Origin of the sequence: Providencia burhodogranariea DSM 19968 (assembly GCF_000314855.2) — a bacterium.
GTDB classification, from domain to species: Bacteria; Pseudomonadota; Gammaproteobacteria; order Enterobacterales; family Enterobacteriaceae; genus Providencia; species Providencia burhodogranariea.
This window is the reverse complement of sequence record NZ_KB233222.1, coordinates 1,981,788-2,039,458: the sequence shown is the minus strand read 5'-3', so window position 1 is coordinate 2,039,458 and position 57,671 is coordinate 1,981,788. Positions and strand designations below refer to the sequence as shown.

51 protein-coding genes, 2 tRNA genes and 1 pseudogene (2 of these 54 cut by a window edge) are annotated in these 57,671 nt (G+C 37.2%); 33 read left to right on the top strand and 21 right to left on the bottom strand.

Going from position 1 to position 57,671, the window contains the following annotated elements:
* From OOA_RS08745 to OOA_RS08710, 9 genes are all read left to right on the top strand, one after another.
* Nucleotides 1-808, top strand: the 3' portion of a protein-coding gene (locus OOA_RS08745; RefSeq protein ID WP_008911782.1) for a beta-ketoacyl synthase N-terminal-like domain-containing protein. 407 nt of this gene lie to the left of the window's left edge; only the last 808 of its 1,215 coding nucleotides appear in the window; its start codon lies off the left edge, out of view; it ends in the stop codon at nucleotides 806-808.
* A gap of 11 nt (nucleotides 809-819) precedes the next feature.
* Nucleotides 820-1,866, top strand: a complete 1,047-nt coding sequence (locus OOA_RS08740) for a hypothetical protein (protein WP_008911781.1) — start codon at nucleotides 820-822, stop codon at nucleotides 1,864-1,866.
* A 15-nt stretch (nucleotides 1,867-1,881) separates the two neighbouring features.
* Nucleotides 1,882-2,589: an ATP-binding cassette domain-containing protein gene (locus OOA_RS08735; protein WP_008911780.1), complete on the top strand. Its 708-nt coding sequence runs from the start codon at nucleotides 1,882-1,884 to the stop codon at nucleotides 2,587-2,589.
* Nucleotides 2,582-3,247, top strand: a complete 666-nt coding sequence (locus tag OOA_RS08730) for a hypothetical protein (RefSeq protein WP_008911779.1) — start codon at nucleotides 2,582-2,584, stop codon at nucleotides 3,245-3,247. The genes OOA_RS08735 and OOA_RS08730 overlap by 8 nt, the downstream gene beginning before the upstream one ends.
* Entirely contained in the window at nucleotides 3,247-4,161 is a 915-nt protein-coding gene (locus tag OOA_RS08725; protein WP_008911778.1) for an ABC transporter permease family protein, read from the top strand. The genes OOA_RS08730 and OOA_RS08725 overlap by 1 nt, the downstream gene beginning before the upstream one ends.
* Nucleotides 4,161-4,532, top strand: coding sequence for an FtsX-like permease family protein (locus tag OOA_RS21365; protein ID WP_083880270.1), 372 nt, complete (start codon nucleotides 4,161-4,163; stop codon nucleotides 4,530-4,532). Before OOA_RS08725 ends, OOA_RS21365 begins: the two co-directional genes overlap by 1 nt.
* Before the next feature lie 25 nt (nucleotides 4,533-4,557).
* Nucleotides 4,558-5,493 carry an ACP S-malonyltransferase gene (locus OOA_RS08720; protein ID WP_008911777.1) on the top strand — a complete coding sequence of 312 codons (936 nt, stop codon included), beginning with the start codon at nucleotides 4,558-4,560 and terminating at the stop codon, nucleotides 5,491-5,493.
* Between the two features lie 26 nt (nucleotides 5,494-5,519).
* Complete coding sequence (locus tag OOA_RS08715) at nucleotides 5,520-6,542, top strand: hypothetical protein (RefSeq protein ID WP_008911776.1); 1,023 nt, start codon at nucleotides 5,520-5,522, stop codon at nucleotides 6,540-6,542.
* Nucleotides 6,543-6,637: 95 nt separating this feature from the next.
* Entirely contained in the window at nucleotides 6,638-7,726 is a 1,089-nt protein-coding gene (locus OOA_RS08710; protein WP_008911775.1) for a lipase family protein, read from the top strand.
* 85 nt (nucleotides 7,727-7,811) lie between these two features.
* Here OOA_RS08710 and OOA_RS08705 read toward each other — a convergent pair whose 3' ends face one another.
* Nucleotides 7,812-8,348 carry a hypothetical protein gene (locus OOA_RS08705; protein ID WP_008911774.1) on the bottom strand — a complete coding sequence of 179 codons (537 nt, stop codon included), beginning with the start codon at nucleotides 8,346-8,348 and terminating at the stop codon, nucleotides 7,812-7,814.
* Nucleotides 8,349-8,708: 360 nt separating this feature from the next.
* On the opposite strand from OOA_RS08705, the gene OOA_RS08700 reads away from it, so the two are divergent.
* The 4 genes from OOA_RS08700 to fdnI all read left to right on the top strand — a co-directional run bounded on the left by OOA_RS08700 (nucleotide 8,709) and on the right by fdnI (nucleotide 14,348).
* A complete protein-coding gene (locus tag OOA_RS08700) occupies nucleotides 8,709-8,972 on the top strand; it encodes a DUF2798 domain-containing protein (RefSeq protein ID WP_008911773.1) in 264 nt (87 codons plus the stop codon).
* A gap of 783 nt (nucleotides 8,973-9,755) precedes the next feature.
* The gene (gene fdnG, locus OOA_RS08690; RefSeq protein WP_148284502.1) at nucleotides 9,756-12,803 is read left to right on the top strand and encodes a formate dehydrogenase-N subunit alpha; all 3,048 of its coding nucleotides are present in this window, start codon (nucleotides 9,756-9,758) and stop codon (nucleotides 12,801-12,803) included.
* Nucleotides 12,804-12,814: 11 nt separating this feature from the next.
* Entirely contained in the window at nucleotides 12,815-13,702 is an 888-nt protein-coding gene (gene fdxH / locus OOA_RS08685) for a formate dehydrogenase subunit beta (RefSeq protein ID WP_008911770.1), read from the top strand.
* The gene (gene fdnI, locus OOA_RS08680; protein ID WP_008911769.1) at nucleotides 13,695-14,348 is read left to right on the top strand and encodes a formate dehydrogenase-N subunit gamma; all 654 of its coding nucleotides are present in this window, start codon (nucleotides 13,695-13,697) and stop codon (nucleotides 14,346-14,348) included. The genes fdxH and fdnI overlap by 8 nt, the downstream gene beginning before the upstream one ends.
* 245 nt (nucleotides 14,349-14,593) lie before the next feature.
* Here fdnI and lsrK read toward each other — a convergent pair whose 3' ends face one another.
* On the bottom strand, nucleotides 14,594-16,189 hold the full coding sequence (gene lsrK, locus OOA_RS08675) for an autoinducer-2 kinase (RefSeq protein WP_008911768.1): 1,596 nt from the start codon (nucleotides 16,187-16,189) through the stop codon (nucleotides 14,594-14,596).
* A 114-nt stretch (nucleotides 16,190-16,303) separates the two neighbouring features.
* The gene (lsrR, locus tag OOA_RS08670) at nucleotides 16,304-17,257 is read right to left on the bottom strand and encodes a transcriptional regulator LsrR (protein ID WP_008911767.1); all 954 of its coding nucleotides are present in this window, start codon (nucleotides 17,255-17,257) and stop codon (nucleotides 16,304-16,306) included.
* A 301-nt stretch (nucleotides 17,258-17,558) separates the two neighbouring features.
* Here lsrR and lsrA point away from each other — a divergent pair, with 301 nt between their 5' ends.
* The 8 genes from lsrA (at nucleotide 17,559) to OOA_RS08630 (ending at nucleotide 24,951) form a co-directional block, all read left to right on the top strand.
* A complete protein-coding gene (gene lsrA / locus OOA_RS08665; RefSeq protein ID WP_008911766.1) occupies nucleotides 17,559-19,133 on the top strand; it encodes an autoinducer 2 ABC transporter ATP-binding protein LsrA in 1,575 nt (524 codons plus the stop codon).
* Complete coding sequence (lsrC, locus tag OOA_RS08660; protein ID WP_008911765.1) at nucleotides 19,127-20,143, top strand: autoinducer 2 ABC transporter permease LsrC; 1,017 nt, start codon at nucleotides 19,127-19,129, stop codon at nucleotides 20,141-20,143. The genes lsrA and lsrC overlap by 7 nt, the downstream gene beginning before the upstream one ends.
* Entirely contained in the window at nucleotides 20,130-21,146 is a 1,017-nt protein-coding gene (gene lsrD / locus OOA_RS08655; RefSeq protein ID WP_008911764.1) for an autoinducer 2 ABC transporter permease LsrD, read from the top strand. Before lsrC ends, lsrD begins: the two co-directional genes overlap by 14 nt.
* Before the next feature lie 28 nt (nucleotides 21,147-21,174).
* Nucleotides 21,175-22,194 (top strand): autoinducer 2 ABC transporter substrate-binding protein LsrB, encoded by a 1,020-nt coding sequence (lsrB, locus tag OOA_RS08650; protein ID WP_008911763.1) that lies wholly within the window; start codon nucleotides 21,175-21,177, stop codon nucleotides 22,192-22,194.
* 48 nt (nucleotides 22,195-22,242) lie between these two features.
* Complete coding sequence (lsrF, locus tag OOA_RS08645) at nucleotides 22,243-23,124, top strand: 3-hydroxy-5-phosphonooxypentane-2,4-dione thiolase (protein ID WP_008911762.1); 882 nt, start codon at nucleotides 22,243-22,245, stop codon at nucleotides 23,122-23,124.
* Nucleotides 23,125-23,127: 3 nt separating this feature from the next.
* Nucleotides 23,128-23,424: a (4S)-4-hydroxy-5-phosphonooxypentane-2,3-dione isomerase gene (gene lsrG, locus OOA_RS08640; RefSeq protein ID WP_008911761.1), complete on the top strand. Its 297-nt coding sequence runs from the start codon at nucleotides 23,128-23,130 to the stop codon at nucleotides 23,422-23,424.
* A gap of 161 nt (nucleotides 23,425-23,585) precedes the next feature.
* Nucleotides 23,586-24,266, top strand: a complete 681-nt coding sequence (locus tag OOA_RS08635; RefSeq protein ID WP_008911760.1) for a hypothetical protein — start codon at nucleotides 23,586-23,588, stop codon at nucleotides 24,264-24,266.
* A gap of 226 nt (nucleotides 24,267-24,492) precedes the next feature.
* Nucleotides 24,493-24,951: a YbaK/EbsC family protein gene (locus tag OOA_RS08630; RefSeq protein ID WP_008911759.1), complete on the top strand. Its 459-nt coding sequence runs from the start codon at nucleotides 24,493-24,495 to the stop codon at nucleotides 24,949-24,951.
* A 14-nt stretch (nucleotides 24,952-24,965) separates the two neighbouring features.
* On the opposite strand, the pseudogene OOA_RS20475 reads toward OOA_RS08630, so the two are convergent.
* Nucleotides 24,966-25,505: pseudogene (locus tag OOA_RS20475) on the bottom strand (GNAT family N-acetyltransferase).
* Nucleotides 25,506-25,516: 11 nt separating this feature from the next.
* A complete protein-coding gene (locus OOA_RS08620; protein ID WP_008911756.1) occupies nucleotides 25,517-25,960 on the bottom strand; it encodes a GNAT family N-acetyltransferase in 444 nt (147 codons plus the stop codon).
* 249 nt (nucleotides 25,961-26,209) lie between these two features.
* On the opposite strand from OOA_RS08620, the gene OOA_RS08615 reads away from it, so the two are divergent.
* The 3 genes from OOA_RS08615 to agp all read left to right on the top strand — a co-directional run bounded on the left by OOA_RS08615 (nucleotide 26,210) and on the right by agp (nucleotide 29,913).
* The gene (locus OOA_RS08615) at nucleotides 26,210-27,187 is read left to right on the top strand and encodes a GlxA family transcriptional regulator (protein WP_008911755.1); all 978 of its coding nucleotides are present in this window, start codon (nucleotides 26,210-26,212) and stop codon (nucleotides 27,185-27,187) included.
* A 79-nt stretch (nucleotides 27,188-27,266) separates the two neighbouring features.
* Complete coding sequence (gene gap, locus OOA_RS08610; protein WP_008911754.1) at nucleotides 27,267-28,277, top strand: type I glyceraldehyde-3-phosphate dehydrogenase; 1,011 nt, start codon at nucleotides 27,267-27,269, stop codon at nucleotides 28,275-28,277.
* Nucleotides 28,278-28,659: 382 nt separating this feature from the next.
* Nucleotides 28,660-29,913, top strand: a complete 1,254-nt coding sequence (agp, locus tag OOA_RS08605) for a bifunctional glucose-1-phosphatase/inositol phosphatase (protein WP_008911753.1) — start codon at nucleotides 28,660-28,662, stop codon at nucleotides 29,911-29,913.
* Nucleotides 29,914-30,319: 406 nt separating this feature from the next.
* On the opposite strand, the gene OOA_RS08600 is transcribed toward agp, so the two are convergent.
* The 9 genes from OOA_RS08600 to ttrS form a co-directional block, all read right to left on the bottom strand.
* Nucleotides 30,320-30,757: a universal stress protein gene (locus OOA_RS08600; RefSeq protein ID WP_008911752.1), complete on the bottom strand. Its 438-nt coding sequence runs from the start codon at nucleotides 30,755-30,757 to the stop codon at nucleotides 30,320-30,322.
* A 374-nt stretch (nucleotides 30,758-31,131) separates the two neighbouring features.
* A complete protein-coding gene (locus tag OOA_RS08595; RefSeq protein WP_008911751.1) occupies nucleotides 31,132-31,698 on the bottom strand; it encodes a tetratricopeptide repeat protein in 567 nt (188 codons plus the stop codon).
* Between the two features lie 837 nt (nucleotides 31,699-32,535).
* Entirely contained in the window at nucleotides 32,536-32,940 is a 405-nt protein-coding gene (locus OOA_RS08590) for an acyl-CoA thioesterase (protein ID WP_008911750.1), read from the bottom strand.
* A 208-nt stretch (nucleotides 32,941-33,148) separates the two neighbouring features.
* Nucleotides 33,149-33,943, bottom strand: a complete 795-nt coding sequence (locus tag OOA_RS08585) for a PhzF family phenazine biosynthesis protein (protein WP_008911749.1) — start codon at nucleotides 33,941-33,943, stop codon at nucleotides 33,149-33,151.
* Nucleotides 33,944-34,215: 272 nt separating this feature from the next.
* Nucleotides 34,216-35,748: a peptide MFS transporter gene (locus OOA_RS08580; protein WP_008911748.1), complete on the bottom strand. Its 1,533-nt coding sequence runs from the start codon at nucleotides 35,746-35,748 to the stop codon at nucleotides 34,216-34,218.
* Between the two features lie 493 nt (nucleotides 35,749-36,241).
* Nucleotides 36,242-37,462 (bottom strand): multidrug efflux MFS transporter MdtG, encoded by a 1,221-nt coding sequence (mdtG, locus tag OOA_RS08575; RefSeq protein ID WP_008911747.1) that lies wholly within the window; start codon nucleotides 37,460-37,462, stop codon nucleotides 36,242-36,244.
* 64 nt (nucleotides 37,463-37,526) lie between these two features.
* On the bottom strand, nucleotides 37,527-38,471 hold the full coding sequence (locus tag OOA_RS08570) for a Kdo(2)-lipid IV(A) acyltransferase (protein WP_008911746.1): 945 nt from the start codon (nucleotides 38,469-38,471) through the stop codon (nucleotides 37,527-37,529).
* Nucleotides 38,472-38,738: 267 nt separating this feature from the next.
* The gene (gene ttrR / locus OOA_RS08565) at nucleotides 38,739-39,335 is read right to left on the bottom strand and encodes a tetrathionate respiration response regulator TtrR (protein WP_008911745.1); all 597 of its coding nucleotides are present in this window, start codon (nucleotides 39,333-39,335) and stop codon (nucleotides 38,739-38,741) included.
* Between the two features lie 231 nt (nucleotides 39,336-39,566).
* Nucleotides 39,567-41,303, bottom strand: coding sequence for a tetrathionate respiration histidine kinase TtrS (ttrS, locus tag OOA_RS08560; protein ID WP_008911744.1), 1,737 nt, complete (start codon nucleotides 41,301-41,303; stop codon nucleotides 39,567-39,569).
* A gap of 327 nt (nucleotides 41,304-41,630) precedes the next feature.
* Here ttrS and ttrB point away from each other — a divergent pair, with 327 nt between their 5' ends.
* The 3 genes from ttrB to ttrA are packed head-to-tail and all read left to right on the top strand — an operon-like array spanning nucleotide 41,631 to nucleotide 46,472.
* Nucleotides 41,631-42,368, top strand: a complete 738-nt coding sequence (gene ttrB, locus OOA_RS08555; RefSeq protein WP_008911743.1) for a tetrathionate reductase subunit TtrB — start codon at nucleotides 41,631-41,633, stop codon at nucleotides 42,366-42,368.
* The gene (gene ttrC, locus OOA_RS08550) at nucleotides 42,368-43,396 is read left to right on the top strand and encodes a tetrathionate reductase subunit TtrC (RefSeq protein ID WP_008911742.1); all 1,029 of its coding nucleotides are present in this window, start codon (nucleotides 42,368-42,370) and stop codon (nucleotides 43,394-43,396) included. Before ttrB ends, ttrC begins: the two co-directional genes overlap by 1 nt.
* Complete coding sequence (ttrA, locus tag OOA_RS08545) at nucleotides 43,389-46,472, top strand: tetrathionate reductase subunit TtrA (RefSeq protein ID WP_008911741.1); 3,084 nt, start codon at nucleotides 43,389-43,391, stop codon at nucleotides 46,470-46,472. The genes ttrC and ttrA overlap by 8 nt, the downstream gene beginning before the upstream one ends.
* 285 nt (nucleotides 46,473-46,757) lie before the next feature.
* Here the strand turns inward: ttrA and OOA_RS08540 are convergent, their stop codons facing one another.
* Together OOA_RS08540 and OOA_RS08535 are read right to left on the bottom strand one after the other, a co-directional pair.
* Nucleotides 46,758-47,780 carry a nickel/cobalt transporter gene (locus tag OOA_RS08540; RefSeq protein WP_008911740.1) on the bottom strand — a complete coding sequence of 341 codons (1,023 nt, stop codon included), beginning with the start codon at nucleotides 47,778-47,780 and terminating at the stop codon, nucleotides 46,758-46,760.
* Nucleotides 47,771-48,406, bottom strand: coding sequence for a DUF1007 family protein (locus OOA_RS08535; RefSeq protein WP_008911739.1), 636 nt, complete (start codon nucleotides 48,404-48,406; stop codon nucleotides 47,771-47,773). Before OOA_RS08535 ends, OOA_RS08540 begins: the two co-directional genes overlap by 10 nt.
* A gap of 386 nt (nucleotides 48,407-48,792) precedes the next feature.
* Here OOA_RS08535 and trhO point away from each other — a divergent pair, with 386 nt between their 5' ends.
* The gene (gene trhO, locus OOA_RS08530) at nucleotides 48,793-49,839 is read left to right on the top strand and encodes an oxygen-dependent tRNA uridine(34) hydroxylase TrhO (RefSeq protein WP_008911738.1); all 1,047 of its coding nucleotides are present in this window, start codon (nucleotides 48,793-48,795) and stop codon (nucleotides 49,837-49,839) included.
* A 386-nt stretch (nucleotides 49,840-50,225) separates the two neighbouring features.
* Here the strand turns inward: trhO and OOA_RS08525 are convergent, their stop codons facing one another.
* The 5 genes from OOA_RS08525 to OOA_RS08505 form a co-directional block, all read right to left on the bottom strand.
* A complete protein-coding gene (locus OOA_RS08525) occupies nucleotides 50,226-50,819 on the bottom strand; it encodes a LuxR C-terminal-related transcriptional regulator (protein WP_008911737.1) in 594 nt (197 codons plus the stop codon).
* 247 nt (nucleotides 50,820-51,066) lie between these two features.
* Entirely contained in the window at nucleotides 51,067-51,321 is a 255-nt protein-coding gene (bssS, locus tag OOA_RS08520; protein ID WP_008911736.1) for a biofilm formation regulator BssS, read from the bottom strand.
* Between the two features lie 203 nt (nucleotides 51,322-51,524).
* A complete protein-coding gene (gene pyrC / locus OOA_RS08515) occupies nucleotides 51,525-52,574 on the bottom strand; it encodes a dihydroorotase (protein WP_008911735.1) in 1,050 nt (349 codons plus the stop codon).
* A 186-nt stretch (nucleotides 52,575-52,760) separates the two neighbouring features.
* Nucleotides 52,761-52,836 (bottom strand) — tRNA-Asn (locus tag OOA_RS08510).
* Between the two features lie 228 nt (nucleotides 52,837-53,064).
* Nucleotides 53,065-53,140: transfer RNA gene (locus OOA_RS08505), tRNA-Asn, on the bottom strand.
* Nucleotides 53,141-54,364: 1,224 nt separating this feature from the next.
* Here OOA_RS08505 and OOA_RS19770 point away from each other — a divergent pair.
* The 5 genes from OOA_RS19770 to OOA_RS08480 all read left to right on the top strand — a co-directional run.
* A complete protein-coding gene (locus tag OOA_RS19770; RefSeq protein WP_008911734.1) occupies nucleotides 54,365-54,655 on the top strand; it encodes a helix-turn-helix domain-containing protein in 291 nt (96 codons plus the stop codon).
* A 123-nt stretch (nucleotides 54,656-54,778) separates the two neighbouring features.
* Nucleotides 54,779-55,339, top strand: coding sequence for a type 1 fimbrial major subunit FimA (gene fimA, locus OOA_RS08495; RefSeq protein ID WP_008911733.1), 561 nt, complete (start codon nucleotides 54,779-54,781; stop codon nucleotides 55,337-55,339).
* Nucleotides 55,340-55,425: 86 nt separating this feature from the next.
* A complete protein-coding gene (locus OOA_RS08490) occupies nucleotides 55,426-55,968 on the top strand; it encodes a fimbrial protein (RefSeq protein ID WP_008911732.1) in 543 nt (180 codons plus the stop codon).
* Nucleotides 55,969-56,003: 35 nt separating this feature from the next.
* A complete protein-coding gene (locus OOA_RS08485; RefSeq protein WP_008911731.1) occupies nucleotides 56,004-56,708 on the top strand; it encodes a fimbria/pilus periplasmic chaperone in 705 nt (234 codons plus the stop codon).
* 40 nt (nucleotides 56,709-56,748) lie between these two features.
* Nucleotides 56,749-57,671 carry the 5' end (the start) of a fimbrial biogenesis usher protein gene (locus OOA_RS08480; RefSeq protein ID WP_008911730.1) on the top strand. 1,714 nt of this gene lie beyond the right edge of the window, so only the first 923 of its 2,637 coding nucleotides appear in the window; its start codon is at nucleotides 56,749-56,751; its stop codon lies beyond the right edge, outside the window.

The following is a 57,671-nucleotide window of genomic DNA, read 5'->3' as shown; positions in this document are numbered from 1 at the left end:
ACAAGATTATATCTCAAATAAATTATTTAAGGATTATCAGTTAAATTGGCCACCAATTTCAATCTATTGTGCAAGTAATTCTGCATTGATGGCTACTCATATTGGTTATCAAGAAATTAGTTATGGAGCTGCTGATATAGTTATTATTTTATCTTGGAGTGACATTTTATTACAAGATGTATCATTTATGGATAGCCAAAATATGTTAGCAAAAGAGTATGCACAGCCATTTAGCAAATATAGCGATGGTGTTATGTTATCAGCTGGATACTCTGTTTTGATTTTAGAAAATGCTGAACAAGCAAAAAAAAGAGTTGAACAAACGTCTATTTGTATAAACGAATCTTTATTTATGCAAAATAATGCAAGTAGGAATTCAGGGGGGGCAACATTTAATTTTTATACAATATCAAAGTTAATATTAAAAACTCTTGATATGTCACAGTATAAACCATCTGATATTGGTGCGATATTTATTCATGGTAATGGTTCTATTATTAGCGATAAAGCGGAGGCAATGGCGATTACGAATGTTTTTAAAGACTTTATTGATATCCCAATTTTAAGTTATAAAGGGCAAATAGGATATGTATCAAATTGTTCAGGTATCATTGACTTGATGATTATGGCTGATTGCTTAAATAGAGGAATAATTATTCCCTCTGTTGGCGCTTATCCCATTGATGATGCATTAGATTTGAATTTTCTATCCAACAAATCAATCATGCCATACTGCGGAAAACCAATGCTAAAACTAGGACTAGGAATGGATGGCTCTATTATTGTAATGATATTAACGACTAATTAGAGATTAATTTTATGACGTCAAATTATAATGCACTCTCATCATTTTATACAGTAAATATTGCTGCATTTTCTATCTATGAACCTACGGAACCATTAATCCCATTTATTCCATCTTGGTATAACGTTTGGGAATCACATATGTTCAATAAAGCTAATAAAAAAACGGGGCATGATAGTTGGTGTTTTAAAAGATATGGGATTAATTATGATATTTATCTTCGAGAAGGGTTGAGAAAAACAAGTTATCGACCTTATATCCAAGCTATGGAACAAACAGTTGATGATGCTTTTTCTCAACTAAATCATAAACAACAGAATATATTGAAAAAAGAGCGTAATGGATTAATTTATGTAGACTCTTGGGGAGAATTAACTGTTTTTGAAAAAATTGATAGTTGGCGGGATGCTTATACACTTAATATAATATCTAAAAGTATAATGAAAAAATTTGGAATAAAAGATTTTTCATGTAAGGTTAGAGGTGAGCGTAATGGTTTGATGTCTGCATTATTATTGGCACAAAATCTTCTTAATTCTAATCAATTAGATAATGTTTTTATTTATGGTGGTTTTAGGGCAATACCTATTTTAGTTTTCACGGAAATTGAAAGGCAACCTAAAGTAAGAAAAATTGGGGATCCTGTGATAAATAATTCAATAAGTGTTGAAAGAACATCATGCCTTATTATTAACAAAAAAAATTATTCAAATACATCTATATATGTTAATCGTTATTTTTCACTCTCTGAAAATAAAAGAGAATCAATTAGTATTTTATTGAAGAATTGGAATGATTGTATTGGTGAAAACACACATTCTATCTACAGTGCATTTTTACCTACCTATGAGTATATCGATATTCATGATAAGTCATTTAATAAATTAACCTCTGACGTTGATTATTATACTTTAAATACAATGTATGGTGATAGTGGTTTTTTGACACCGGCTCTTATGTTGAATCATTTAGAGTTTATTAAAAGTCAATCTTCTCATAATATTATGTCAACAATTGATGGTGAGAGAGGCGTTTGGCTTTTGGATTGTTGGAGAAGGTAGTCGCGAGAACATAACATGAATAAATTTAAGAATTCCGAACAAATCCCAATAATTTCCTTATTAAATGTTAATAAAACCTCCTCTAAATTTATAAATAAAAATCAAATACTAAAAAACATAAATTTCAATGCTAAAGTAAATGATTTAATTGTTATAGAATATGAGGATGAGGTTGAGATAAATTCGCTTATCAATATTATTTTAGGTTTAGATAATTTATATAATGGTCATGCCTATTTTTTGGGGAATGAACTTCAATCATTAAATGGTAAACAACGCGCAATGTTGCGGCTTAGAAATCAAAGCATTATAAGTAAGGAGATGAGACTATTTGATAATTTAAATGTATTTGAGAACATTTATTACTCGTTATTAAAGAATAAGGGAGGGAAAGAAATAGAGGAATTTAAATATAAAGTGATTCAATCGCTTAGGTATATGGGGGTAGAGGATTTTATAAATAAAAAGCCTAAACAAATACCATCTGATTATTTAATGAAAATCGCTTATGCAAGAGCTTTAGCGAAGAACCCCAAGTTAATTATTATTGATTATCATATATCTAACTATGATAGTAATGAATTTAATTTATTTTTAGAGATATTATATAGAGTATATTTTGATTTCAAAATTACAACTATTTTAATTACTAATGACAGAAGGTTTTCGAACTCAATCAATAATATCATGTTACTTAAAGATGGAGAGCTTGCTCGTGTTTAAAATAATAAAAATTAAATTTTTAATAGTTATGTTTATTATTTTATTTTATTATTCACTGGAGGGTAAAGCTGAGTCAGATATTATTAACAACCGGATAAATATGTTTTTATCTATAGATGATAAAGCTTCTGCTAACAATTTGATAGAGATTATTAAAGTACTTAATAGTGATATTATAAATAAAGATAGAGTAGTGGATAAAGTGTTCTATGGATACGCAAATGTATTTATGGCCGATATTTATAATAAAAATAAATCTTATTCTAAAGCCGCTGAGACTATAAAGCGTGCTTTTTTTTATATTGATGAGTCTGTAGAAAGTAATAAAAATAAATGGACGTTAATTTATCTTCGTTTACGTATGGATGCATTCGTCCCTTCATATTTAGGGCGATGTAATATTGCCGTAGAAGATAGTGAAAAATTGTTATCCTCTAAAGATATCAATCCAAATTTATTTATTATGATCGAATATATGTATGCTAGAGCACTATATAGTTGCAAAGAGTATAGTAAATCCAAAACTATAATGAATAAAGTAATAAAAGAAGGTGAGATAGGTAAAGAAATTGCAAGCTATGGGTATGATCGAGTCCCTCCGTGGTTAAATGTCGAAAAGATATTAATCATTATGCCATTAATGTTAGAGGGTTATTAATGAACACAATGATTATTTTTATTATTTTTATTATTTTTTTTATAATGATATTATTGCTCTGTATTTCATTATATGGATTTTATATTAAATATATATTGTCACGTTTTTTAATATCTCTACGTAATGGAAAGAATAAGATAATATTTATATCATTACTCTGTGCAATAATGCTTGTTTGCGATGGAGTGTCTAATCATATATTCAATCTTTTACAAGAGCAGGTGGTGAGATCTAATATGGGGCATGTGATGATCTCTAAAAAAGAATCTGTAGATAATGCTATTGATTCTCCACTTTATATTCTAAACAGACATGAAATTATGGCAATAATGAAAAATGATTTATATCTAAAAGATAAGATAGACTTTGTATCTGAGCAATTACTATTTTCTGGCATCATAGTTAATTGTTCTAATCAACGGGCTATAAATTTTTCAGGAATGGGTATTAGCCCTGAATCCTCTATCAGGATAGGCGCTTTTGATCTTACAGTTTCTGGAAGTGAATTATCTAATGTAGATATTAAAGGAATTACTTTAGATAAAAAATTAGCTGATTCAATTAAGGTAGCGTATGGAGATATTGTTAAATTAGTTTTTATCAACGATAAATATGAAAAAATTGAATTTATTACTCATATCCGGGGCGTGTTTATATCTGAAATGAAAGGAAATGAATATGGTACTATTAAAATTCCATTCGAGATGGTAAAAAAATTTTTCGGAGCTAATGTTGTCAGTAAGATAAATATTATACTTAAAGATAGTAAGGATATTAATTCTGTAATATCAAATATAAAAAATAGAGATGAATTTAAGAGTTTCGATTATAAATTGGATAGTTGGATTGAAAGTAATAGCGATATTAAATCAACAATATATTTTCTCTATTATAATTTGTTTTTTTTAAAGTAATACTTGCTACTTTTTCATTTTTTTTAATAAACAAAATTGTTAGTAATAGTGTCAATTCTTCAATTGAGGATATCTCGATATTAAATACCTTAGGGATGTGGATGCCATACTTTTGTCGAATTTTTTTACTAGAAGGTTTATTTATTGGCATTGTAATATCCTGCTCAAGTTTGGTTATAGCAATGTTTTTTTCATTTTTAATTAATATAAGCTTAATTAGCATGCCGTTATCAACCGGAGAAAGTTATCAACTATTTGTTTTATGGTCTTACGAATATAGCTCTATGTATATAGTACTATTATTAATATCTTCTTTTATGGCATCTATTCATCCAGCGATAAAGGCTGTTAAATCACAACATTTTTTATAAATAAATTTTTCAAAATGGGTTCAATATGATCATTACCAATGAAGTTAAAAAAAACGAAGATATTGTTATGTTTTCCCCTGGGCAAGGCCAGCCATATCTAGGTATGGGAAATAATGTTTTTAATACTTCTCTACGGACTAAAGCGGTTTGGGATTGTGCGAGTGAAATATCAGGATTTGATGTTGGAAAATTATGTATGAAAGGACCAATGACTAAGCTTGTTCAAACGCGATACCAACAATTGGCTGTGACTACGATTAATATAGCAACATTGCTATTGTTGCGAGAACGTTTTTTATTTAATGAAATTGGATATTCAGGTCATAGCGCAGGGGAGTATTCTGCTCTATTTGCAGCTAATGTTTTTGATCTAGAAAAATTATTTAAAATAATTAATTATCGTTCATTAATTATGCAGGAATTAGCAAGTAATAAAAAAGGGGTAATGTATATTGTTAAGAATTATCCTTACAATAAAATCCGAACATTGATTCATACTAATGGATTAAAGGGATTAGTAAATATTTGTTGTGATAATAATGAACATCAACAAGTTATAGGTGGTGATATTACGAGTGTACGTATCATAATTAATCAGCTATTTAAGATGAAGATAGAAACGACTAAATTAGCTGTAAATGGTGCTTGGCATACCGATCTTATGTTAGATGCTAAAGAAAGAATGGAATTTTTTTTAGCTAATATTGATTTCTCACCACCATTGCAGCCTATCATAATGAACGTACAACCCAAATTTGTAAGCAATACTAAAACGATAAAAGCGAATTTGGTCAATCAGCTAACTGATACTGTGAGATGGCGAGAAACAATGGCTACATGGAATAAAAAAGGTTATAAAAACTACATTGAAATTAGTGGTAAAAAATCACTTTACTACATAGCAAAAAATTTCTATCCAGAAAATGGTATTACTATATTACATTCTAATGATTATATTTAATAACTTTATTGTACGCTGGAGGGGGAATGCTACCAAACTATCCAAATTATATTAATTTTCATCATAAAATAATTCTTAAACCTATAATTTTAGCTTCAGTTATTCTTAATTTATGTTTTATTAACAATTATCATGATCTCTCATTCAATGAATTTTTTATTGGTATATATGCTATTTTTTTTGTTGTTTTATTGAGTGCGATTAATAATGAGAAAGCGTATTGGGTCTATTGCGTCTTTTCAGAAAAATTTATTTTGGATAAAATAAGTGATGATATGGTTAAGTATAGGAAGTTATATTCTAACAAGTCATTATTAGTTGTTATTTTTTTCGCTACTTTTCTTGTTTCTCTTATTATATTATGTTTTTTTTCTCATCTTACCTTGTATCTTTCTTCTAATAATTTAAATGTGTCAATTGCTTTTGTTGGTGGGGTTATATCACCTTTTTTAATATGGTATTACATGAGGTTTATTATTCATTATTATTTTTATAAAGCTGTTGTGTTTTTAGATGAGTATTCATTTGACAGCACACATTGTACAAATTTCAAATTATCTAATATAGTTATAAAGGAAATAGTTATAAGTCTTATTGTCAATTTCTCTATTGTACTTCCAATAAGTCGAAAACCATCATTCTTATTAGATAACGGCTATATCGATATACAGTTTATGATAGCCTTAATAATACTATTGTACTCGGTTCTAGGTGTAATGCTGTTTTTATCTAGAGGCAGTAAGATAAATTATTTTATGGGTGTGATTCTAAAGCATAAAATAAATAATAATATCGAGAGTTTTAGGCCTAAAAGATTATTCATTAAGGTAGTAATATTAATCATTATAGTTCCTATGTTTTCAATTGTTGTATGTTATACCTTTTGTTTTTTTAATTTTAATGGAGGGTTCTTTTTGATTTATACTGTTAGCTTATTACCGATTTTATTTTTTTATTATTTAGAAAGAATGGGGCGATTATATAAAGATGCTATTTTGGCATTTGATATGGTTTTAAGACTTAATGCACTTAAAACGCTAGAAAAATAGAATTCTTTAATATTTTCCTACTAAGTCATTCATTACTTTTTTAATTTCAATAGAATTAATTAATATCAGTTACTATCTACTGTGGAGAATAAAATATGGATACTGTATATCATGATACAGCAATAAATCTAGCGCTTAGCTATATTGCCAGTGCAGGGCAAGCAGTTAAACAACATAATCCTGAATTAGTGTATAGAAAAATAAAGTTATCACTTGAAGCGAGCAAAGCAACAGCAGATTTATTTGAGATTGTATGGGGGCCTGCTGTCTTACGTTTTCCTCCTCTAGGGTTAAAAACGAATAAATCTATAGACGATAATCTTGATGATCATGTTTTTTTTATTGTTCGAAATAAGAAAAACCTAACAAAATTTCATTTGGTTATTAGAGGTTCAGTTTCTGACATTAATTGGCAGGAAGATCTCGCTGTATTTGAACAAGTTCCTTGGCAAAAATGGGATAAATTGGCTCCTGATGATGCAATGATATCTCAAGGCACAGGTGTTGCACTTGATTTTATTATTAATGCTGTTAGTAATAATAGCCCTGGGCTGGGCACTACATTGTTTGATTTTATCGAAGATCATATTTTGAGTTTCAGGTGGGCAACTTTAAATGTTGTTGGTCATAGTTTAGGGGGGGTATTGGCATCAACATTAGCCCTATACCTTAAGCGTTTGTATGTCCAATATGTGAATAGTCCACTCTCAATAAATTGCTATTCATATGGTGGGCCAACTGCCGGTAATCAGACCTTTGCAAAATACGCAAATGATATCTTTAATGCTAATGGTGATGATCCTTCAATTGACCGTAGTATTTTCCATCAAATTATAAATAAAAATGATATCGTCCCTAAAGCTTGGGATTTTTACACTTTAGAAAGTATTAATGATATTTATCCGGGGGTAAAGCTACCAGATACATTGGATAAGTTACTTAATCATATCGCCATCCCAGAGTTAAAATTGATTGATCGATATGTACATATTAACCCATTGAGTCCTTATGCTTTTCCTAGCCCTCCTGAGTGTGATGATTTTAACGAACTAGTTGCTTATCATCATCTATATGCCTATCCATATATATACAATATGAGCTGGGTGAATGTTGAATATGAGATAAATCTACCTATTGCTGATATTGTTGTAGTGCAGGGGGAATGGGGTAAAAAAATATCATAAAGTAATCTTTAAAATAAAGTTGTATTATATAAATGAAAAACCCCAGTGTTTAAATTGAGGTTTTTCATTGCAGGTTAATCTATGTTTAGTTTTTATTATCTTTATTTCTTTCTGTGAATTCAGATTTTATAAATGGTCTTTCTCTTTTAATTACCTTAAGTTCTGAATATTGATTCTCATCTGGAATGCTAGGTGTTAAACATAAGCTATTGCCGTTATAATCTATTAGCCATGCAGCAACCTGTACATCAATTTTTAAATCAGGGCTATATATATACCAATTGGTTTCTACAGGAATAATCTGCTTAATATTTATTGATGATATATCAATAAATACGTTTTTTGAACCGATTTCGTTTTTTGCGGCTTTGATTTTTTCGGGTATAATATTTAAATCTGGATTAGCATAATCAATTCTGACTGGAAATAAGCTTTTACTTGCCCGTTGATTAGTCAAATTTTCATTTTCTAATTTGTTTGGGGCTAATGCGAGTACTCTATTATCTGTCGTTAGTCCCCAAGAACTCAATGTTGCATAATAACCATGTTTAGGATGTTGTAAATACCATTCACCTAAAGCTGGAAATATTTCTCTTATTACATAATCAGTAGGTTCTATCATTTTAATACCTCTGTATATATATTTTATATTTTTATTACTCTAATATGCAAATCATATGGTTTAAATATCTTCTTTGCGCGTTTTTAATAAGGCAGATTCTATTTAATGTTTAATAATCTATAGGTTCACTTTTAGTATAGAAGAACAATATTATTAACAATTTATCTTATTTATAATAACCTAACAAAATTCAAGGTTAATTATTTGTTAACACTTCTATTGACAAAGTAATAACTATTCATAAAATGTAGGTCGATTTTGGTCTTAAAAGACTCGTAAGCGTTTACGTTAATCAACGCATATCGCTTTGTTTATTAACAGCTATAGGCTGTTGTGAATATTCAACTTGGAGTCTTGATTATGTCGTCTCAAAATAACAACTATATCCTTGGTATTCCTAAACTTCCAGCTAGAGCACTGATGTTTCTGGTTCCTTTCTTCTTATCTTTAGTGATGAGTGGTGTTGTTTCTTTGATCAGTACGGTAAAGGCATTAGGTATTAATACTGAAATGTTGTCGCCATGGTTAAGTTCTTGGATTCTATCTTGGGTCATCGCATTTCCAACGGTGTTATTCGTTTTACCTTTTGCTAGAAGGGTTTCTATGCTTTTTGTCAAAAGCTAAACATTAATTTAGCTTAATCTCTCAGTCATTTTCTATATACCCTCATCTTATTGAGATAAGAGGGTATGTTTATTTTTGATATTTAGTATAAGAATTTTTTTATTAGTATTGCGATTGAATTTAATCCCAATTAAAAATATTAGATAAATAATCTAACCTTTCTAAAATTAAATGGTGCTTGTTTGAATGAAGTTTATTCTTCAGTTAACTGAGTCACTCACTTTACGTTATTTTGTAGGAGTTTAATTTATCGTTATATGATGGCCAAATTTTTGGGTGTATGAAAATTCAAATTACTCATTAAATAATTAATAATAATGTGGGTAACCACAATTGACATAACTAAATTTATTTTATCTTTAGGACTATATGTGATGTTAATGGCGGTTAATTATTTTTTAATAATCAAATAAAATTTAATTATAATAAGGGTGTTTTTTTGCGATCAATAATTGAATTTTTTTGTTTTTTAGTTTTTGATCTGAATCAATATTCATAATGTATACTCAATTAGTAGTACCTTTTTCTGATTGTTAACTACTCAGTTAATATTAATTTACCTTTTATTTTCACATTAATTGATTTCAGGCAATATCTCATCATTTTGTACTGATATTCTCTCATCGATTATACATATCTTACTTCAAGTTAATTATTAGTTAGTATTACTCAGCTACCCGAGTGAATTAGTTATTTTATGCTGTTCAAACTATCTATTTTTGCCAACAACAAGAAACTTGAATTATTTTCGGTATATATACAATAAATATAAAGAGGGAAGCAATGAACGTCAGTCGCAGAAAGTTTTTTAAAATCTGTGCCGGCGGGATGGCAGGTACTACTGTAGCTGCGTTAGGTTTTATGCCAGCAACGGCAATAGCCAATGTACGTGAATATAAATTACTTAGCTCCAAAGAGACTCGTAATACTTGTACTTACTGTTCTGTGGGTTGTGGATTGTTAATATATAGCATGGGCGATGGCGCCATGAATGCTAAATCCGCTATTTTTCATGTTGAAGGTGACTCAGATCACCCAGTCAATCGTGGAGCATTATGTCCGAAAGGGGCTGGATTGCTTGATTACATTCATAGTGAAAATCGTTTACGTTATCCTGAATATCGTGCTCCGGGTTCAAATAAATGGGAACGCATTAGCTGGAATGACGCTTTCACTCGTATCGCTCGATTAATGAAAAATGATCGAGATGCCAATTTCATTGAAAAAAATGAACAAGGCACAACAGTGAATCGCTGGCTATCAACAGGGATGCTCTGCGCATCTGCGGCAAGTAATGAAACTGGTATGCTAACTCAGAAATTTGCTAGATCACTGGGTATGCTGGCAGTTGATAACCAAGCACGTGTCTGACACGGACCAACGGTAGCAAGTCTTGCTCCAACATTTGGTCGCGGTGCGATGACCAACCACTGGGTTGATATTAAAAATGCCAATGTCATTATCGTCATGGGCGGTAATGCTGCAGAAGCTCACCCTGTCGGGTTCCGCTGGGCGATGGAAGCGAAGAACAATAATGATGCGACACTAGTTGTTATCGATCCGCGTTTCACGCGTACCGCATCAGTGGCAGATCATTACATGCCAATTCGTTCTGGTACCGATATTACCTTCTTGTCAGGGGTTATTCTCTATCTCATTGAACAAAATAAAATCAATGCTGAATATGTTCAACATTATACCAATGCAGCACTGTTGGTAAGAGATGATTATAGCTTCGATGATGGCCTATTTAGTGGCTATAACGCGGATAAACGCAGTTATGACAAAACCACTTGGAATTACCAATTTGATGAAAATGGCCATGCTTTACGTGATGATTCTTTACAGCATCCACGTTGCGTATGGAATTTACTCAAACAGCACGTTTCTCGTTATACACCGGATGTAGTAGAACAAATTTGTGGTACACCAAAAGATGATTTCTTGAAAGTGTGCGAAATTTTAGCATCTACAAGTGCAGCGAATAAAACTACGACATTTTTGTATGCATTGGGATGGACTCAGCATACGGTCGGGGCACAAAATATCCGTACCATGGCAATGATCCAACTGTTGTTGGGAAATATGGGGATGGCAGGCGGTGGTGTTAACGCATTGCGTGGTCACTCAAATATCCAAGGTTTAACCGACTTAGGCCTGTTATCAACCAGCTTACCGGGTTATTTAACTTTACCTTCGGAAAAGCAGACGACAATCGACAGCTACTTAGCCGCCAGTACGCCAAAGGCCACGTTACCAAATCAGGTTAACTACTGGAGCAATTACCCGAAATTTTTCGTTAGTTTAATGAAGTCTTTCTATGGTGATGCGGCTCAAAAAGACAACCAATGGGGCTATGATTGGTTGCCAAAATGGGATCAATCTTATGATGTCATGAAGTATTTTGACATGATGAGCAAAGATCAAGTTAATGGCTATATTTGTCAGGGCTTTAACCCAGTTGCGTCATTCCCAGATAAAAACAAAGTTGTCAGCTGTTTAAGCAAATTAAAGTATTTGATTGTTGTTGATCCATTAGTGACCGAAACGGCTAATTTTTGGCAAAACCATGGTGAGATGAATGATGTTGATACGGCATCGATTCAAACTGAGGTATTCCGTTTACCATCAACTTGTTTTGCTGAAGAAGATGGTTCGATTGCTAACTCAGGTCGTTGGCTACAATGGCACTGGAAAGCGGCTGACGCACCGGGTGAAGCGCGTAATGATGGTCAGATTTTAACCGGTATATTGCACGAAATTCGTGAACTTTATGACCAAGAAGGCGGCCAAGGCCAAGATCAGTTGATGCAGATGCGTTGGGATTACAAACGTCAATTCCACCCTGAATCTGAAGAAGTGGCTAAAGAAAATAACGGGATCGCATTGGTCGATTTGTATGATGCGAATGGCAATTTACAGGCTAAAAAAGGTGACCTCCTCAGTACGTTTGCACTATTACGTGATGATGGTTCGACGGCTTCGTCTTGCTGGATTTATGCGGGTAGCTGGACTGAAAATGGTAACCAAATGGCAAATCGTGATAACAGCGACCCATCTGGTATTGGTAACACATTGGGCTGGGCATGGGCATGGCCACTAAACCGCCGCGTCATTTATAACCGCGCTTCATGTGATACACAAGGTCGTCCATGGGATAAAAATCGCATATTGATCGAGTGGAATGGAAAAAAATGGGTTGGTAATGATATTCCTGACTTTAATGCATCAGCGCCTGAAGTTGGCTCTGGGCCATTCATCATGCAACCAGAAGGTTTAGGCCGTTTGTTTGCGATTGATAAAATGGCAGAAGGCCCATTCCCTGAGCATTATGAACCATTTGAAACGCCATTGGGGACTAATCCACTGCACCCGAATGTGGTTTCTAACCCAGCAGCACGTATTTTTGAAGACGATAAACAACGACTTGGTAGCCATGAACAATTCCCTTATGTCGGAACGACTTATCGTTTAACAGAGCATTTCCATACATGGACCAAGCATGCTCGCTTAAATGCGATTGTACAGCCAGAACAGTTTGTTGAAATTAGTGAAACGTTGGCAAAAGCGAAAAGCATCGGGAATGGAGATAAAGTCAAAGTCAGTAGTCAACGTGGCTTTATCAAAGCGGTTGCTGTTGTGACTCAACGATTACAAACGTTAATGGTAGATGGGAAACCGATTGAAACAGTGGGGGTACCTATCCATTGGGGCTTTGAAGGTGCAGCTCAAAAAGGGTTTATTGCCAATACGTTAACACCATCAGTTGGTGACGCTAACTCTCAGACTCCTGAGTATAAAGCGTTTTTAGTTAACATTGAGAAGGCGTAAGGGAGGGAACTATGTCCATGCAATCTCAAGACATTATTAAGCGTTCCGCGACCAATAGTATTACGCCTCCTCCACAAGTGCGTGATGATAAATTTGAAGTTGCGAAACTGATTGATGTGACCTCTTGCATAGGCTGTAAAGCTTGTCAGGTCGCGTGTTCTGAATGGAATGATATTCGTGATGAAGTCGGTCATTGCGTTGGGGTCTATGATAACCCAATGGATTTGAGCGCGAAATCATGGACGGTGATGCGTTTTAGCGAAACCACTGAAAACGGTAAGTTAGAGTGGTTAATTCGCAAAGATGGCTGTATGCATTGTACTGACCCAGGATGTTTGAAAGCTTGCCCATCTGCGGGTGCAATTATTCAGTACGCTAATGGTATTGTCGATTTTCAATCAGAGCACTGTATTGGTTGCGGTTATTGTATCGCGGGTTGTCCATTTAACATCCCTCGCTTGAATCCGAAAGACAATCGTGTGTACAAATGTACTTTATGTGTAGACAGAGTTAGCGTGGGGCAAGAGCCTGCTTGTGTAAAAACTTGTCCAACGGGTGCTATTCATTTTGGTACTAAAACGGAAATGCTCGAATATGCCTCTGAACGTGTTGGTAAACTGCAAAAACGCGGTTTTAAAAATGCGGGGATCTATGATCCTGAAGGTGTTGGCGGTACTCATGTGATGTATGTTCTTCAACATGCTGACAATCCTGAGCTATACCATGGTTTACCAAAAGATCCTCAAATTGATACGCCAATTAATTTGTGGAAAGCAGTATTGAAGCCACTTTCAGTCGTGGGCTTTATTGCCACTTTTGCTGGACTCATTTTCCACTATGTAGGAATTGGCCCTAATAAAGAAGTGGATGATGAAGAGGAGGATGATCCCCATGAGTAAAAAGAGCAAAATGATTGTTCGGACAAAATTTATTGACCGAGCGTGTCACTGGACGGTGGTTATCAGCTTCTTTTTGGTTGCCTTGTCTGGGATAGCATTATTTTTCCCAACCCTGAAATGGTTAACTGAAACCTTCGGTACACCGCAAATGGGGAGAATTTTGCATCCGTTTTTTGGTGTGTTGATCTTTGTTGTGCTGATGTTTATGTTCTTTCGTTTTGTGAAGCATAATATTCCCGATAGAAAAGATTTACCTTGGATTAAGAATATTATCGAAGTTCTTAAAGGTAATGAGCATCATGTTGCTGATGTTGGTAAATATAACGCAGGGCAGAAAATGATGTTCTGGAGCATTATGAGTATGATTTTTGTACTCTTAGTGACAGGTATTATTATTTGGCGCCCTTATTTTGCAGATATGTTCCCGATGTGGATGATCCGCTGGAGTTTATTGATCCATGCAGCGGCAGCCATCATTTTAATCCATGCCATTTTAATTCATATGTATATGGCATTTTGGGTGAAAGGTTCGATTGATGGAATGATTGATGGAAAAGTGAGTCGACGCTGGGCGAAAAAACATCACCCACGTTGGTATCGCCAAGTTGAAGCTAAAGAAGCTGAAGCCGAAAAAGATAAATCATAAAGGTTGAACTAATATATACCCGCTATATTTCAAATTGTCTCTTGAAGTTTGGCGGGTATAAATTCAATAGAATCGAAGAGGGGTTGGCCCATAAATTCAGGTTGTATTGATATGAGCACTAAATAATTCGATTTCATCTAAGTAACTAGAACCAGTAAATGCAGCGAAAAATTACATTTAATTTGAATACAAATGGTTCTTCAAAGATCAGTAATCTTGAGTTTAGAAGTGGTAAAAGTAAACGATTATTTATGCCCCGGCGCTTTCCACAATGAGGTTGTTAACCCATTATCAACCAAAGAAAGCTGATCCGCATAAATTGCCTGCCAATCTTGCTTCGCTTTATCATAAATCTCACGATTTTCAGGGTTAGGTAAATATTCATGTTCCCAGCGAACTAACCGTTCACCCGTTGATGCTAAATCAGTGTAAATACCGACACCAACACCTACTGCGATGGCACAACCTAATGCCGTTGCTTCTTTGACAACCGGTACTTTTACGGCAACTCCGGTAACATCAGCAAGAATTTGACTCCATAATGCACCTTTAGAGCCGCCTCCTGCAAACACTAATGATTGTGCTTTGACACCACTAAATTGAGCAATTAAATCAAGATTACAGGCAGAAACAATCGCCGCATTTTCTTCTAATGCTCGAAATAATGTTGCCTTATTACATTTTTCTGCATCAATAGAGAGGTTAATGAAAGATGGTGCTGCGTGATACCAAGATTTAAAACGCATCACATCTGAAAAAATGGGCATGATGCCATATGATCCTGCGGGCACTCGTACCGCCATATCTTCGAGTAAGCTATAAGTATCAATTCCAAGGCGCTCGGCTATCAATTTTTCTTCTGCACAAAATGCGTCTCGGAACCAACGCATAGTGAGTCCTGTAAAGAAACTGATTGATTCAGCTTGAACCATTCCGGGGATCACATGAGGGTTGATACGTGTATTCATGTTTGGATCAGTGACGGGGGCGGGCAAATTAACCACTTGTTGCCAGAAAGTTCCCCCTAGAACCGCTGTTTGCGAAGGTCTTACAATCCCTAAACCTAAACAGCCTAATTGAACATCACCACCGCCCATAACAACAGGCGTACCTTCCATTAAACCTGATGATTTTGCCGCTTGTTTAGTGACATATCCCAGCAATGTGCCAGTTTCTTTCACGGGTGACAGAATATCAGAACGCAACCCTGCCATTTCTAGAATACTGGGGCGCCAATTACGGGTAAATAAATCTAACATTCCTGTGGTGCCTGCATTGGAGGGATCAACTGCCAGTTCACCGCTTAATTTACAAGCTAACCAATCACTTATCATCGTAAGTGTGGCTGCTTTACGATAAACATCAGGTCGATTATGGGCTAGCCATAATAAGCGAGGCATAGCACCAAGGGCTAACGTTTGCCCTGAATAACGGTAAACGTCATATTCAAAGTTATTATCATAAAGCTCTTTTAATTCAGAAACCTCATGACTGGAACGTGCATCAACGTTAGCACAGGCCCAAATGGGTTCACCTTTCTTATCATAAAGAACAATACCTTCACGCATTGAGCAAGCGGCAAGTCCAGCAATAGCTGAAGGCGGTATATTTGCTTTTGTTAGTGCAGATTTAATACATTGGCAAGCCAGTTGCCAATTGGTTTTTAAATCGAACTCCATTGAACCAGGTACATCTGGTATTGCATGATGTACCCATTCCGCTTGGCCTACTGAAATTTGGTTTCCATTCAAGTCAAAAATAACGGATCGAATACTGCCTGTACCGGCATCCAGAGCCATTAAGTATTTTTCTGATGCGCCATCATTTGCATACTGGTTCATGGTGCTGTCCTCATGGAACAGTCAGATAAAACTGTTCTTATGGATTTAATTACATTGGCATTTTAAAAAACCTCATCAGTACAATTTGCGAAATTGTCTTATTCATAAATAAAATCAATCAGTAAAAAGTTCAAGCATCGCTCTTGCGGTGAATTCTTCGGTGACAAGGGAATGAATATAATTTCCTTTCAAGGCAGCCAAAATAACCTCTGCTTTTTCAATGCCACCCGCAACACCGATAACACGGGGTATCGATTTGAGATCTGCTAAAGAAACGCCTATCAACTCATGATGGATATCGATCTCACTGACTAATTCTCCATCACCATTGATGAAATAGCCTAAAATATCACCAACCGCGCCTTTGCGACTGTACATCAATTGTTCACCGCCACTGATATAACCTGAACGCATAATTGTTGCATCTTGCTTTTGGTTAATCGCACCTAACCCAACAACTGCGACATCTGCTGCGCAGGCGGCTAACATCACATCCTGCACACTTTTTTCCTGTCGAAACGTACTCGCCACATTTGCACTTGATACACGTAATGGCGCAGGAATAATACTGATGGCGCAATCTGCATCTAACTGGCCAATTCCTGTCATATAAGGTCCAACTCCACCAGACAATGTCACTAACCTTATTTGCTGTGAAGAAATGTAGCCGCTTAAATGTTGCAAAGTGCTCATTGCTGTTTCACCAAAACCAATGGCCAGAAGCTGGTCTGTCGCTAACATGGACATCAAAACATGTGCGGCGGCAACACCAAGACGGCTGTTTAAATTTGGCCCTGTTAATGCCGGTAAAATGCGGATCTGATCAAGCTTAAACTTTTTTTTCAGTTCCTCTTCGAGTTCCAAACAACCTTCATACCGTGAGTTAATTTGGACGCGTATCACACCTGATTGCCGACCTTTCTCTAATAGCCGTGACACTTTAAGACGAGTCAGCCCTAATAAATCGCCTATTTCTCCTTGCGTTAGGCCATCGTGATAATAAAACCACGCAATGCGAGCCAGTAATTCTTCTTCATTCATGTTAATTCCCGGATTATCAGCTTCCATGGACGAAATGCTTTTTACCGAGGCGTTTTTTCTATCAATTGATTTAGGCATATGAACTTTTGTATTTCGCTATTACAGATAAGCATCAATTTTGATTTATCGCCAGTGATGCAAGACAATTATTTGAACATATTTTAACGCAGATCTGATTTTTTCACAAAAGGTGATTGTTAGGTTGCCATTTTCGCGATTATTAGACTAAGGTTTATGAACAAATGAATTATAAATTTATAAATGTTCACATTCACATCGTTGGTTTATCCCTAACTTATTTCTGTTTAGCATATCAAGAGGTGTCGTCATGTCTGAGAACTTGCCATATTCATCTCCTCTGCTCACAGTGAAAGGAATTAGCAAACAATTCTCTGGTGTCGTGGTGTTAAGCCATATCGACTTCTTGCTTTTCTCGGGTCAAGTTCATGCGTTATTGGGGGGGAATGGGGCGGGTAAATCGACACTAATGAAAATTATTGCAGGTATAGAACAACCTGATCAGGGAACGATGATGATTGAAAGTCAGACAATTAATCATTTAACACCGTCAAAAGCACATCAATTAGGCATCTACCTTGTTCCTCAAGAACCTTTGCTGTTTCCTAATTTATCAGTGCAAGAGAATATTTTGTTTAAATTACCGCGGCATCAGGCAGATAAGAAAAAGCTACAACAACTCCTTTACTCATTGGCTTGCACTTTTGATTTATCTGCGCGAGCGGCAACCTTAAATGTTGCAGATCAACAATTAGTTGAGATTATCCGTGGATTGATGCGTGATTCTCGTATTTTGATTTTAGATGAACCCACAGCTTCGCTCACCCCAGTAGAAACAAAGCGTCTGTTCCAAAGGATAAATGAGCTAAAAAGCCAAGGGGTAGGTATTGTTTTTATCTCACATAAAATTCCTGAAATCCAAGTGATAGCCGATGTCATTAGTGTGATGAGAGATGGCCAAATTGCGTTGGCAGGGCCGACTTGCCATTTTACGACGGATCAAATTATTCAAGCGATTACACCGGAAGCCAAAAAACGACCGTTGTCTGATACGCAAAAATTATGGTTAGAACTTTCAAATTCGCGCAGTGAACTGAAGAGTGGTAATGAAATTTTAAACGTTTCGAATTTATCAGGTGAAGGCTTTCGTAATATCAGTTTTAGTCTTAAATCGGGTGAAATTGTTGGATTAGCTGGCGTTGTCGGGGCTGGTCGCACGGAATTAGCGGAAACAATATATGGTTTACGACCAATCGTTTCAGGGGGTATTCATTTTATTAATCAATCCATCAAGAAAATGAGAATAGGTGAGCGTCTTGATAAAGGCTTAGTTTACTTGCCTGAAGATAGACAAGCTTCCGGTTTATTTTTAGATGCTTCTTTGAGTTGGAATATTGGTTCATTAACTCTCAATCGCAGTACCTTTTGGACTCGCCAAGCTTTTGATGATGCTGTTCTTGAACGTTATCGACGTGCCTTAAATATCAAATTTGGGGAAGGACATCAACATGCAAGAACCCTTTCAGGCGGTAATCAACAAAAAATTCTAATTGCGAAATGCTTAGAAGCCAATCCTGCGTTATTCATTATTGATGAACCCACTCGTGGCGTTGATGTTGGCGCCCGTAATGATATTTATCAGCTTATTCAAAGTATTGCACAACAAAATGTCGCTATCTTATTAATTTCATCAGATTTGGATGAGATAGTTGAATTGGCAAGTCGTGTACTCGTTATGCATCAAGGTGAAATTGTCGGTGAGTTGAATAAATCAGAAATCGATGTCGATACCATCATGCACATGGCTTTTGGTGAAAAACGTCAATCGGACGCCAAACAACCATTAGAAAAAGATCGTGCAGTTATACAGGAGATGCCATGCTGAAATTTATTCAGAATAACCGTGAAGTCACCGCGCTGATTGCGATTGTTTGCTTATTTGCTCTACTCATTAGCATGGATCATCGTTACCTGAATTTTCAAACTATAACAATGATTTTCTCCAGTGCCCATATTCTTATTTTGCTGGCCATCGGTGCAACATTTGTCATGCTAACACGCAATATTGATGTGTCAGTTGGGTCAATTACTGGATTATGTGCGGTTACGGTGGGTTTAGCGCTCAATGCGCAATTAGGCTTATCACTATCAATTGTCTTGGCTTTATTGGTCGGATTTTGTGCTGGGTTATTTAACGGCATATTAGTGACGTTACTCAAGATCCCCGCAATTGTTGCCACCTTAGGAACGCTTGAGCTTTATCGCGGCTTAATGTTGTTAATAACGGGAGGGAAATGGATCGAAGGTCTACCAACTGAACTTAAAAGCCTTTCTAATCCTATGTTTATAGGGATTTCACCCATTGGCTGGTTCATTATCCTATTGATTATTGCAGTTACCTTCCTATTAAAGAAAACGCAATTTGGTCGAGGTTTTTATGCCACTGGCGATAACCTGCAAGGTGCTCGTCAATTAGGTGTGCCTATCAATAAGATTCGTATTTTAGCTTTTTCGCTTAATGGCACGATGGCTGGTCTTGCTGGCATCGTTTTTGCCTCTCAAATTGGTTTCATCCCTAATCAAACGGGGAGTGGTCTTGAAATGAAAGCTATTGCCGCCTGTGTTTTAGGGGGAATTAGTTTATTAGGTGGAACAGGCACTATTTTAGGCGCAGTGTTAGGCGCTTACTTTATGACCCAAATTGATAGTGTATTAGTGCTGCTAAAACTCCCTGCTTGGTGGAATGATTTTATTGCAGGTTTTGTTCTGCTTGCTGTACTGGTTTTTGATGGTCGTTTGCGTGTTTCTGTTGAAAAGAATTTACGTCAACAACGTTATGCTCGTTTTTTAACACCTAATAAAACCAATGGTGAGGGACAACATGACAATCACTAAACGTTACGGCTGGGAAATTACCTTGATCTTGTTAATCGTTCTGGAGATTTTGCTATTCGGCTGGGGGAATCCACGCTTATTAGATATCAATGTATTGCTATTTAGTACCAGTGATTTTATTTGTGTCGGTTTAATCGCTTTACCGTTAACTATGGTTATTGTTAGTGGTGGAATGGATATCTCATTTGGATCGACGATTGGTTTGTGTGCGATATCACTAGGGATAATGAATCAAGTCGATATTCCGATGATTATTGCTATTCCATTGACCTTATTAATTGGTTTTGTTTGCGGTTTAATCAATGCATTACTGATTTTATATACTGGCGTTAATCCATTAGTCATCACTTTGGGCACAATGTATCTGTTTGGCGGTAGTGCTCTCTTATTATCTGGGTTTTCAGGTGCCACAGGTTTTGAGGGAATTGGCGGGTTTTCAATGGAATTCACCGATTTTGCTAACTTTACTGTATTGGGATTACCAATTCCATTGGTTATTTTTATTCTTTGCGTGATTGTTTTTTGGCTTTATATGCACCGAACGTATAACGGAAGAGCCGTCTTTTTGATCGGTCAAAATGTTCGCGTAGCTCAATATGGCGCCTTTCCTATTGCCCGTACATTATGTCTTTTATATGCGTTAGTCGGATTAAGCGCAGCTCTCGCCTCTATTATTCTGGTTTCTTATTTCGGTTCAGCACGAGCAGATTTAGGTGCTTCTTTTATTATGCCTGCCATCACGGCTGTTGTTTTAGGTGGTGCCAATATTTATGGCGGCTCCGGTTCAATTTTAGGAACTGCTTTGGCTGTTTTATTGATTGGTTTTTTACAGCAAGGGCTACAAATGGTCGGTGTGCCAAATCAAATATCCAGTGCACTTTCGGGTGCATTGTTAATCATTGCCGTTGTGGGTCGTTCTATTTCTCTACATCGTCATCAGATCCATGATTGGTGGATGCGTAGACGCAATCGGCAACTTCTAGCAGCGCAACAACAAAACTAACTCATAATGTTGAGAGATGGAGAATGACATGAAAGCATCCATGATGAAAAAACTCACAATTGCGACTGCATTAAGTCTCGCTTGCGTTTCGTGGGCTCATGCAGCTGAAAAAATGGCCTTTATTCCGAAACTAGTCGGCGTCGGTTTCTTTACTAGCGGCGGTCAAGGTGCAGTAGAAGCAGGAAAAAAACTGGGTATTGATGTGACTTATGATGGCCCGACTGAGCCTAGTGTTTCAGGTCAGGTGCAGTTAATTAATAACTTTGTGAATCGTGGCTACGATGCAATTATCGTTTCTGCGGTGTCACCCGAAGGTTTGTGTCCCGCGTTGAAACGTGCCATGCAACGCGGTGTAAAAGTCCTAACATGGGATTCAGACACCAATCCTGAATGCCGTTCTATCTATGTTAGCCAAGGTACACCTAAACAATTAGGTGGAATATTAATTGATATGGCGGCTAACCAAGTCAAAAAAGACAAAGCAAAAGTGGCTTTCTTTTATTCAAGCCCAACAGTCACCGACCAGAATCAATGGGTGAAAGAAGCCAAAGCCAAAATAGAGGCTGAGCATCCAGACTGGGAAGTTGTCACTACTCAATATGGTTATAACGACGCCACTAAATCCTTACAAACCGCAGAAGGTATTCTGAAGGCATGGCCTGATTTAGATGCAATCATTGCACCTGATGCCAACGCATTACCCGCAGCAGCTCAAGCCGCTGAAAATTTAAAACGTAACGATGTTGCTATTGTTGGCTTTAGTACACCAAATGTTATGCGCCCTTATGTTGAGCGTGGAACGGTTCAGCAGTTTGCGTTGTGGGATGTGGTTAAACAGGGCGAAATTGCGGTTAATGTGGCAAATGCTTTATCTAACAAAGGTGAACTTAGTGTTGGCGATAAATTAGATATTGCCGGTGTAGGCACCGTCGAAGTCTCACCTAATAGCGTTCAAGGCTACAGCTATGAAAATAAAGGCAACGGTATCGTTGTGATGCCTGAACGCGTTATTTTTACCAAAGAAAATATCAATAACTACGACTTTTAATCATGACGCGTGAGGTTACTGCGCTGAATATATTATATGGAGTAATTAATGGCTGATTTAGATGATATCCGTGACGGTAAAGATTTTGGCTTAAAATCCCCACAAAAAAATACTTTATTCACGTTAAAAGGCAGTGCAGCGCTGGATTGGGGCATGCAATCACGATTAGCGCGTATTTTTGACCCAAAAGATAACAAAACAGTAATGCTCGCGTTTGATCATGGTTATTTTCAAGGCCCAACAACGGGTCTTGAGCGTATTGATCTCAATATTGCGCCTTTATTCCCTGAAACTGATGTGTTGATGTGCACGCGTGGAATTCTACGTTCTCAAGTGCCACCTGCAACGAATAAACCTATCGTATTACGCGCTTCAGGTGCTAACTCCATTTTGACTGAACTGTCTAATGAAGCGGTTGCGGTTGCGATTGAAGATGCAGTTCGTCTGAATGTGTGTGCTGTTGCTGCTCAAGTTTATATCGGGACTGAATATGAGCATCAATCAATCAAAAATATTATTAAATTGGTTGATGAAGGAATGCGGTACGGTATACCCACAATGGCGGTAACGGGGGTGGGGAAAGATATGGTACGCGACCAACGTTATTTCTCTTTATCAACTCGGATCGCCGCGGAAATGGGAGCTCAAATTATCAAAACTTACTTTGTAGAAGAAGGTTTTGAACGTATTGCAGCGGGTTGCCCAGTACCCATAGTGATAGCGGGTGGTAAAAAATTACCTGAGCTGGAAGCATTAGAAATGTGCCATAAAGCAATTGATCAGGGCGCATCAGGTGTTGATATGGGGCGTAATATCTTCCAATCAGAAGATCCTGTTGCGATGATTAAAGCGATTAAAGCCGTGGTACATGGTAATGAAAAACCACAGCATGCTTATCAACTATTCTTGAGTGAAAAAAATAAGGGGTGAACTGTGAATGTTACGTTAGTCGAAATTAATGTAAAAGACGATAAAATCGATGAATTTATTGACGTTTTTCGTGAGAATCATTTAGGCGCAATTCAAGAGCCGGGTAATCTACGCTTTGATGTCTTACAAGATCCTGAAATTCCAACTCGCTTTTATATATATGAAGCTTATGTGGATGATGAAGCGGTGCTTGCTCATAAGAAAACAGCGCATTATTTAAAATGTGTTAAAGGTCTAGAACCTCTAATGACGGGGGCTAGAAAGAAAACCACCTATATTGGTTTATTGCCTGAGGTGTAGAGTGCCATAGTGAGTTGTTTAACGCTAAATCAAAGACATTTATTGAATAAAAGCCTCTGAAATTAATACACTGTTTCTGTTAGTTGGTATCTAACCAATTAGAAGTCAGAGCATAATGCAGAGGCTTTTTTATGGCACGTAACAAAGACTAGGAGAGAATAGTGAGAGCTGATGAGTATATTGCATATTGTGTTGTAAGGGCATTCAAGCGTGAACAAGATCTTTCATTATTAAAGGCGTTATCTTATGTGAAACGCTGGGTTTTACAGAATAAACAAAGTGATGAAATTTTCCAAGAATCGTCAGTAAATGTGTTCATTTCACAGCTAAGGTATCACCTAAAAATAGCAAGTAATGCCCGATATTATTTAAATCAACAGCAACAGGTTGTGATCACTCGAGGTGAACCTTTAGCAACACTATTATCGGTTGAGTGGGATGACGGCAGTGTTATTTTTCAAGCGTCTATGGCTGAGCAAAATATTGTAGGATTGCAAAATGAATTAAGCAATCAATCTGATTTTCAAGCAACGCTACAACAACTCGAACAACTCGCGAGTCATATTGAAGAGCCAAATTTTGCTGCGATCTTTAAATACCAAGCTGAAAAATTAGAAGTGAAACCAGAAAGTAATCAAGCTCTTTGTGAATTATTATTTAATGTAGCGTGCGGTTCTTGGGTATTTGGCGGTATGGGTTCTTGGAATGATTCAGCACCTTTTTTAGCCAATAGTGTAGGTTTATCTTCTCAGTATGACAAGCTGAGTGGCGCTTTAATAAAACACATTTATCATGCACTAAGATTTTCAGCAAATCACTGTGATCAAGACATTAACGTTTGACGAAAATAAACTCATATAATGATGTAAGGTTATCTTAAAATATTTTGAGTGATTAGTTTAGTACACGAGACAGCTAAGGTGGATAGAAATTTTTGTTTAAAATACATTAATATATTTCATTTAGCCTTAAAAATTGCTGCCATTTGAATATTTTTCAATATATAGATTTGGTAATTTAAGCTAAAAATAACAGAGCGTTGAAAATAACAATCAAAGAGAAAAATCAATGAGTATTGAATCTGTTAAAGCTTTTATCTCACAACATGCCCCCGATATCGAAATTATCGAAACAGATGGTGTAACTGCAACTGTTGAACAAGCTGCTATTGTACATAATGTCGAACCCAATCAAATTGCTAAAACGCTGTCATTGAAAGTCAAAAATGAGGTCGTTTTAGTGGTCTGTGCAGGTGAAGCAAGATTAGATAACCAAAAGATTAAGCAGGCTTTAGGATCTAAGGCGAGGATGCTTAGAGCAGAAGAAGTTGTTGCATTAACGAGCCACCCCGTTGGTGGAGTTTGCCCATTTGGTTTACCTTCTGATTTAGCGGTGTATTGTGATGTTTCGTTACAACAATACAGTGAAGTCCTTCCTGCGGCGGGTTCAGTCAATAGTGCAATACGTATTTCGCCACAGCGGATGCTCGAACTAACCAAAGGCGCATGGATAGATATCTGCCAATAAAGCGGGTTTGGGTATTAGTTTGGATTTTGTAACCGATATAGTACATGCTCTTGTAACCAATGCCCTTCAGGTAAAGCCGGGTGATTAAAGTTTTCAGGATCTTTAATCATATCGAGTTTTTTCATTACTGCTTCTGAAGGCGTGTTTTGGACAGCCGTAAAGGCGACAATTTCGTCTAATTTGAGTTGCTCAAATGCAAACTGAATAACAGCTTGTGCAGCTTCTGTGGCATAGCCTTGTTGCCAGTATTCAGATAGAAAACGCCAGCCGATTTCTGTACAAGGTTAGCAAGGAAGGGCATAAGTTGGAATATTCAGGCCAGTAAAACCAATAAATGTATTTTGTGATTTTAATTCCACGGCCCACAATCCCCATCCACCTTGAGAGACAAACCGCGCCATAATAGCCGCCATGAGTTGGTTACTTTGCTCTTTATTCAGTACTGCTGGAAAATAGCGCATCACCTCTGGTGAGCAATTCATTTTTAAGAAAGGCTCACGGTCTAATTCACGCCAACCACGTAAACGTGGTGTATCGAGTTCAATTATTGTCATTTTTTGGCCTACTATATAGTTGTTTCTAGTCGCATATGCAGCAGTGGAAAGGGATTACCTTGTCCATCTTTTTCAGAGCGAGCAAATTGTTTAAAACCCATATGCTGGTAAAAACCAACAGCTTGTAGGTTTTGTTCATTGACGTCCAGCTCATTCACACCTAATTGTTGAATGGCAAAGTTAAGCATTTGTTTACCAAGACCTTTACTTCGGTTTTCTTGAGAGATAAATAGCATTTCGAGGCGATTTTCAGCAATACCGATAAAGCCATTAATTTTATTATTATGGTCTACCACGACAAAAACAGTTAATTGTGGCAAATATTTTTCAAGAATCGCAATTTTTAATTCTTGTATGGTTTCTTCAGTTAGAAAGAAGTGGGTTGCTCTAACAGAAGACTCCCAAACATCAATAATATCATTGAATTGAGTTGAAATAGCTGGTTGTATTTTCATGGACGTATCCGGATAAATGAATTAAATCGAATCTTAAAGTATTTCGATTTTGTGTCAATAGACGGTAGATCTCAACAATTGGCTCATGGTATTTGGCTATGCTTATTGGGTATTTTATATTGAAGTTAAACATTGGCTCGATATGTACTTCATTTCAGTACAATGCATTTGCTTGATTAAATAGTTGGCTTTTCACCATATTTAAGCGCTACACTTGTCATATATAATACCAACCATACAATTAATGCCATGCACACCATTTTGATTATCATCCCTGATGGGGGAATGCTGTTCGAAGCCGCTGGGATCGCCGATATTTTTATGCAGGCAAATCGCCTACAACAAACAGATTTCTCCCATCCTCGCTATCAAGTTACAGTAGCAACAACGCAGCTACATCGTGTAGTTAATGGCATTTCAGGACTAAATCTGCTTGCCGACTATCGGCTGTGTGATCTGGATCCTGCGATTTCCCGCGATACTATCATGGTTACCAGCAAAGGGCTGACCGAAGATGAAGGCGACCGTGTTGTAAGTTGGCTTAAGCTTGCAGCACCGCATGCCAAACGAATTGTTTCGATTTGTGGTGGAGCGCTCTTACTAGCCAAAGCAGGTTTGTTGGATGGACGCCGTGCCACTACACACTGGAATTTGCTTGATACCCTGCAAACACATTACCCATTGGTTGTCGTTGAAAGGGGACCTTTATTTATACAGGATGGCGTAATTTGGACGTCGGGTGGTGTGAGTTCGGGCTTTGATCTGACTCTGGCGCTGGTTGAAGATGACTATGGATTTAATCTTGCCCGGGAAGTCGCACAAGATCTTGTCATGTTTCTACGCCGCCCCGGTGGACAGGCTCAGTTTAGCCGATATTTGTTAAATCAAGCCAATGAAGGTCCAATCCGTGATCTTCAGGTATGGTTACCTGATAACCTCACAGACGATTTATCTGTAGAAAATTTAGCGGAACGCACTGCAATGAGCCTACGTAATTTTACTCGAGTATTTACTCGCGAAACCGGAATTACACCAGCAAAGTATGTGGAAGAGGTTAGATTAAATGCTGCCAGACAATATCTTGAACAAACGATGCAGAGTATTGAACAAATCGCTGTTAACACTGGATTTGGTACGAGCTTAAACCTACGCAGGGTTTTTGAACGCAACTTACATCTGACCCCAACAGAATACCGTGAGCGTTTTCACTCTCGAAAGATGGCTTAAATTGTTCTTTTGTTGTCATTTACGCCATCTCTCCTTGAGGCTACTATTAACTTAATTCAGTTAATAAAGGAGTTTTATCATGGTGAAAATTGGTATTAACGGATTCGGTAGAATTGGTCGAAATGTCCTCCGCGCAGCATTGGGGCGTGATGATTTTCAGGTTGTCGCCATTAATGATCTCACAGATAGTAAAACCCTCGCGCATCTCCTTAAATATGATTCATTATCAGGCACGATAAAGGCCGACATTGAAGTAAAAGAAAACCAGCTGTTTGTTGATGGAAAAGCAATTCGCGTATTTTCAGAAAGAGATCCTGCTGCAATTCCTTGGCATAGTGTTGGTGTCGATATTGTTATTGAAGCCACGGGTTTCTTTACAGAAAAAGAGAAAGCTGAGGTTCATATCACTAAGGGGGGAGCAAAGCGAGTCATCATTTCTGCTCCTGCTAAAAATGACGATATTACTATTGTGATGGGCGTCAATGATGATAAATATGATCCGCTTAAACATAAAGTCGTCAGCAATGGTAGCTGTACAACTAACGGCTTGGCTCCCGCAGCTCAGGTTTTACATCAGACATTTGGCATCGAGCACGGACTTATGAATACCACTCATGCTTATACCAACAGCCAAGCATTGCATGACCAACCTGAAAAAGATTTACGTGGAGCACGGGCGGCTGCTGTTTCGATTGTTCCTTATTCTAGTGGTGCAGCAAAAGCGATCGGTAAGGTTATCCCTGAACTTGAAGGTAAAATGACAGGCTATTCTTTGCGTGTTCCAGTACCTGTTGTATCGATTGTGGATTTAACCGTAAACCTTAAGTGTGAAGCGACAGTTGAAGAAATTAACGCTGCATTTGTTAAAGCTGCCGAATCAGGACCTTTAAAAGGTATTTTGGGGTACAGCGAAGAACCTTTGGTATCGAGCGATTATCGCGGTGACCCTCGCTCATCTATCATTGATGGTCTTTCCACGCTCGTTATTGGTGGAAAACTGGTCAAGATCTTAGCTTGGTATGATAACGAATGGGGATTTTCAAATCGCTTGATAGATCTTGCGTTATTGATGGAAAAACGTGGCTTATAAATGCTTATTTACGTCTTGGTTTGAGGTGAAAAGTTCCCATTTTCAGTAAATTTAAGTTCAGTATTACCAGTAATCTTATCTTATTCTAACTTCAGCCCATCAAATAAGGTGGGCTTTTTTATACTATAATTATTGCTATGTATTCTTAAGCGGTTCGATCAGTCACCGCTCATATAAATACCTGTTTAAATGATTTTTCCCATTGAAAACCTATTTTTGAGATATTAATCGCAGAAAAAAAAGTTAGTTGCTTCATGATAAGTTGGTATTAAATTTAATATAAAGATTAATTTGAACAGGTTAAATTAAAAAGAATAAATCAGTAGATGTCATCAAATGATGGCAATTAAATATGACAACAACAAAATGGTGGAGTACGTCGATGAAATATAAGATTCTAACGCTTTGTTTATCAGCTGCATTGTTAACACCAATAGCACCAGCGCTTGCAAGTACTGATAATTTAGAAAATATGCAGCTCGACCAAGTTTTGCTTTTAAGTCGTCATAATTTACGAACGCCTATCGTTAATACAGGCATTTTAACTGAAGTTACGGATAAAAAATGGCCTGCTTGGGATGCCCAAAGTGGTTATTTAACGACAAAAGGCGGTGCACTTGAAGTTTATATGGGGCACTATTTTAGGGAGTGGGCAGACCAAAATAACTTAATTCCTGATGACCTTTGCCCAACAGGCAATGAAAATCTTTTTGTGTATACCAATAGCTTACAAAGAACGATAGCAACAGCCCAATTCTTTATTACGGGGGCATTCCCTGGATGTACCGTTAAAATTCATCATCAACCTGAAATAGGAACGATGGATCCAGTATTTAATCCTATTATTACCAATGATAGCCCTGAGTTTAAGAAAAAGGCATTATTAGCAATGGAGGATCATTTAAAAGGACTTAATCTTAAAGCTGGTTATCAGGAATTAGACTCTATTCTCGATATTAAAAACTCCAAGAAATGCCAAACAGATAAACTTTGTGATCTCTCATCCCAAGAAAATAGCTTTATTATTGAAGCAAATAAAGAACCAGGTGTTTCTGGGGCATTAAAAATTGCTAACTCTGCCGTAGACGCGATTGATTTACAATATTATGAAGGTTTTCCTGCTGACCAAGTTGCGTGGGGGATGGTCGATACCGCAGATAAATGGGTAAAATTAAATACATTAAAAAACGGTTATCAAGAAACGCTATTTACACCAAAATTAATTGCTAAGAATGTTGCTCATCCACTGTTAAATTACATCAATAAAGGCTTCACTTCAGCGAATAAAGGTGAAACAGCCAAGTTTATTATGCTAGTTGGTCATGATTCGAATATTGCCTCGTTAATGTCGGCGATGGATTTCAATCCATATAAACTACCAGAGCAATATGAGCATACACCGATTGGCGGGAAATTAGTTTTTCAACGCTGGCATGATAAGAGTGACAAAAAGGATTATGTCAAAGTGGAGTATGTCTACCAAACGGCTGATCAGCTAAGAAACAATAGCTACCTATCGTTAAAAACACCACCAAAACATGTCACCTTAGAAATGAAAAATTGCCCAATTGATAAAAATGGTTACTGTTCTTGGGAAGACTTCCAGAAAGTAATGACGTCAGCGTTAGAACAATAGTTTTTTATCATTATTATTGCATTCAGCCCGCCAATAAGGTGGGCTTTTTGTTTTTTAAACTATCATCATATAGACCTAATCAATTTGATAAATAGATAATATGAAAATAACCTCGATGCTTGATGTTATCCATAATTGAGCATATTGATATTGATTGAAATTTAAGCTGCTTTGAGAATTAATAGGCTAAAAAATACAGCAGGGAAAAGAAAAAAACCTGCTATAAAAGCAGGGTGTGAAAGCCACGAAATGTTTATGAAGCTTTAATCTAACCTATAAACTTATGAAATAGTCTTATAAATTGTGTGTATTTATTATCTCTGGATTAGCTCGTAATAAGATGATCATATTCAGTCTAAAGCTAAAAAATTGGTTGATAATACTATGTTAAACTTTTTAAATTATACTATCGGATAACAAGTACTGAAGTGTTTGCATAACGCACTACTGATGCGGCATTTGAACCTAGTAAATAAGTCGACATACTTGGGCGACGAGAACCCAGCATGATCACATCGGCATTGACCTCTTCTGCAACAGCTAATATTTCATCTTTAACAGAACCGACTGAAGAGGTGATATACGTTTTATCTTCAGGGATAGAAAAGAGTTTAACTTTTTCTTTTAAGATGTTGAGGATGATCTCTGCTTGTTTTTCATCATCAGGAAAATCACCAGGAAGGATAGTACCGCCATAACGTAAATAGTTTGAAATACCAGAGGTGACTGCGAGAAAATGAACAGATGCATTATTTAGCTTTTGCAAGGCATTTACATGAGGGATAACGAGTTCGGTGAGTGCATCTTCAGTAACGTCAATCGGGACTAAAATTGTTTTATACATAAATCCTCCTTTTGTTTTTTATTTTAACAGTTTAGAACATTTCTCAGTATATTGAAATTAATCATTAATTTTAAATACATATGCTCAGAATAAATCGAGTTATCTATCGATGATAAGTCACGGTATTTATATAAAAATCACTGGATGCTAGATAACATCATAATTTGAAGTATTTACTTCCTTAATATCTATTTAAGCAGCAGATTGACATCACGGGCATGATGAAGAAAGTAGAGGGTTAAATTTTGAGTAACATCGCTTATAGAAATAAATGGGATATAAAACAGGGGGAATGCAAATTTTCAGATAAACATACTGTAAAGACAATGATTAATATACTGCCATAAAAGATGGCAGTATAAATTTTGAATAAGCTATTTTTTACAGGCTTCTTTTAATCCACTTTTACAGGCTTTGTCTAGATATTCTTTAGCTGCGGTATCATCAAGTTCGATACCTTCACCATTTTCATACATTTTAGCGATTTGGTATTCTGCTGGCGGATATTTCTTATCGGCTGATTTTTTAAACCAGTCAAACGCGACAATATAATTTTGTTTAACACCGATACCTTGATAATAAAATTGGCCCATATAATTTTGGGCTTCGGCATTACCTTGAGAAGCGGATTTCTCTAGCCATTCCATCGCCGTTTCAATATTAGGTTCAACACCATTGCCGTTTAAGTACATATCGCCTAAAAAGAGTTGAGCATCTGGATTACCTTTGTTAGAAGCCATGGTTAACCATTTCTTTGCTTTCGGGTAATTTTGCTTAACCTCATTACCAAGATAGTAACCAATACCCAACATTACTTGAGCCTTAACATCGCCTTTTTGAGCCTCTTTTTCTATCAACTTAAGAGTCTCATTTGGAACAGCTGCAAAACTAGAATGGATAGAAACTAAGAAAAGTAAAATTAAACAGTAAATTCTAAACATATTGTGAGTAAATATCTTATTGATTAATAGTTAATGTAATGACAATGTTCACAACTTTAAATCAAAAATTGTTAAACAGATAAGTTAATATTATCAATAGTCATTTTTGTAAGTAAATACCAAAATTTTATTTAATTACTTTACGTCGATAGACCCAGAATATCAATGTGTTTTAACTTATTATATAACAAAACGGCATTACAAGTATCAACAACTAATCATACACAATATAAGAGTTTTTTAATGAAGGCAAACTGCACTATATATAAACAATATAATCATTTATATATAGCTAGGGCTATTTTAGCAAAAGATGGTCGTTTTGAGAGTAAAAGTCATTTGAAAAGGGCTGTTGATATTTTTGTTATGCTATTTTTTATGTTAAACGAAAATGTTAAGAAAGATCATTAACGGAGTTTTTTGTGTGGATATCTTTTTTTGGCGAAATTGGCATATCTAAGTTAAATAATTAAGCTGGAGAGTGGTGAGTTACCAACACAATCAATTGGATTAGTAACTTATCAATACGGCGGATTAGCAGTGTAAACTACTGCCTATAGTAAAAAATGAAGTTAATATAATGATTAATTACATAAGATTAGATTTGTTATTTCTATTAATGAAGGTTAATTATTCACTGTACTTAAAAACGTGACATGTCACGATTAATAGTTTTTAGCAAAAAGGCAATATTGGAGGGTTATTAACTTTTGTTTGAAATTGTTATATTTTCAATGGTCTGTTATTAAACTAAACTTAGTCCGACAGAAAAACATGAGTAGCTAACTGAAATACATGCAAAATCATTAAATTAAATGATCTTGCATGACAATTCGATTAGCTAAGCAGTGGGGTTGGCTTTCCGTTATCATCGACGGCGACAAAATTAAACTGCCCATGAATCACTTCTTCGCGACCTTCTTGGTACATATTTTCTAAAAATATAGAGACATCGACAGTTAAACTTGTTCTCCCTACGCGACTGACTTTACCAACTAACTCAATGATTGTTCCAGATGGAATCGGGTGAGTAAAATTAATCTTTTCAGTAGATACAGTGACTAAACGTTTGCGAGAAAAACGTGTTGCCGTGATAAAAGAGACTTCATCCATCCATGCAAGCGCAGTACCACCAAATAAGGTATCGTGGTGATTAGTCGTGGTCGGGAAAATAACTTTCGAAACACGTGTGATAGAGTTTTCGATTTTTTGTGGGAGGATATCATCAATTTCAAAATGCATAATGTAGCCTTACAATTAATTGCTATAGGTACTATATCGGTCGTACTTTAAGATACCATTGCCCGATGTAATAGGACAAAGCCTATAATCCGAATTCACACTATTTATTTGTAACTTTAGTAATCGTTTTTCAGGCATTTATAGATAATTTGAATAATTTAGGTGATTAAGCGTTAAGTGTAATATGCATTCAAAATAAATTCAGCCATTAATCAATATGTAGCGTTCCTGTCAGGAATAACGCAGCTTTACCTGTCAATTTGACCCGTTCGTTATCAACATGACACTTTATTATTCCACCACGTGCGGAGATTTGATGACCGACTAACTGATTTTTATTAAGTCGTTTAGCCCATAATGGCGCAATAGCACAATGTGAAGTACCTGTAACGGGATCTTCATTTACCCCTTTTGCGGGTGCGAAGTAACGTGAAACGAAGTCCGCATGTTTATTGTCACTTTTTGCTGTAATGGTTAGTCCTTGCAGTGGCAGAGTCGCCATAGACAACATGTCTGGTTTACAGTTTGCTACTTTTTCAGAGTCACTTAAAAAACAGACATAGCGATCTTTAGCAAGCCACAGAGACTCAATTTCCACACCTATTATTTCAGCTAGCTGTGGGTAATCAGCGACTGACACTTGTTGAGTATTTAGGATTGGAAAATCTAGCGTAAAGCCATTCTGCTCTTTGAAAACAGTGAGCTCCCCCGATAGTGAATGAAAAGTAAAAGGGGTGATAGGTAACTGCTTAAATTGATGAAGGACATAGGCGGTTGCGAGTGTGGCATGGCCACATAGTGTTACTTCTAAAGTTGGAGTAAACCAGCGAATATGATTTCCGACTAAAAATGCCGTTTCAGAGAGATTAATTTCAGCGGCAATAGCCATGAGTTGACTATCAGGAAGCCAAGTCTCCAATAATACGACAGCGGCTGGATTACCATGAAATTGTTGATCTGTGAACGCATCGATATAGTAAACAGAAAGTGTCATTTTACGCATAATTCTTTTCCGAAAGGCTGATTTAAGGATGACTCTTAATGAGCGGTAAGTTGTATTGTCAGTTTGGGGTACATTATTTATAAAATAAAAACCGACTTACAAGATTAGCATGCTTATTCTCGAGGGGGGGACTCAAAATAATTCAAAATGTATTTACTATACATGCTAATTAAATTGACATGCGAGAGAGCCATTATGCCATTATAGAGAAAGAGATATAAAAACGTCCGATAAGGAATGAAGGCTTATCGGACATGAAGAGCTATCAATGATTAGTTAGCTTTCGCTTCATTCTCATCAGCATTTTTTAACATTTTTCTGACAGGAATAATCAAGGCTGCTAGAACGATTGCGCAGATAACTAACGCTATCGAAACGTGTGAGAAAAGTTCAGGCATAGAGTTCAATTGATCTTTACTGATATTTCCACCCATGATACCGGCAGCAAGGTTACCTAATGCGCTAGCACAGAACCACAGACCCATTACCTGACCACGCATTTTTTGCGGAGCTAATAAGGTCATTGTCGCTAAGCCGATTGGGCTTAAGCACAGTTCACCCAGTGTCAGTAATAGGATACTTGAAACTAACCAGAAAGGTGACACACCCGTTTGTGTTGCGAGAACTTGGTTTGCAGCCATCATCATGACGGCAAAACCGCCCGCAGCAAATAGGATACCAATAACGAACTTGGTCATGCTGCTTGGGTTCAAGTCACGTTTAGCAAGAGAAGGCCAGAACCAGCTAAATATAGGGGCTAGCAATATAATAAATAAGGCATTAATTGCTTGGAACCAGATGGTTGGAATTTCAAATGAGCCCATTTGGCGGTCAGTATAGTCACGTGCAAAGATATTAAATGATGTTGGTTTTTGCTCAAAGGCCGACCAGAAAAATGCCGCGGCGATTAGTAAGATTAAACAAGCAAGAAGACGGGAACGTTCGCTGCTATTAAGGCCAGCAAAGAAGAACATAAAGACAAAATAGATACCGACACACGTTGAAATGATATAAGCAGAGCTTTTTGCAATCGTCGTTGCATTGAATGGAATTGTACCATTATCGATAAGGACAACCAGCACAGCCAGTAATGCCATGGCAACAGTGACCCATTTCCCTACGTTTTTACGTTGCACTGTTGGATGATTCCATGTGGAGTCTAAACCAACTTGTTTGTCATAACGACGCATTTGTGGAATAGCGTAGAAACGGAAGATTAGTAGGGCGATTAACATACCAATCCCGCCAAGACCAAATCCGATATGCCAACCGTATTTTTCGTGCAGTGGACCAATGATCAATGGGGCAATAAATGATCCCATGTTAATGCCCATATAGAACAGCGAGAAACCACCATCACGGCGAGTATCTTCTTTCTTATACAGTGTACCTACCATTACGGTGATACAAGTTTTGAATAACCCAGTCCCTAATACGATCAGGAGTAGGCCAACAAAAAAGAAGGTATTGGTCCAAATCGCGGACATCGCGATAGATAAATGGCCAAGCGCAATAATCAGTGAACCGTACCAAACCGCTCTGCGTTGCCCTAGCCAGTTATCCGCTAGCCAACCACCTGGAAGTGAAGTGATATAAACACCACCAGCAAAGATACCAACGATTGCTGATGCTTGTTCAATCGGGAGTCCCATCCCACCTTGTAGTAATGCTGCACTCATAAAAAGTATGAGGAGTGGGCGTACACCATAGAAGGAAAACCGTTCCCACATTTCAGTGAGGAAAAGTGAACTCAGTGGGTATGGATGCCCAAAAAACGTTTTTGTTTTAGTCGCAGAAGTATTCATCTGTGAACTCCGATAAATTATCTCTTGAGATGTTGTGCGTGATAAAACACCTAGCATTGCTGGAGGTGTCAAAAGTTATAGATATGTTAATTCTATTCTATAAACATATTATTAACATACATTATTATAAAAACCCTTAAAAGCAGAATATATTTATTGTAAAACGTGTATTTTTAAGGTGAAAAATCGATATCACTCGCATATTCCACGATAAGGTAAGGGACAATACAGGAATTTTCTTGACAAGAAAAGAGGTGGTTATAAAACAATCATTATCATTTAAAACAATAAGTTAAGGTGTGTTTTTTGTTTTTTTGCTATAAATTTGAGCAATACCCACAATAAACAAGGTAAATTAATGGCAAAGTGTTATAACAATCATCAATCAAATTGTATGCTATTAATTTCACTTAATTACTTGAATAATTTAAACTGTACAGGTTTTAAATAGTGTTAATGATGAGATGTTTCGGTTTTGTAAGTTCAAAATCAATTAATCAATATTAGGCTTTATATCCTGAGACTGACGTTTAATCATGTACCATGAGTAGATTAAATTGAATAAAACTAATGCGGCAGTAAAGAAAAATACCGAGTTGAAACCATAACTTGCTGCAACAAATGCGCCCATTAGTGGTCCAGTCACATTACCGACATCACGTAACGCTTGGTTATAACTAAAGATCCGCCCAGTAACTTGATGAGAAATATTATAGACAATCAGAGTTTGTACTGCGGGAAGTAAAGCGGCGTTTAAGGCTCCCTGTAAAAAACGCAATATCCCCAGTTCCCAATAACTACTCACTAATCCCATCGGAAAAATGACAAAGATTGAGGCCCCTAAGACAGCAAGTAAAACCTTTTCTGGGCCTATTCGATCACTTAATTTACCAAGCCGAGGCGCACTGATTAGTGCAGCTACACCAGGTATCGAAGCAATCACTCCACTAATAAAGGCCAAATTCTCTATGTTATTGGATAAATCACGGATATAGAGCGTAATCACAGGGTTGATAGAGCCCATAGCGGCTTGAATAATCATTGTGGTAAAGAACAGGCTAATGACCAAATTCTTATTTTTCAGTGAGGAAAATACTTGTTTATTGGTTAGTGCATCTTTGCGTGATACCGGTGTAAATCGTTCATTTACATAAAATAACGTCACAAAAAAACAGATAAAAAGAACAATTGCGGTAATAAAAAAGACGGGGCGAAGACCATATTGGTCAGCGAGTAGCCCGCCAATCAGGGGACCAATTAAGGCTCCACTGACGGAACCTGTCGCTAGCATCCCCATTGCCCAACCCGTTTTCTTCACGGGAACTTGTGTCGCAATTAATGCATTAGCATTAGGGACAAAGCCGCCAAGGAGTCCAAGAATGGCCCTAAGTATCAGGAGTTGCCAAATATTTTGCGCGAAACCAATTAACACCATCACTATCGCCATGCCAAGTGCGGAGCGAAGGAGCATTAATTTTCTGCCTTTACGATCAGATAATCGCCCCCAAAAAGGAGCGGCAATTGCGGAGAATAAAAATGTAATACTGAAAACTGCACCCGTCCACAGACTCAAGGAATCGTGATCGGTTACCCCCAACTTTTCAATGTACAGCGGAAGAAAGGGCATGATCAGGCTAAATGCTGCACCAGTTAAAAAGCAGCCAAACCAGACGAAATAGAGGTTACGTTTCCAATCATTACTTCTGTTAAACATAGACTCCTTACTCATCACTTAAAAAAAGCAGTGGCTGTTAGGGAGCTAACAGCCACTGCTTTATCTAATGATGAATTTTATCTAAGTCACCGTACAAAGAAGGTTCTCCTTTGGGGCGAGTTTTAAAGCGCCGATGAAGCCACATATATTGCTCAGGCGCTCTTAAGATTTCTGATTCGATAATTTTATTCATTTTTGTGGCCACAGCGACTTCGTCATCGGTTGGGAAATTATCGATAGCTGGCTGAATAAGTAATTCATATCCTTTACCTGCGGGTAATCTACGCAGAGTAAAAGGTACGACTAATGGATTACCTAAACGTAATAATAGCGCGGAGCCATTGGTGGTTGCGGCATGAGGTACAGCAAAAAACGGGACAAAAGAGCTATTGCGAGGGCCATAATCATGGTCAGGTGCATACCACAGGATTTCACCTTGCTTTAAAACACGTATCATCCCTTTAACATCCCGGCGATCAAGCATATATTTATTTGAACGAAGACGTCCACGGGTCTGTACCCAGTCGAGTAGCTTGTTATCATTTGGTCGATAAACTCCGATTCCTTGATTCAAAATACCAAAGGCACGGCCGCCTAATTCTAATGTGAGAAAATGGATACCAAGGACAATGATACCTCTGCCTGTTGCTTGAGCAGCGATCATATTTTCGCGGCCTTCGCATTTATACCAGCGGCGAACTCGCCATTCAGGCCAGAACCATGCCATTCCCGTTTCAAAAAGTCCCATTCCAACGGATTCAAAGTTCTTATCAATATAGCACTTGCGCTCTTGCAAACTCATTTCAGGAAAACATAACTCCAAGTTACGATCGGCAATAAAAGCACGCCTTTTTAAAAAATGCTTCGACAGTAGACCCAAACGCGTTCCCATCCAGTAAATCATCGGATAGGGCAGAAGCACGAGAATATAGAGTAGCCCGATACCGAACCAAGTGAGCCAGTAGCGAGGGTGTAGTAAACTTTTATTAAACTTTGGAGCTTGTATCATTGTTTTCCAAGAATTAGGTTAGTTATTCGGAGCCGTTGGTTATTGAAATTTTTTATTGCAACGGCTTATAACGTTGTGGCAGCTGAACTCAGACGCTTCTGATCATAAAAACAAATGAATGATCAATGATATTTGTATTATACCCAAAATAATTCGAGTTGCATGTAGGCGTCCCGAATAGTCGTCATAACCACAGTGATTCGAACTGTTGACTTCTTCTCTATACCTTGCCATCAGCAGCTTTAGGCATTATAAACACATAATAACTTATTCATTTAAAAGATGAGCCGCTTGCAAGGTACTCATCAGTTCAGCTAGGTTCCTCACTTCCATCTTCTCCATCATGCGTGAACGATGTACTTCAACGGTGCGAACAGAAACACAAGCCACATCGGCAATTTCACGATTCAACAATCCTTGCAGGACATATGTACAAATTTCTTTTTCCCGCGGAGTTAATGTTTTGTAGCGCTGTTGTACAAGATAACTCGCAGTGGCTTTCGCTGTTTTAGTGAATGCTTGCTCAAGTGTTTCAGCAAGTCTCTGGCTATCAATGGGTTTTTGTAAAAAATCGACGGCACCCAATTTGACTTGCTCTACCGCCATTGGGATATCACCATGACCAGAAAGAAAAATAACAGCTAATGTACTTTGTTGTGTTTTGAGTAGCTGATGAACTTGCCGACCATCTAGTTTTGGCATACGCATATCAAGTAGTACAACACCTTCTTGATGAAGGTTAGCTCGTTGGGTAAATTCTTCACTGTCATTCCACACAACAGCAATATAACCGAGCGCTTCCAGCAAAAAATGACAGGCATCAGTCACATCAGAGTCATCATCTACTAGGTGTATAACTGGCATTAATATGTGCCTCATTTAATAAAGCAGCGAGTATAAATCCGCCATACTTCAAGCTACATGGTTTGTTAACTTCAGTCCGCTACCAAAGTGGCATGTTCTCTGGGATAGCATCCTTAGTTCACTTAGATGCAATGAAAATTATTTTGGATATATGTGAGTTATCAATAGATGTATTCTCTCATATTGCTAATATGAATGTTATCAATACTGTGTTGCAAAATTTGCCAAAAATCATGTCAGCGATCGGTTATATGGAAAAATTAATGTCACTCTTAACCCGTTTAAGCCCTCTTCACTGATATTGTTTTCAATACGAATATCACCACCTTGACTTTGAATGAGGCGCTGACAGATGACTAAACCAAGTCCTAACCCTTCCTGTTTAGTGGTCGAAAACGGTGTAATACCCTGGGTTAACTGAGTTTGCTTCATACCTCCTGCGTCATCTTGAAGGACAAGTAAAAAGCGATCTGGCGCGAAGTGGAAACCAAAACATAAAGTATTGGCGCCCGCTTGGAGGCTGTTGCTGATCAAGTTTGATAGCAATTGGTCAAGTAGGGTTTCAGGGAGTTTCAATGTTACATCAGGGCTATCGGGTAACATTAACTTTACCTGCGGATAGTGTTGTGAAACCCGTAACAATTGGAAAATATGTTGTATCGTCGAAATGACTGACTGCGGATTTAATTGCAGCGAAATTTCATTATGGGGTTTACCCGCCCATAACCTTAAATTACGAATAATATCTGCACCACGCTGCGCTTGATTATCTATTTTGGTCAATGCACCAATCAATAGGTGTTCATCAGACTCTTTTTTGAGGCGCAAAATACAGCCTTGTGCATAGTGACGAATAGCGGACAGCGGCTGATTTAATTCATGAGCAAAACCTGAGGCCATTTCCCCCAAAATATTGAGCCGCTGGGCTTTCTCTAAATTAGCTTCTTGCTGACGTAAGCGGTTATGGGCTTCTTCTAATTGTCGGCTTCGGCGACGTACTAAAAACGCGATCCATACATGGTTGATGCCGAGTAGGGTAAAAAATAAGCCAATAATACCGATAGTGATCTGATGTTGAATTATCCAGCTGACAATATCTTGCCATATTTGGCGCTGCTGTGGATGTTGATTCACATCACGCAACAAGGTTTCTACTTGATTCGCTGATGCGGGTGCACCCCAGCGCATCCCTGATTTATCTGACGAAAGTAATGTTTTAGTGACTTTATCAACTAAATTATCAGGTACACCATTAAGCGCCGCAAATGACCAGTTAGGGTAGAGCTCGGTACTTGTTTTACAAGGAAGAGAGCTGTTGTGTTCAATTAATGGCCGAAACTGTTTTGCGTCAATCAACCCTTCACTATCCATATTTTCGAGCAAGCAAACTGGAACGATTGCCGCAGAAAGTGAGCTATCCCGTAAGGCATACAGTAAAGCATCTGCAGGGAAACCAAGGAACTGCATGCGAAAGTCTTTTTCTGCATTATATCCCATATCCTTTAATACTTTGTAGCCTAATAAATAGCCACCAAATGCATCAGGGGAAATTGCACCGACTTTTTTACCTATTAGATTTTTTACCTCAGTAATATCACTGCTTGCTCGAACCAAAATAACACTCCCAATCACATTGCGAGTGGTGCTATCCGGCTCCATGGATGAACGTAAAGAGAGTAACCAACGTAAATGATAGCGGCTATCTAACTGAACAAATTGCGCAGGATTAGTTAGCAAAAAATCTATTTTACGGGCTGAGATTGCATCACGCATTTCATCAAGATTCAGGGGCTGCAAAGTGAAATGTTCATCAGGAATAGATTGGTTCAGTGTATCGGTTAACGCTTGCCAATGAGATTGGGTTGAATTGGTTCCTCGTAACGCAAGCACACCGATTGTCCATTCAGCTGCCATTGCAGGAAATGACCACATTATTAGAGCGGCTATCAGTAAGCGATACAAAGACATAGATGATTTCTTTGACATATTTAGGTTATTCGTTGCGTTAGATCAAGTTAGCTATGGGTATGTGGTAAACCACAATAGGGCGGTCATGGCTCCCTTCTTACAATACAGCCATCTCTTCGATATTTCGAACAATGGAGCTAGTGGTCGTAGTACGAACTATTTAAAGAGATGAGTAATAAAGATAACACACCGACTTTAAAGAGAAATAAGAATTACTGTGGTTATCGAGAATAGGTTGGAGTAATAGCTGATAAAGCTAATAAAACCAAAAACATATTGATTCTTACCGTCTATTTTTGCATTAGCAATGTCATACTGGAGCCAATTATGGATCTGAGTAAACGAAAATTTCTACAACAATTAGGAGTGGTGACTGCTGGCGCATCGTTAATCCCGATAGCAGAAGCTGGTCTGAACTTCTCTCCAACTCGGCGTGAGGGTAATCCTGACAAACGTTATGGGATGTTGATTGACCTACGACGTTGTGTCGGATGTCAGTCATGTACCGTCAGCTGCGCCGTCGAAAACCAAATGCCACAAGGGCAATTCCGTACCACAGTTAACCAATATCAAGTCTCTTTGAAAGGGGAGGAAGGGTTGACTAACGTACTGTTACCACGCTTATGTAACCATTGTGATAGCCCACCTTGTGTACCTGTTTGTCCTGTTCAAGCGACTTTTCAACGAGAGGATGGCATTGTGGTTATCGACAATGAGCGTTGTGTAGGGTGTGCTTATTGTGTTCAAGCTTGCCCATACGATGCTCGCTTTATTAACCATACAACACAAACTGCCGATAAATGCACTTTCTGTGCCCATCGCCTTGAAGTAGGTTTACTCCCTGCTTGTGTCGAATCTTGTGTTGGTGGCGCTCGTATCATCGGTGATTTAAAAGATCCAAATAGTACTATTCGTAAAATGCTTATAGAACATGAGGCAGAAATCAAAGTTCTTAAACCTGAAAGCGGAACACTGCCACAAGTGTTTTATTTAGGTTTGGATGATGCTTTTGTTCAGCCCATGGTTGGTAAAGGGCAGCCCGCATTATGGCAGGAGGTGTTCTGATGAATGAACAAGCAACGTATATCGCAGAGATTATGGCGCAACCACAAGAATTTTTCTGGTTGCCGTGGGCCGTTCAATATTTCTTTTTTATTGGGATCGCCTCTTGTGCCGTGTTGTATGCATGCTGGCTAAACTGGCAAGCCAAAAGTGGCAATGATCGTTTAGAGATGATAGCCATATTTATTTCCATCACGATGGGGATCACTGGACCACTGGCATTGACGGCTGATTTACACCAAACAGCACGAGTTTGGCATTTTTATGCGCATCCAACGCTATGGTCATGGATGTGGTGGGGATCAGTATTACTTCCATTGTTTACAACGTTTAGTGGCCTCTATTTTATTGCACTATTAGTTAAATTGATTTGGAAAAAAGAGTTTAAAGCGACGCGATGGATTGCCTTGCTATCAGCAGTATCTGCGGCAGGTTTGTTGTTATATACAGGGCGTGAAGCTTCAGTATTAATAGCTAGACCAATTTGGTTTAGTTGGTGGATCCCTGTATTGATGTTCTTAAGCGCAATGCAAGCGCTACCTGCACTTATTAACCTTGGCACACGACGTGAGCCGCAATATCAACATCGTTTAGCGCGTTTTCATGTTGTCACTTTACTTCTGTTAGCCGTGTGTTTTGGATTATGGCTATCCGGTGACACCGTTTCCGGAGTTGCAGTTCGTCATCAACTCGATGTGGCCAGTCCCGGTTGGTGGATGCTGATGGGAATATGTGCATTGTGGGCAGTAGCGCTAGTGATGGCTCTTAGAAATTTGAAAGTAACCCGCTCAGTTCCTTACATTACACTGTCGGCACTGGTTGCTATGGGATTAACATGGAGCTTGCGTTGGGTGTTCTTGATGGAAGTTCAAGCTGTACCAAAATACAACATAATTGCTAATCCGTATGATTACCCACTCGGAACCGATGGGATGATGGCTATCATTGGAACCTTTGGTTTATGGATTGCGTTGACGATTATGGTTCGCGAAGGTGTTCGTTGGTTTGCAAGGAGAGTGCAACATGGTTAAATTCTCAAGACGTCAATGGCTTAAAGGTGGTTTAGTTGTCGGGGGACTAGCATTATTTGGTGCAAGCTACCGTGATGTCGCTAAACGTGCAGTTGATGGTCTCGTCAATGGAACATCAGGTAAAGTGACCTTAGATCGCATCAATGGCAACTCTTTACAACCTGAAGGTCAAGCTATTAGTGGTTGGCAAGAGAATCCTGAGCAAGTTATCGCGATGACGCAATGTTTTGGTTGCTGGACCCAATGTGGTATTCGTGCCCGTGTCGATACGGCTAAAAATGAAGTTTTACGTATCGCAGGTAATCCATATCATCCATTGTCACATGAAGAACACTTTCCGTATGGTATGCCCCTGAAAACAGCATTAAATAAAATGGGTGGAGAAAGTGGGCTTGAACACCGCTCAACGGCTTGTGCTCGTGGAGCCACACTGATGGAAGGCTTAACGAGTCCATTGCGTATTCTTGAACCGATGAAACGTGTTGGTAAGCGCGGAGAAGGTAAGTGGGAACGTATTAGCTTTGAACAATTGATCAAAGAAGTGGTTGAAGGTGGCAATTTATTTGGCGAAGGGCATGTTGATGGCCTGCGTGCAATTCGCGATCTTGAAACCCCGTTAGATCCTTCCCAACCAAAATTGGGGCCTAAGGCTAACCAACTGTTAGTTACTAATGCCGGTGATGATGGCCGTGATGGTTTTATTCGCCGTTTTGCTCAAAATGGGTTTGGTAGTAAAAACTTTGGTGCTCATGGTTCTTATTGTGGTTTAGCTTATCGTGCAGGTTCTGGCGCATTAATGGATGATCTTGATAAAAATGCCCACGTTAAACCTGACTGGGATAACGTTCGCTTTGCACTATTTATCGGAACATCGCCGGCACAGTCAGGAAATCCGTTTAAACGCCAAGGTCGCCAATTAGCATCTGCGCGGTTACGTGATTCCTTCAATTATGTAGTGGTTGCTCCTGCATTGCCACTAACGACAACTCTTGCGAATGACCATGGACATTGGGTCCCTGTCCAACCGGGAACGGATGCTGCTCTGGTCATGGGAATGGTTCGGTGGATCATCGAAAATGCGCGTTATAATGACCAATATCTGAGAGTGCCAAGTGAAAAATCGATGAAAGCGGTGGGAGAGAAAAGCTGGACTAACTCAACTCACCTTGTCATTACCGATGATGGTCACCCATTAGCAGGGCAATTATTGCTAGCTTCATATCTTAATGGTGAAGCTACTGATGATGAAGAAAGTCAAAAAGCTTACTTAGTCCAAGATGCGTCAGGTGAGTTGAAATTGGCGAATGATGTGCCGACGGCCGAACTGTTTGTAACACGCCAAGTGACATTACACGACGGCAGTGAAGTGACCGTAAAATCAAGCTTTCAATGTTTAAAAGAAGCCGCTGACCGTATGACTTTGGATGAGTATAGCGAGCGTTGCCAAGTACCAGTAAAAACTATTGAGTCATTGGGTCGAGCATTAACTTCTTATGATCGCAAAGCTGCTGTTATTTCTCACGGTGGCATGATGGGGGGAAATGGTTTCTATACGGCATGGTCAGTCATCATGTTAAATGCCTTGATTGGTAACCTGAACCTTAAAGGTGGGGTATCTGTCGGTGGAGGTAAGTTTAATGGCGAAAATGATGGCCCACGCTACAAAATGGCCAGCTACGCAGGTAAAGTGAAACCAAAAGGTGTCGTGCTATCACGCAGTAATGAAGTATATGAAAAATCAGATGAATTTAAAGCTAGGATTGCAGCAGGTGAAAAACCATATCCAGCTAAAGCGCCATGGTATCCGTTTGCTAAAGGCCAATTAACGGAACAATTAGCCTCAGCATTAATGGGTTATCCGTATACTTTGAAAGCATGGATCACCAATATGACAAACCCTGTTTATGGTATTGCAGGTATTCGTCAGGTTATGGAAGAGAAATTAAAAGACCCACAGCACCTTCCTCTAATTATTGGTATTGATGCTTTTATGAACGAAACGACAGCATTGGCAGATTATATTGTGCCAGATACCCATAACTTTGAAAGTTGGGGGTTCAGTGCACCTTGGTCAGGCGTTCAGGTTAAAGCAAGTACGGCACGTTGGCCAATAGTCGAATCACGGACAGCAAAAACAGCCGATGGGCAACCCGTTTCAATGGAAAGCTTCTGCATTGCTGTCGCGAAAGCACTTAATTTACCGGGATTTGGTGATAACGTTATTGAAGATATGGATGGCAATAAATATCCGCTGAATAGTGCTGAAGATTACTACCTCCGCGTAGCAGCCAATATGGCATGGCTTGGTGAGAAACCTGTACCAGAAGCTGCTAGTGAAGATATTCAAATTAGTGGCGTTGAGCGTATTTTACCTGCGATGACTGAATCCTTAAAGGCAGAGGAAGTTCGTCGAGTTGCTTATATTTTTACTCGAGGAGGGCGTTTCGCGCCATATGAAAAAGCATGGAATGGCGATGAGACTGGGCCTCAATGGAATAAAGGGTTACAGATTTGGAACCCGACCGTTGCTATAAATCGTCATGCAATTACAGGGGAACGTTACAGTGGCTGCCCAACCTACTATCCACCTCGCATGTCCAATGGCGAAGATGTGAACAATGTCTTCCCACCAAAAGAGTGGCCGTTGAAATTGATGTCTTTTAAATCACATGTGATGAGCAGTTCGACGACAGTGATTGAACGTTTACGACATGTGAAACCAACCAATTTGGTGGCAATTAATCCAACTGATGCCGAAAAAATGGGAGTTAAGCATGGTGATTGGGTCAAGATCACCACGCCGGGGGGACATGCAGAAGCGCAAATCAGTTTATTAGAAGGAGTGATGCCTGGAGTGCTGGCGATTGAGCATGGTTATGGTCATAAAGAGATGGGTGCTAAGCAGCATTATCTAGATGGTAATCCAATGCCAATGAATGCAGCGAATGGCTCAGGTATCAACTTAAATGATTTAGGTTTTGCTGATCCAACTCGCGAAGTCGCGAATACTTGGCTAGATTGGGTATCGGGTGCATCAGTGAGGCAGGGCTTGCCAGCGCGTATTGAATTAATATAATCATACCCGTCTTGCTTCGTGCCGCAGCGTTCGTTGTTGGCTTTATTTACGAACCCGAGTCACATACTGATGTATGTTTCTCGGGAGCCTCGCCAATACTCGTCATACATTGAGCTATAGTTTTGTTGACTGCTTTCAGCTGCCTGAATTACATACTAATGTTGTATAGCCTTGGTTGCAGCTTCACTATAACGCGAATTATTTAGGGTATTTATTCAGTAAATTATCAAATTTAAAGTCACAGTACATGTGAAGTAAATAAGGTACTTAGGCTAATTAAAATGCTTAGGTTTGGCGTGGGGAGAGTAAAGGTGAACCCATTCCATCGATAGCTAAGCTTTGATACATCAAAAGACCTAGCAGAATAAAAACTAAACCTGCACAGAATCCAATTATAATTCCCCAGTAAGCCGAGAAAGTAAAACCTTGCTTCTTTGCCAAATACATTGCTGTATCACGCAAAAAATAGACAAAAATAGCAATGGTGCAAATCGTTAACGCAGTACCTAATGCCATTGCCATAGCAGCTATAATCCCCCATTGGTAAACGCCAATAACATACGAAAAAATTAATACCAATAATGCCCCTGAGCAAGGACGTAATCCCATAGAAAACACTACGATAGCTTGAGTTTTAAGACTAATTGGTAACTGTTGAGGCGAAATGACATGTTGATGTCCACAATTACAAATAGCATCTGATTGATAGGGAGGGCTCATCACAAAGGCTTGTGTGGTATTTAAGGGAGAAACTGTACGAACTCTCAGTGCCTGTGCTTTGCTTTTGTGATTTATTTTCCAGAGTTGCCTGAAGGCTTTAAAGCAGCATAACAACCCGAGTAATATAACAAATCCATAGCTAAGTTTTTCACTGTATTGGCTGACTAAATTTAAATGGCGAGTCGATAGCTGGAAAATAACTAAGATAGCAGAAACTAATATGACCGCCACTAATCCTTGTAACAATGAAGATAGCAAACTGAGTATGACACTTTGTTTGAGACGAGTCGGATTAGTTGCAATGTAAGTGGTAATAATTAATTTTCCATGGCCGGGGCCAACAGCATGTAAAAGACCATATAAAAAGCTGATAGAAATTAGCATGAGTCCTGAGTGTAAAGTATCTTGGCTCGTTGCTTGCAAAAGTTCAGTGAGGCTATGGTTTAGCTGTTTCTGCCATGAGACGCTAATTTGCAATAACATAGGCCAGTGCTGGTGGAATTGATAGATCACTGTGATAAGTAACAGTAAGAATAGGATGCCGATGATCTTTGATAGCGAAAAGAAGCCGGGCTTATTTATTGACATTGTATTTTGACCCTTTGTGCAAATTGTAATCCTAATGTGTCGTCATCTTCAGCGGATTGATTCATATCCAGTGAATAGGCATATAAACGAAGTTCATCAGCGACATTGGGCTCTTGCAATGTGATTTTACATTCTGAGTTCAATTCTTTGGTGAGAATGATTGCCTTATTATTTGGGTAGGTCATATTGACAAAAAAAGTAGGATCATAGGTTAAAAATTCAATGTTGGCGTTTTTAACAGGGAAGGGATGCACAAAAAGAACTGTAAATGTGAAGACGACTTGTAGCCCTTCACGCTGTAAACGGTAGCTAGCAGGCAAATGCTGCAAGGCAATTTTTTTATCTTGAACGTAAAAATCAGTGAAATAATTTTGCGCTAGGATATTTGCCATCAAGGTGGCAGCTTGTTTCTTCCATTGAATATCATCTTCTTTGCTCTTTTTTAGGTCATAGGCAATATCTACAGATGTCATCGGATCCATCTTCCAAGTAAACGTGAGGCCGATAAATTGATCTTGTTTGATCTCAGGCATTACCTGCATATCAATAAAACTATGGGGGTGAGCATATCCCTTAGATGTGATAAATAAACAAAAAATAATAATTAACGTTTTGAATTTAAACATATTATATACTTTAATCAGTCTACTATAAGCTAATGACTCATAATGTTGATGTTATAATATAACTTAGTTTCGGTTTGAAATAAATCTAACATAGATCAGATGTTGCTCTATAAGGACATTAATTAAACATTATTTACTCAAATGTGACATACCAATTTATGGTGAATTGTTTTTACGATAGACAGAAGGTATCGAACTAAATTGGTGAAGGTAATATTTATTCCCAATGTTTAAATAGACGCTCAAAAAACCTTTTAAAATGAAGGGTTTTTTATTGGAGCAATAACGGTGATAATATTCAGGAATAATGTAGTGTGGCCATTTTGTTGGCGCTATTGATGTTAAACATTTAAATATTAGCAAGTTATAAAGGAATTGAGAACACCATGCCAGTGTTACATAACCAAGTATCAAACAAAATTCTTAAAGAGCGGATGTTGGCGGAAACTGAGCCACGCACCACAATTTCATTTTATAAATATATTAATATTCAAGATGCGAATGCATTTAGGAATGATTGGTACCTGAAATTTAAAGCACTTGATGTGTTTGGCCGTGTATATATTGCTAAAGAAGGCATTAATGCACAAATCAGTGTACCAGAATCAAATGTAGAAGCATTGCGTGAGCTTATTTATAGCACAAGCCCTGAATTGAATAATTTACGTCTTAATATCGCGATTGACGATGATGGTAAATCTTTTTGGGTTCTTCGCATGAAAGTACGTGACCGCGTAGTCGCTGATGGAATTACTGATGATTCATTTAATGCATCAAATACTGGGCAATATCTCAAAGCGCATGAAGTGAATGAGATGATTGATAGCCCAGATACTGTATTTGTTGATATGCGTAATCATTACGAATATGAAGTAGGGCATTTTGAGAATGCGATTGAAGTGCCATCCGATACATTCAGAGAGCAACTGCCCATGGCAGTTGAAATGTTACAAGAGCAAAAAGATAAGAATATCGTCATGTACTGCACGGGGGGGATCCGTTGTGAGAAAGCCAGTGCGTATATGCTGCATAATGGCTTTAAAAATGTCTATCACGTTGAAGGTGGCATTATTGAATACGCCCGTAAAGCAAAAGAGCAAGGATTACCCTTGCGTTTTAAAGGCAAAAACTTTGTTTTTGACAATCGAATGGGAGAGCGCATAACAGACGATATGTTGGCTCATTGCCATCAGTGCGGTGAACCATGCGACTCTCACACAAACTGCCATAATGATGGCTGCCATTTACTTTTCATTCAATGCCCATCCTGTGCAGAAAAATACGAAGGCTGTTGTAGTGCCGCCTGTAATGAAGAGATGAAATTACCTGAAGAAGAGCAACGAGCTCGTCGTGCTGGACGTGAAGTCAGTAATAAAATATTTAATAAATCACGTCATCGCTTATCAGATGGTTTATTAAATAACGATAAGTAACCAAGTAACTATCCCAATAAAATAAATGGCACCGCATAGTGTTAAATGGACAATATGCGGTGCCATTTCCCTTATACATCACTTAGCTTCGTCATTGGCTGTATTCAGTGATTTGAATCACAAAGTATATCTATATATGCTCGAAAGCCCTTCAGTTGCTAGCCTAGCAATATCTTAAATTTTTTACATATTTACGTGGTGAATTTTTCAAGAAAAATCTGTGTTAGAAAATAGAATATATAAATATGAAATAGAGGTTTCATACAATTAAGCGAGTGTAATAAAATTGAGTGAAGTCGATTAAGTTATTAACCCTATTAAGATTTTAATGATTGAATAAAATAGCTCAGTATATGTTTAAACGTGAATTATTTTAACATTAATTATTAATAAAGATACTTAAAAATATTATAAATAAAGAATAGCTCAATTCTGTTTTTGACAAAGACTTTTGCTGCAATATGTCGCTTTTGTGAATATACGGTGCTATTACTGATTCCCATTTTTTTGGAAATAACATGATTAGGAGTTTCATTCATCCAGCTGTTAATAATACATTGTTCTTTTAATGTGAATATTGATGAGTTTAAATTATTTGTTATCTTAATCATTTTTTCAATTTGTTCTGAATCCTTTATCAACTTATTCAAGGTTGGGATAATTATTTTTTTAGACATTACATAATAATTATCCTTCAATAACAATGGCTTATCTGATATTGGGTATGATGCGTTAATATAGATGTAAAACTTGACTTGATTCGATATGTTGAGAAGTTTTTTTAAAGTTAAACAATAATTTGAATGGTTACAGTAATAAGTTAGATTTACAAGAATAATTGTGGGTTTGCTATCATTAAGACAATCAATAGCATCTTCAATATATGCCACACTAATGAATTCTAATGTTTTATTAGAAGATAAATACTCTGTAATACCAAGCCGGGTATAATAGCACTCGTCAATAACTAATATTCTCATAGGGAACATCCTTGTTCGAAAAGGCTATTACAATAGATTGAAATTGATATGAAAGTCAATGAGCTAATTTATAAAAAACAATTTTATTAATTTATGTTTCTAATTAACTATTTAATTATTATTGGCATAGATATTATTATTTTTGATTATTTTGTATTTTTCTTTCTCATATGAAATGTGTATTAATAACGTATTCAAGCATGCGATTAATGGATATTTGGCTAATCCCAAATATCCATTATTTTCACTAGTGTGTTTTAAAGTCAGGTTCTACATAATCGCCGGATTCAATTTTATCAATGCCTGCTTGTAGAATATCGATAAGTTGTCTGGCTACATCGGTTGTTAACCACATTGTTTTATCAACAATGGCACTCTCAATATTTTCACTTTTTTCTGGAAGGTAATGCAAACGTAACATCATCGCATCATATGCATCAACGGTGCTGATGTCCCAGCCAACAACAGAGTGGGTCTGAATTACGTCATTTTTTCTATTCATAGACACCTCCTAATCATAATGCGTGATAAATATATATCGATAACTGACTAAGGGCGAAATACTCATGTCGAGTATCAATCAGTATAAGGGGATTTTTATAATAGGAAAGGAAATAAAAATTTTTTACATATAAATGACAGATTATGCAAAAAAGAAGCAGTAAGCTAAATAAACGGAAAGCATGGGCTTTCCGTTTAAATGCGTTAATCAATAATGCGTACGGTCCAACGAGAATCTTCACCGGCAAGGAAAGGTATTAATTTATCGTCACCACAATCAATTGACTGGGTAGTGATGTTTTCTTCTTTTGTTAGCTGAATATAGCCATCATTCACGGGCAAATTATAGAACTTAGGACCATTTAATGAACAAAATGCTTCAAAATGTGATAATGCGCCAAGTTCTTCAAACACAGTTGCGTATGCCGCAAGTGCAGTCGGTGCATTGAAAACACCGGCACAGCCACAGGATGATTCTTTACGATGTTGAGCATGGGGGGCTGTATCAGTACCTAAAAAGAAGCGGTCATTACCAGAAGCAACAGCGGTACGTAAAGCTTCTTGGTGAACATTACGCTTCAGGATTGGCAAGCAGAATAAATGAGGACGAACACCACCAACGAGCATATGATTACGATTAAACATTAAGTGTTGTGGTGTTAATGTTGCTGCCAAATAGTCATCTGCATCTTGAACGTATTGAGCAGCTTCTTTTGTCGTGATGTGCTCAAAAACGATTTTTAATTTAGGGAAATCCTTTCTCAGAGGTTGCATGACTAATTCAATAAAGCGTGCTTCACGATCAAAAATATCAATATTACTTGCAGTGACTTCACCATGAATGAGTAATGGCATACCTGCTTGTTCCATCGCAGCAAGGGTAGAGTAAATATTTTTGATATCAGAAACGCCATGGCTTGAATTGGTTGTTGCATTTGCAGGGTAAAGTTTACACGCAGTGAAGACTCCTTCATTGAAACCACGAATAAGCTCATCAGGATCTGTGGTATCAGTCAAATAGCAGGTCATCAATGGTGTAAATTTATGGCCTACGGGAACGGCTTGTATAATTCGTTCACGATAGGATTTTGCCATCTCAATCGTAGTAATTGGAGGGGTAAGGTTTGGCATGACAATGGCACGACCGAAAAATTGGCTAGTATAAGGGACAACAGTTTTTAGCATATCATCATCACGAAAATGAACATGCCAATCGTCTGGGCGGCGGATTTTTAAAGTTGTTACAGTAGTCATGAAACCGGCTCCGTAAAGGGTAGGAAATTTGATGAGCTAGATGCTCAAGCCGGGATAGAATAATAAAACGAAAGCCAAAAAATAGCTATGTTAATTAACAATTATCTTTTAGGTAAGTGGGTGTGTAAATGTATATTAGAAGGTAATCAGGAATTAATCGGAGTATATAAATATAAGACTTTAAGTTGGCTCCTCCAGCTGGACTCGAACCAGCGACATACGGATTAACAGTCCGCCGTTCTACCGACTGAACTATGGAGGAACTCCTTAAAGCGAGGTGGATATTAGCGCCACCGATTCGAAATGTCAAAGGAGAAACTTAAAAAAATGTTTGTTTGGCTGTTCTGTGATCGAATTGCTGTAAGTTTCATCGAATGTGCGAGCTAAACACGTTTTTTGGATAACTAAAATGTTTAGTATGAATATTTATCAAAAATAATGAGCAACTACAGAATAGCAAAAAGCCCGCATTAAGCGGGCTTTTTAAATTTGGCTCCTCCAGCTGGACTTGAACCAGCGACATACGGATTAACAGTCCGCCGTTCTACCGACTGAACTATGGAGGAATTGGTTGTTCCTGAGAACGAGGCGAATATTACCTATCCTGCTCAGGCTTGTAAAGCACAAATATAAAAAAAGAGCTCAAGTGATTACTAAGCAATCAAAGTGGTGCTTATGTCAGCTAAAATTGCCATTAATTAAGCCAATGCGTCTAAATCATTACTTATGTAGTGAATCTATATGGATGCCAAACAGTAAGATACATGTCTGATCAATAATAAGAGGCTGCTTTCGACAGTATGAATATTAGTGTTTATTCGTCCAAATGATACCAAATAGTGCTTATGTACTGTAAGCCTAATCATAGATCTTGCCGCCGCTATGATAAAGGTGGCTATTGTTATCTATATATGACAATCAAATAAAGTTATTAATGAAATCATTTAATATTCAATAAAGATGAAATTAAATCTAAATTTCTATCGGATAGTGTGATTTTTAAATGTTAAATTTGGAATAATCCCCATAAGATAATTAATATCAATTTAAAAATAGCATATGGTCATTAAGAGAAGATGTTCATGAGTTTTATAAAGAAAATGTTTTTTTGATTAAATTATTGTATTGGCATTGAAATTCATTTAATTAAAACTAAATTAATACACCATATAGGTTGGATATTATTTTTTAATATTATTAATTTTGTTTAAAATTAAGCATTGGATTGTGGTTGTTAATTTCCATGGTTTTTTTTGGGTATTTTTGTTTTTAATCTATTTGTATTTGACAATGCTTCTCGAATAATTCAAATTTAGCTTATAATCAATAGGTGATATCTGATTAAAATTATTTTTTACTTTTATTGAAATAATTAATTCTAGTGTTTGTTTGTTTTTTCATTTAGTAATCAAATTAAGATTTAAATATTTCATGTTATTTGGATAAATAAAAAAATATGGTTGGGTAATTGTAAATTTTAGATTAAATCAATGAGGTTTAAATGTTTCAAAATATTTCAGCTCTGTTTTTTTATAACTGCGTATTTTGTTAATTAGTTGATTTTAATGGTTTAATTTTGCTTTTTTCTTATGTTGATACTGATGATTAATTTTTTTTTACTCATCAATAGATGGCTTCTATTATGACATCGTGAAATTAAGGCAAATAACGATTGGATTTAGGTAATGAACTGTAAGTATGATTAAGAATAAATTAAATTTAGCAAAGTTTTATCTTGTCTAATAAAACTATTTACAACAAACGTAGTATCAAAAAGAAAAGGTAGTTTTATGCAAATGATAGAAAGTGTAAGATTTTTCACATCGTACGATGCTAATAAATATTTAGGAACACTTTTTAGGCTAAGAAGAAAAGAGCAAAAGATTAGTGAGTTAGAGCTATCAAAACTGTTAGGTATAAGCCAACAACAAGTATCTCGTTATGAAAACGGGCTTACAAATTTCAATATTATTATATTGTTTAAATTTTTCTATGCATTAAATATGAACTCTAAGGAAGTTGAGGGTATTTTTAATGAATTAAAAGGATTTTATTCAGATTCATCATTTGGAGGTTTATAAGGGATATAAAACTATTGGTGTATTTTCAGAATAAAATAACAAGGATGCTTATGTCGTAGTGAACTAATGTTAGTTTCGCTATTTTTAACCATAATTAAAATATTAATATGAGGAATGACACGTATGTTGAACAAACAACGTTTAATTAAATCTGTGATCGGATTAACAGTATTGTCAGCAAGTGGTTTAGGCGTTGCAGCGACAACAGTAACAGGCGGAACTGTCCATTTTACAGGCACAATCGTAAATGCAGCATGTGCGGTAAGTGCTAATTCAACGAACCAAACTGTAAATATGGGGCAATACAGGTCAGCATTTTTTGATGCTGTAGGTAAAAAATCAGGTAACGTACCTTTTTCTATTAAATTAGAAGATTGTGATACCACAGTTTCTAAGAAAGTCTCTGTTTCATTCTCAGGATTAACAACAGCAGATAATGTTACAGCACTATCTACTAGCAATATTGGTGGTGGTTCAGCTGGCGCTGCTAGTGGTGTCGGTATTCAAATTGCTGATCACCTCGGTCAAGTTTTGAAACCAGATGGCTCAGTGTTTTCTACGGCTCAGAATTTAGTGGATGGTGCTAATGTACTTAATTTTTCTGCTAATTATATATCAACGAAGGCTGTAGTAACGCCTGGTGCAGCGGATGCAGATGCTACTTTTACGATGCAATATGAATAAAGTTTATTATTAATACGCGATCCTTATGCGCTTTATTAGTGGCTGAGGTTTCTCGGCCACTATTTGCCAATTGGAGTACTAGTATAATGTATAAATTAATAAGCCTAATCGTTGTATTATGTAGTGCATCGTTTCATGTATTAGCTGGAGATAAACATCATGTGATTATTGATGGTGGAATGGTTCATTTACGAGGTGGTTTAGTGGAAGCCGGATGTTCTGTTTCAACGGAAGATGAGCAAAACATCATTAATATGGGGAAGCTCAGGACTAACCAATTTAAAGGTGCGGGAAGTTATACAGAACCAGTCACTTTTAAAATTAAACTCACGGACTGTAGTACCGCTATTAGTGAAAAAGTTAGCATTTCAGTGTTCGGTAGTATTAATGATAGAGACCCTCAAATATTTAAATTAGAGCAAAGTGACGCTGCAGCGAAGGGAGTTGGAATAGCCTTATTTGATACTAATGGTGAAATAATATTACCTAACATGCTACCAACAAAGTGGATTTCTTTTCACGAAGGTGAAAGTATTTTGAGTTTTAATGCCAGATACAGAGCGACAGATATGCAAGTCATTGGTGGAAAGGCAAATGCATCATTATGGTTTAATTTAATATATGAATAAAATGTAATGTTTTTAACTTTATGGACTAAATAAATATGTCAAAACTTATATCATTGATAAAAAAAATATACTTTTTAATGCCAGTTATTGCATTTGTTATGCCAACAGTTTCCGTGGCTGGAGGAATAGCATTAGGTGCGACAAGAATTATTTATCCACTAGAAGCAAAGCAGATTTCATTAGCTATAAATAATACTGATGAAAAGAATAGATTTTTAATTCAATCTTGGGTAGATGACTCTTCAGACAAAAAGACAAAGGATTTTATTATTACGCCACCATTATTTGTTAGTAAGCCTAAAAGTGAAAATACGATTCGAATTATTAATGCGGGCGCTAATTTACCAAAAGATAGAGAAAGCTTATTTTGGTTAAATAGTAAAGCGATACCCTCTATTGATCGTACTGAAATTGAAGATAAAAATGTATTACAAATAGCAGTGTTAGCAAGAGTTAAAATTTTTGTGAGACCTGAAGGGTTAACAATGAAATCCGGGGAAGCATATAAAATGCTTAAATTTAATAGAGTCAATGATGAGCTAAATATAGATAATCCAACTCCATACTATTTAACAATTATTAATATGAAAATTGGTAATAATGAGGTTGCAAGTACTATGGTGTCACCATTATCTAATAAACGCATTAAGCTGCCTAGGGGTACTATGGGAAGATTATCTTACCAGACTATCAATGACTATGGGGCAAATACGCCATTAATTGAAACTAATCTAAATTAGACTATCCGGTTTACATTTCTTTGATCCTGGAGTTGATATTATGCAGAATATAAGTCTGCCTAAACGTTTTAAAAAAACGATACTAAGCCAAAAAATAATAATTATTTCATGCGTAATAACAGCAGGTTATTTTATAAATATTAAATCAGTCTATTCTAATGAATTTTTTAACCCTGCATTTTTATCAGGTAATCCAAATGAGGTTGCTGATTTAAGTCGATTTGATAAAGGATTAGGACAATCAGCAGGCCAGTATCGGGTAGAAGTTTATCTTAATGATGAGTACGTTGGAACGCAAGATGTAAATTTTGTTAATATCCCGGTTGAAAGTAAAGTAATAAATCTAAACGATGATACTGGGCTAATTCCATGCTTATCTATAGATTGGTTTAAAAATCAAAATATTGATATTAATAATATTGTTCTTTTCAAGAATAGTGAGTGTGTTGATTTTTATTCGACATTTGATAAATCTTTATCAAAATTTGATTTTGAAAGTCAAAAGTTATTTCTAAATATTCCACAAGTGGCATTTATGAATAATGTACGAGGGTATATACCACCTTCTCAATGGCAATCAGGTATAAATGCATTTTTACTTAATTATAGTTTAACGGGGAGTAACAGTAAAAACACCAATAATAATGAAAAATATAATAATTATTTCTTAAATTTGCAATCAGGGTTAAATATTGGATCTTGGCGTTTTAAAAATGATAGTACGTGGAATCATTCATCTAGCAAAAATACGACTAACAGCCGTTGGAATAATATAAGAACATATGCGCAAAAAGCGATAATTCCATTAAAAAGTCAATTAACAATTGGTGATAGTTTTACTGAAGGTGATATTTTCGATAGTGTCGGATTTAGAGGCGTTATGCTTGCCTCTGATGATAATATGCTACCAGATAGTATGAGAGGATTTGCGCCAACGGTTAGAGGAGTTGCAAATAGTAATGC

Coding starts and splice junctions, on each gene's coding strand:
- fdnI (WP_008911769.1), top strand. CDS start 13,695: ATGAGTAAAAAGAGCAAAATGATTGTTCGGACAAAATTTATTGACCGA.
- OOA_RS08595 (WP_008911751.1), bottom strand. CDS start 31,698: ATGTTTAGAATTTACTGTTTAATTTTACTTTTCTTAGTTTCTATCCAT.
- OOA_RS08740 (WP_008911781.1), top strand. CDS start 820: ATGACGTCAAATTATAATGCACTCTCATCATTTTATACAGTAAATATT.
- OOA_RS08735 (WP_008911780.1), top strand. CDS start 1,882: ATGAATAAATTTAAGAATTCCGAACAAATCCCAATAATTTCCTTATTA.
- OOA_RS08570 (WP_008911746.1), bottom strand. CDS start 38,471: ATGATACAAGCTCCAAAGTTTAATAAAAGTTTACTACACCCTCGCTAC.
- pyrC (WP_008911735.1), bottom strand. CDS start 52,574: ATGACTACTGTAACAACTTTAAAAATCCGCCGCCCAGACGATTGGCAT.
- lsrA (WP_008911766.1), top strand. CDS start 17,559: ATGTCTGAGAACTTGCCATATTCATCTCCTCTGCTCACAGTGAAAGGA.
- lsrK (WP_008911768.1), bottom strand. CDS start 16,189: ATGAACCAGTATGCAAATGATGGCGCATCAGAAAAATACTTAATGGCT.
- OOA_RS08700 (WP_008911773.1), top strand. CDS start 8,709: ATGTCGTCTCAAAATAACAACTATATCCTTGGTATTCCTAAACTTCCA.
- trhO (WP_008911738.1), top strand. CDS start 48,793: ATGCCAGTGTTACATAACCAAGTATCAAACAAAATTCTTAAAGAGCGG.
- fdxH (WP_008911770.1), top strand. CDS start 12,815: ATGTCCATGCAATCTCAAGACATTATTAAGCGTTCCGCGACCAATAGT.
- OOA_RS08615 (WP_008911755.1), top strand. CDS start 26,210: ATGCACACCATTTTGATTATCATCCCTGATGGGGGAATGCTGTTCGAA.
- OOA_RS08540 (WP_008911740.1), bottom strand. CDS start 47,780: ATGTCAATAAATAAGCCCGGCTTCTTTTCGCTATCAAAGATCATCGGC.
- agp (WP_008911753.1), top strand. CDS start 28,660: ATGAAATATAAGATTCTAACGCTTTGTTTATCAGCTGCATTGTTAACA.
- OOA_RS08585 (WP_008911749.1), bottom strand. CDS start 33,943: ATGCGTAAAATGACACTTTCTGTTTACTATATCGATGCGTTCACAGAT.
- ttrA (WP_008911741.1), top strand. CDS start 43,389: ATGGTTAAATTCTCAAGACGTCAATGGCTTAAAGGTGGTTTAGTTGTC.
- lsrC (WP_008911765.1), top strand. CDS start 19,127: ATGCTGAAATTTATTCAGAATAACCGTGAAGTCACCGCGCTGATTGCG.
- bssS (WP_008911736.1), bottom strand. CDS start 51,321: ATGAATAGAAAAAATGACGTAATTCAGACCCACTCTGTTGTTGGCTGG.
- ttrR (WP_008911745.1), bottom strand. CDS start 39,335: ATGCCAGTTATACACCTAGTAGATGATGACTCTGATGTGACTGATGCC.
- mdtG (WP_008911747.1), bottom strand. CDS start 37,462: ATGTTTAACAGAAGTAATGATTGGAAACGTAACCTCTATTTCGTCTGG.
- OOA_RS19770 (WP_008911734.1), top strand. CDS start 54,365: ATGCAAATGATAGAAAGTGTAAGATTTTTCACATCGTACGATGCTAAT.
- lsrF (WP_008911762.1), top strand. CDS start 22,243: ATGGCTGATTTAGATGATATCCGTGACGGTAAAGATTTTGGCTTAAAA.
- ttrS (WP_008911744.1), bottom strand. CDS start 41,303: ATGTCTTTGTATCGCTTACTGATAGCCGCTCTAATAATGTGGTCATTT.
- OOA_RS08600 (WP_008911752.1), bottom strand. CDS start 30,757: ATGTATAAAACAATTTTAGTCCCGATTGACGTTACTGAAGATGCACTC.
- OOA_RS08535 (WP_008911739.1), bottom strand. CDS start 48,406: ATGTTTAAATTCAAAACGTTAATTATTATTTTTTGTTTATTTATCACA.
- OOA_RS08630 (WP_008911759.1), top strand. CDS start 24,493: ATGAGTATTGAATCTGTTAAAGCTTTTATCTCACAACATGCCCCCGAT.
- OOA_RS08725 (WP_008911778.1), top strand. CDS start 3,247: ATGAACACAATGATTATTTTTATTATTTTTATTATTTTTTTTATAATG.
- lsrD (WP_008911764.1), top strand. CDS start 20,130: ATGACAATCACTAAACGTTACGGCTGGGAAATTACCTTGATCTTGTTA.
- OOA_RS08590 (WP_008911750.1), bottom strand. CDS start 32,940: ATGCATTTTGAAATTGATGATATCCTCCCACAAAAAATCGAAAACTCT.
- gap (WP_008911754.1), top strand. CDS start 27,267: ATGGTGAAAATTGGTATTAACGGATTCGGTAGAATTGGTCGAAATGTC.
- OOA_RS08485 (WP_008911731.1), top strand. CDS start 56,004: ATGTCAAAACTTATATCATTGATAAAAAAAATATACTTTTTAATGCCA.
- OOA_RS08710 (WP_008911775.1), top strand. CDS start 6,638: ATGGATACTGTATATCATGATACAGCAATAAATCTAGCGCTTAGCTAT.
- OOA_RS08525 (WP_008911737.1), bottom strand. CDS start 50,819: ATGAGAATATTAGTTATTGACGAGTGCTATTATACCCGGCTTGGTATT.
- fimA (WP_008911733.1), top strand. CDS start 54,779: ATGTTGAACAAACAACGTTTAATTAAATCTGTGATCGGATTAACAGTA.
- OOA_RS08720 (WP_008911777.1), top strand. CDS start 4,558: ATGATCATTACCAATGAAGTTAAAAAAAACGAAGATATTGTTATGTTT.
- OOA_RS08715 (WP_008911776.1), top strand. CDS start 5,520: ATGCTACCAAACTATCCAAATTATATTAATTTTCATCATAAAATAATT.
- OOA_RS08580 (WP_008911748.1), bottom strand. CDS start 35,748: ATGAATACTTCTGCGACTAAAACAAAAACGTTTTTTGGGCATCCATAC.
- ttrC (WP_008911742.1), top strand. CDS start 42,368: ATGAATGAACAAGCAACGTATATCGCAGAGATTATGGCGCAACCACAA.
- lsrR (WP_008911767.1), bottom strand. CDS start 17,257: ATGGAAGCTGATAATCCGGGAATTAACATGAATGAAGAAGAATTACTG.
- OOA_RS08620 (WP_008911756.1), bottom strand. CDS start 25,960: ATGAAAATACAACCAGCTATTTCAACTCAATTCAATGATATTATTGAT.
- ttrB (WP_008911743.1), top strand. CDS start 41,631: ATGGATCTGAGTAAACGAAAATTTCTACAACAATTAGGAGTGGTGACT.
- OOA_RS08705 (WP_008911774.1), bottom strand. CDS start 8,348: ATGATAGAACCTACTGATTATGTAATAAGAGAAATATTTCCAGCTTTA.
- lsrB (WP_008911763.1), top strand. CDS start 21,175: ATGAAAGCATCCATGATGAAAAAACTCACAATTGCGACTGCATTAAGT.
- OOA_RS08490 (WP_008911732.1), top strand. CDS start 55,426: ATGTATAAATTAATAAGCCTAATCGTTGTATTATGTAGTGCATCGTTT.